The organism is Pseudomonas sp. MF6767 (assembly GCF_016405475.1).
GTDB lineage: Bacteria > Pseudomonadota > Gammaproteobacteria > Pseudomonadales > Pseudomonadaceae > Aquipseudomonas > Aquipseudomonas paracarnis.
Window position 1 is genome coordinate 57,672 of record NZ_JAEKCY010000017.1, and the last position, 57,671, is coordinate 115,342.

General features: G+C 59.7%; 52 protein-coding genes and 1 pseudogene (2 of these 53 cut by a window edge). 13 read left to right on the forward strand and 40 right to left on the reverse strand.

Annotated elements, in window-relative coordinates; all coding sequences use genetic code 11:
• Positions 1-169: the end of a c-type cytochrome gene (locus tag JFT58_RS23055; RefSeq protein WP_054896443.1), read on the forward strand. Its footprint begins 488 nt before the window's first position; 169 of the gene's 657 nt are visible here — the last part of the coding sequence; its start codon lies off the left edge, out of view; its stop codon occupies positions 167-169.
• 88 nt (positions 170-257) lie between these two features.
• Here the strand turns inward: JFT58_RS23055 and JFT58_RS23060 are convergent, their stop codons facing one another.
• The 12 genes from JFT58_RS23060 to JFT58_RS23115 all read right to left on the reverse strand — a co-directional run bounded on the left by JFT58_RS23060 (position 258) and on the right by JFT58_RS23115 (position 16,660).
• On the reverse strand, positions 258-920 hold the full coding sequence (locus JFT58_RS23060; RefSeq protein WP_054896442.1) for a hypothetical protein: 663 nt from the start codon (positions 918-920) through the stop codon (positions 258-260).
• A gap of 39 nt (positions 921-959) precedes the next feature.
• Positions 960-1,616, reverse strand: a complete 657-nt coding sequence (locus tag JFT58_RS23065) for a c-type cytochrome (protein ID WP_054896441.1) — start codon at positions 1,614-1,616, stop codon at positions 960-962.
• 9 nt (positions 1,617-1,625) lie between these two features.
• The gene (locus tag JFT58_RS23070; RefSeq protein WP_054896440.1) at positions 1,626-3,098 is read right to left on the reverse strand and encodes a flavin monoamine oxidase family protein; all 1,473 of its coding nucleotides are present in this window, start codon (positions 3,096-3,098) and stop codon (positions 1,626-1,628) included.
• Between the two features lie 191 nt (positions 3,099-3,289).
• Positions 3,290-4,657, reverse strand: a complete 1,368-nt coding sequence (locus tag JFT58_RS23075; RefSeq protein ID WP_054896439.1) for an NAD(P)/FAD-dependent oxidoreductase — start codon at positions 4,655-4,657, stop codon at positions 3,290-3,292.
• Positions 4,658-4,668: 11 nt separating this feature from the next.
• Complete coding sequence (locus JFT58_RS23080) at positions 4,669-5,907, reverse strand: thiolase family protein (RefSeq protein WP_054896438.1); 1,239 nt, start codon at positions 5,905-5,907, stop codon at positions 4,669-4,671.
• 13 nt (positions 5,908-5,920) lie between these two features.
• Positions 5,921-7,480 carry an AMP-binding protein gene (locus tag JFT58_RS23085; RefSeq protein WP_054896437.1) on the reverse strand — a complete coding sequence of 520 codons (1,560 nt, stop codon included), beginning with the start codon at positions 7,478-7,480 and terminating at the stop codon, positions 5,921-5,923.
• Positions 7,481-7,490: 10 nt separating this feature from the next.
• The gene (locus JFT58_RS23090) at positions 7,491-8,624 is read right to left on the reverse strand and encodes a saccharopine dehydrogenase family protein (RefSeq protein ID WP_054896436.1); all 1,134 of its coding nucleotides are present in this window, start codon (positions 8,622-8,624) and stop codon (positions 7,491-7,493) included.
• Between the two features lie 54 nt (positions 8,625-8,678).
• On the reverse strand, positions 8,679-9,962 hold the full coding sequence (locus tag JFT58_RS23095) for an acyl-CoA dehydrogenase family protein (RefSeq protein ID WP_054896435.1): 1,284 nt from the start codon (positions 9,960-9,962) through the stop codon (positions 8,679-8,681).
• A 242-nt stretch (positions 9,963-10,204) separates the two neighbouring features.
• Positions 10,205-11,149: a WD40/YVTN/BNR-like repeat-containing protein gene (locus JFT58_RS23100; protein ID WP_054896434.1), complete on the reverse strand. Its 945-nt coding sequence runs from the start codon at positions 11,147-11,149 to the stop codon at positions 10,205-10,207.
• 10 nt (positions 11,150-11,159) lie between these two features.
• A complete protein-coding gene (locus JFT58_RS23105) occupies positions 11,160-13,481 on the reverse strand; it encodes an efflux RND transporter permease subunit (RefSeq protein WP_233095440.1) in 2,322 nt (773 codons plus the stop codon).
• An 89-nt stretch (positions 13,482-13,570) separates the two neighbouring features.
• Positions 13,571-15,214, reverse strand: a complete 1,644-nt coding sequence (locus JFT58_RS23110) for a DUF1302 domain-containing protein (RefSeq protein WP_332875135.1) — start codon at positions 15,212-15,214, stop codon at positions 13,571-13,573.
• 21 nt (positions 15,215-15,235) lie between these two features.
• Positions 15,236-16,660, reverse strand: coding sequence for a DUF1329 domain-containing protein (locus JFT58_RS23115; protein WP_054896431.1), 1,425 nt, complete (start codon positions 16,658-16,660; stop codon positions 15,236-15,238).
• Positions 16,661-17,063: 403 nt separating this feature from the next.
• Between JFT58_RS23115 and JFT58_RS23120 the strand changes: the two genes are divergently transcribed.
• Positions 17,064-17,645, forward strand: a complete 582-nt coding sequence (locus tag JFT58_RS23120; RefSeq protein WP_169918920.1) for a TetR/AcrR family transcriptional regulator — start codon at positions 17,064-17,066, stop codon at positions 17,643-17,645.
• A gap of 205 nt (positions 17,646-17,850) precedes the next feature.
• Positions 17,851-18,417 carry a TetR/AcrR family transcriptional regulator gene (locus JFT58_RS23125; RefSeq protein WP_044273809.1) on the forward strand — a complete coding sequence of 189 codons (567 nt, stop codon included), beginning with the start codon at positions 17,851-17,853 and terminating at the stop codon, positions 18,415-18,417.
• Positions 18,418-18,515: 98 nt separating this feature from the next.
• On the opposite strand, the gene JFT58_RS23130 is transcribed toward JFT58_RS23125, so the two are convergent.
• Genes JFT58_RS23130 through JFT58_RS23140 form a run of 3 tightly spaced genes read right to left on the reverse strand, consistent with a single transcriptional unit; the run spans position 18,516 to position 24,257 of the window.
• Entirely contained in the window at positions 18,516-19,925 is a 1,410-nt protein-coding gene (locus JFT58_RS23130) for an efflux transporter outer membrane subunit (RefSeq protein ID WP_054896429.1), read from the reverse strand.
• A gap of 3 nt (positions 19,926-19,928) precedes the next feature.
• Positions 19,929-23,060, reverse strand: coding sequence for an efflux RND transporter permease subunit (locus JFT58_RS23135; RefSeq protein ID WP_054918955.1), 3,132 nt, complete (start codon positions 23,058-23,060; stop codon positions 19,929-19,931).
• A 27-nt stretch (positions 23,061-23,087) separates the two neighbouring features.
• The gene (locus JFT58_RS23140; RefSeq protein WP_103299390.1) at positions 23,088-24,257 is read right to left on the reverse strand and encodes a MexC family multidrug efflux RND transporter periplasmic adaptor subunit; all 1,170 of its coding nucleotides are present in this window, start codon (positions 24,255-24,257) and stop codon (positions 23,088-23,090) included.
• A gap of 119 nt (positions 24,258-24,376) precedes the next feature.
• Between JFT58_RS23140 and JFT58_RS23145 the strand changes: the two genes are divergently transcribed.
• Positions 24,377-24,988, forward strand: coding sequence for a TetR/AcrR family transcriptional regulator (locus JFT58_RS23145; protein ID WP_054898511.1), 612 nt, complete (start codon positions 24,377-24,379; stop codon positions 24,986-24,988).
• On the opposite strand, the gene JFT58_RS23150 is transcribed toward JFT58_RS23145, so the two are convergent.
• Positions 24,975-25,121 carry a hypothetical protein gene (locus tag JFT58_RS23150; protein ID WP_169918921.1) on the reverse strand — a complete coding sequence of 49 codons (147 nt, stop codon included), beginning with the start codon at positions 25,119-25,121 and terminating at the stop codon, positions 24,975-24,977. The genes JFT58_RS23145 and JFT58_RS23150 overlap by 14 nt on opposite strands.
• 170 nt (positions 25,122-25,291) lie before the next feature.
• Between JFT58_RS23150 and JFT58_RS23155 the strand changes: the two genes are divergently transcribed.
• Positions 25,292-26,290, forward strand: a complete 999-nt coding sequence (locus tag JFT58_RS23155) for an AraC family transcriptional regulator (protein WP_229999892.1) — start codon at positions 25,292-25,294, stop codon at positions 26,288-26,290.
• 3 nt (positions 26,291-26,293) lie between these two features.
• Positions 26,294-27,346: an AraC family transcriptional regulator gene (locus JFT58_RS23160; protein WP_054898509.1), complete on the forward strand. Its 1,053-nt coding sequence runs from the start codon at positions 26,294-26,296 to the stop codon at positions 27,344-27,346.
• On the opposite strand, the gene JFT58_RS30685 is transcribed toward JFT58_RS23160, so the two are convergent.
• From JFT58_RS30685 to JFT58_RS23175, 3 genes are read right to left on the reverse strand one after another with little or no spacing between them, the layout of a single operon-like run.
• Positions 27,311-27,484 carry a DUF1810 family protein gene (locus JFT58_RS30685; RefSeq protein ID WP_140915267.1) on the reverse strand — a complete coding sequence of 58 codons (174 nt, stop codon included), beginning with the start codon at positions 27,482-27,484 and terminating at the stop codon, positions 27,311-27,313. The genes JFT58_RS23160 and JFT58_RS30685 overlap by 36 nt on opposite strands.
• Positions 27,485-27,503: 19 nt before the next feature.
• Positions 27,504-28,811 (reverse strand): sensor histidine kinase, encoded by a 1,308-nt coding sequence (locus JFT58_RS23170; protein WP_054898508.1) that lies wholly within the window; start codon positions 28,809-28,811, stop codon positions 27,504-27,506.
• Positions 28,808-29,548 (reverse strand): response regulator, encoded by a 741-nt coding sequence (locus JFT58_RS23175; protein WP_054898507.1) that lies wholly within the window; start codon positions 29,546-29,548, stop codon positions 28,808-28,810. The genes JFT58_RS23170 and JFT58_RS23175 overlap by 4 nt, the downstream gene beginning before the upstream one ends.
• A gap of 304 nt (positions 29,549-29,852) precedes the next feature.
• Here JFT58_RS23175 and JFT58_RS23180 point away from each other — a divergent pair, with 304 nt between their 5' ends.
• Together JFT58_RS23180 and JFT58_RS23185 are read left to right on the forward strand one after the other, a co-directional pair.
• A complete protein-coding gene (locus tag JFT58_RS23180; RefSeq protein ID WP_054898506.1) occupies positions 29,853-30,113 on the forward strand; it encodes a DUF2790 domain-containing protein in 261 nt (86 codons plus the stop codon).
• Between the two features lie 30 nt (positions 30,114-30,143).
• Complete coding sequence (locus JFT58_RS23185) at positions 30,144-31,355, forward strand: cytochrome c biogenesis protein DipZ (RefSeq protein ID WP_054898505.1); 1,212 nt, start codon at positions 30,144-30,146, stop codon at positions 31,353-31,355.
• Between the two features lie 99 nt (positions 31,356-31,454).
• Here the strand turns inward: JFT58_RS23185 and JFT58_RS23190 are convergent, their stop codons facing one another.
• From JFT58_RS23190 to JFT58_RS23215, 7 genes and pseudogenes are all read right to left on the reverse strand, one after another.
• Complete coding sequence (locus JFT58_RS23190) at positions 31,455-32,873, reverse strand: aldehyde dehydrogenase family protein (protein WP_054898504.1); 1,419 nt, start codon at positions 32,871-32,873, stop codon at positions 31,455-31,457.
• 100 nt (positions 32,874-32,973) lie between these two features.
• Positions 32,974-33,051, reverse strand: a pseudogene (locus JFT58_RS30450) (creatininase family protein); the annotation flags it as partial.
• A 12-nt stretch (positions 33,052-33,063) separates the two neighbouring features.
• Positions 33,064-33,840 carry an alpha/beta fold hydrolase gene (locus JFT58_RS23195; protein WP_054898503.1) on the reverse strand — a complete coding sequence of 259 codons (777 nt, stop codon included), beginning with the start codon at positions 33,838-33,840 and terminating at the stop codon, positions 33,064-33,066.
• A gap of 25 nt (positions 33,841-33,865) precedes the next feature.
• Entirely contained in the window at positions 33,866-34,375 is a 510-nt protein-coding gene (locus JFT58_RS23200; protein ID WP_054898502.1) for a cytochrome P460 family protein, read from the reverse strand.
• A gap of 24 nt (positions 34,376-34,399) precedes the next feature.
• Positions 34,400-35,473, reverse strand: a complete 1,074-nt coding sequence (locus JFT58_RS23205) for an alpha/beta fold hydrolase (RefSeq protein ID WP_054898501.1) — start codon at positions 35,471-35,473, stop codon at positions 34,400-34,402.
• A gap of 62 nt (positions 35,474-35,535) precedes the next feature.
• Positions 35,536-36,903: an epoxide hydrolase family protein gene (locus JFT58_RS23210; protein ID WP_054898500.1), complete on the reverse strand. Its 1,368-nt coding sequence runs from the start codon at positions 36,901-36,903 to the stop codon at positions 35,536-35,538.
• A 258-nt stretch (positions 36,904-37,161) separates the two neighbouring features.
• The gene (locus JFT58_RS23215) at positions 37,162-37,662 is read right to left on the reverse strand and encodes an Lrp/AsnC family transcriptional regulator (protein ID WP_054898499.1); all 501 of its coding nucleotides are present in this window, start codon (positions 37,660-37,662) and stop codon (positions 37,162-37,164) included.
• A gap of 119 nt (positions 37,663-37,781) precedes the next feature.
• Between JFT58_RS23215 and JFT58_RS23220 the strand changes: the two genes are divergently transcribed.
• Together JFT58_RS23220 and JFT58_RS23225 are read left to right on the forward strand one after the other, a co-directional pair.
• Positions 37,782-38,816, forward strand: coding sequence for a histone deacetylase family protein (locus JFT58_RS23220; RefSeq protein ID WP_054898498.1), 1,035 nt, complete (start codon positions 37,782-37,784; stop codon positions 38,814-38,816).
• A 105-nt stretch (positions 38,817-38,921) separates the two neighbouring features.
• Positions 38,922-40,352, forward strand: a complete 1,431-nt coding sequence (locus JFT58_RS23225) for an amino acid permease (RefSeq protein ID WP_054898497.1) — start codon at positions 38,922-38,924, stop codon at positions 40,350-40,352.
• Positions 40,353-40,424: 72 nt separating this feature from the next.
• Here the strand turns inward: JFT58_RS23225 and JFT58_RS23230 are convergent, their stop codons facing one another.
• The 5 genes from JFT58_RS23230 to JFT58_RS23250 all read right to left on the reverse strand — a co-directional run bounded on the left by JFT58_RS23230 (position 40,425) and on the right by JFT58_RS23250 (position 44,673).
• Entirely contained in the window at positions 40,425-40,673 is a 249-nt protein-coding gene (locus JFT58_RS23230; RefSeq protein WP_014718439.1) for a CsbD family protein, read from the reverse strand.
• A 112-nt stretch (positions 40,674-40,785) separates the two neighbouring features.
• Complete coding sequence (locus JFT58_RS23235) at positions 40,786-41,379, reverse strand: hypothetical protein (protein WP_054898496.1); 594 nt, start codon at positions 41,377-41,379, stop codon at positions 40,786-40,788.
• A 6-nt stretch (positions 41,380-41,385) separates the two neighbouring features.
• Positions 41,386-42,165, reverse strand: coding sequence for a hypothetical protein (locus tag JFT58_RS23240; protein WP_140915263.1), 780 nt, complete (start codon positions 42,163-42,165; stop codon positions 41,386-41,388).
• A gap of 10 nt (positions 42,166-42,175) precedes the next feature.
• Positions 42,176-42,802 carry a dTMP kinase gene (locus JFT58_RS23245; RefSeq protein ID WP_054898494.1) on the reverse strand — a complete coding sequence of 209 codons (627 nt, stop codon included), beginning with the start codon at positions 42,800-42,802 and terminating at the stop codon, positions 42,176-42,178.
• 143 nt (positions 42,803-42,945) lie between these two features.
• Positions 42,946-44,673 carry a hydrogenase maturation protein gene (locus JFT58_RS23250; RefSeq protein ID WP_054898493.1) on the reverse strand — a complete coding sequence of 576 codons (1,728 nt, stop codon included), beginning with the start codon at positions 44,671-44,673 and terminating at the stop codon, positions 42,946-42,948.
• 247 nt (positions 44,674-44,920) lie between these two features.
• Between JFT58_RS23250 and JFT58_RS23255 the strand changes: the two genes are divergently transcribed.
• From JFT58_RS23255 to JFT58_RS23265, 3 genes are all read left to right on the forward strand, one after another.
• Complete coding sequence (locus JFT58_RS23255) at positions 44,921-45,148, forward strand: hypothetical protein (protein ID WP_034127424.1); 228 nt, start codon at positions 44,921-44,923, stop codon at positions 45,146-45,148.
• A gap of 56 nt (positions 45,149-45,204) precedes the next feature.
• Positions 45,205-45,465, forward strand: coding sequence for a metallothionein (locus JFT58_RS23260; protein WP_054898492.1), 261 nt, complete (start codon positions 45,205-45,207; stop codon positions 45,463-45,465).
• A 117-nt stretch (positions 45,466-45,582) separates the two neighbouring features.
• Positions 45,583-46,488: a LysR family transcriptional regulator gene (locus JFT58_RS23265; RefSeq protein ID WP_054898491.1), complete on the forward strand. Its 906-nt coding sequence runs from the start codon at positions 45,583-45,585 to the stop codon at positions 46,486-46,488.
• Position 46,489: 1 nt separating this feature from the next.
• Here the strand turns inward: JFT58_RS23265 and JFT58_RS23270 are convergent, their stop codons facing one another.
• The 9 genes from JFT58_RS23270 to JFT58_RS23310 form a co-directional block, all read right to left on the reverse strand.
• Positions 46,490-47,422 (reverse strand): cupin, encoded by a 933-nt coding sequence (locus JFT58_RS23270; protein ID WP_054898490.1) that lies wholly within the window; start codon positions 47,420-47,422, stop codon positions 46,490-46,492.
• Positions 47,423-47,553: 131 nt separating this feature from the next.
• The gene (locus tag JFT58_RS23275) at positions 47,554-49,044 is read right to left on the reverse strand and encodes an aldehyde dehydrogenase (protein ID WP_054898489.1); all 1,491 of its coding nucleotides are present in this window, start codon (positions 49,042-49,044) and stop codon (positions 47,554-47,556) included.
• 123 nt (positions 49,045-49,167) lie between these two features.
• Positions 49,168-50,547 (reverse strand): APC family permease, encoded by a 1,380-nt coding sequence (locus tag JFT58_RS23280; RefSeq protein WP_054898488.1) that lies wholly within the window; start codon positions 50,545-50,547, stop codon positions 49,168-49,170.
• A gap of 146 nt (positions 50,548-50,693) precedes the next feature.
• A complete protein-coding gene (locus JFT58_RS23285; RefSeq protein ID WP_054898487.1) occupies positions 50,694-52,076 on the reverse strand; it encodes an aspartate aminotransferase family protein in 1,383 nt (460 codons plus the stop codon).
• Positions 52,077-52,112: 36 nt separating this feature from the next.
• Positions 52,113-52,952: a helix-turn-helix transcriptional regulator gene (locus JFT58_RS23290; protein ID WP_054898486.1), complete on the reverse strand. Its 840-nt coding sequence runs from the start codon at positions 52,950-52,952 to the stop codon at positions 52,113-52,115.
• Between the two features lie 101 nt (positions 52,953-53,053).
• Positions 53,054-54,385, reverse strand: coding sequence for an LLM class flavin-dependent oxidoreductase (locus tag JFT58_RS23295; RefSeq protein ID WP_054898485.1), 1,332 nt, complete (start codon positions 54,383-54,385; stop codon positions 53,054-53,056).
• Positions 54,386-54,407: 22 nt separating this feature from the next.
• Positions 54,408-55,364, reverse strand: a complete 957-nt coding sequence (locus JFT58_RS23300) for an ABC transporter substrate-binding protein (protein WP_103299389.1) — start codon at positions 55,362-55,364, stop codon at positions 54,408-54,410.
• 279 nt (positions 55,365-55,643) lie between these two features.
• On the reverse strand, positions 55,644-56,972 hold the full coding sequence (locus JFT58_RS23305) for an ATP-binding protein (RefSeq protein WP_103299388.1): 1,329 nt from the start codon (positions 56,970-56,972) through the stop codon (positions 55,644-55,646).
• A protein-coding gene (locus JFT58_RS23310) for a response regulator (protein WP_371264155.1) crosses the window boundary here: on the reverse strand, positions 56,969-57,671 show its 3' portion. The gene runs 8 nt beyond the window's last position; 703 of the gene's 711 nt are visible here — the last part of the coding sequence; its start codon lies off the right edge, out of view; its stop codon occupies positions 56,969-56,971. Before JFT58_RS23310 ends, JFT58_RS23305 begins: the two co-directional genes overlap by 4 nt.

Consider the following 57,671-nt stretch of genomic DNA (forward strand, 5'->3'; position numbering starts at 1 on the left):
GGCTCCGCGTATCGCCGGACAAGGGCAGCTTTATCTGAGCGATCAATTGAGCGCTTTCAAGTGTGGCCAACGCACCGATCCGACGCAGGCCATGAATGCCATGGCGGGCACCCTGTCCGATGAAGACATCAAGGCCGTGGCGCATTATCTGGCCAAGCTGAACCCTTGATCCTGCACGGGCAAGGATGCCCCCCGTCCTCCTCTGCATCACGCAAAAAAGCCCCCAGAACGGCGGCTTCGAACACTTCAACTACCCCTCAGCGCGTTTGCAGAGCTGCCATTGCGCCCTTCGCGCGCTCCAGCGCGCAATACGCGTAATACAGGTGCACCAGCAGATAAGCCCAGGTCGTCAGTGCAAGCACGTAGAAGTTCAGCAGTACATTGCTATCGTCGCCGGGGATCTTGTAGAAGTCGTAGATGCACGCAATGGTCAGTGAGGCGAGCATGCCAAACATCACTCCGATCGCGTGCAGTGACTCTCCAACGGTTGCCAGGCGTACTGCGAAATACACCAGGTAGACCGAAAATATCACCCACATCAGCACGTAGAAATACGGTAGGAGCGGGACCAGAACCTTGGCCGCGATCAACGCGAGTGTGCCCAGCAGAGCGCCGGCAAACATCATGAGTTCCTTGCCCACAGACGGCTTGTAGGCATGCGTCACCGCCATCAGCCCGAGCGCGGTAATCAGCGGAATCCCAAAGGCTCTGGAGAACGCGTCGCAAAAGTATGAAATCAGGTACGCATGCTCCGATCCCGTCAGGAAAAAAACCAGGAAGTTTGTTGCGGAAAAGGCAACCACAAACCACTCCAGAGCCAGTAGCAGGTTTCTTTTCTTCAGAAACCTGATGCCGAAGGTCAGCCCATTGGCAAGCAGCAAGAAACAGGCAAGGCACAGCACAATATTTCTCGGTTCCATAACGATAGCCTCGGTACAGCTGACAGATAATTTGATGGATTAGCGGGGTTGAGGAACGAGTGCGGCCAGATAAGCCGCAATCGCTTGGCGCTCCTGCGCTGACAGCGCTGCGGCCATGGCTTGCATGGCACCACTGGGCTCAATGCGCTCGCCGCTGGCAAAAGCGTTGAGCTGGGCCAAAAGGTAGTCCTGCCCTTGTGCAGCCAGGCGTGGGAAGGCGTCTTGGCCCATCAGTTGGGCACCATGGCAGGCGGTGCAGCCTCGGGTTTGCACCAGTTGTTTGCCCTGATCCCTCAGCCCCTCGTCAGGACTGACAGCCGCATGGGCAACGACCGATTGCCGGGCATAAAAATTCGCCAGTAGATCAATATCATCCGGGCTGAGGGTCATCGCCAACGGCCCCATGTTGGGCGCAAGCCGTTGTCCGCTCGCAAAATTGCGCAACTGGGCAGACAGATACGCGGCGGGTTGCCCGGCCAGGCTCGGATACCTCGAGTTCATCGAGTTACCGTGGCTGCCATGGCAACCGGTGCAGGCATCGGTCAGATGGGGCCAGTTTCCGCGTTCGGCCTGGTAGGCCTCAGTGGAGGTGGTGATGTAACTCTGCAGCCGATACAGATCGAGCAGATCGCGGCCAAAAATCGCCAATAGCACCGCAACGACCACGATGACGCCAAGCGCTATGATTTTTTTCATTGCCGCCTCCTACACCCTACGTAATGCGTTGAGCACCTGTAAGGCGCTGTGGCGTCCGGCGCGCACGGCACCGTCCATGTAACCTGCCCAGATGTCAGCGGTTTCGGTGCCCGACCAGAACAGATTGCCGCAGGGCGGACGCAGTGCCTCGCCATGTGTCGACCAGAAACCGGGGGGAATCGGCGACACGCACGTAATGGTCCACGGGTCGGCATGCGCCCAGTCATGATCGTGATAGGAAACCGGCTCGAGCGCTGCGTCCCCCAGGGCACGTGCATAGATTTCGGTCTGCATACGCTTCGCGGCCTCTAGGTCGGTGGGGGCTGCGGCATTCAAAATGAACGCATTGATCACACCGATTTCGCCGTTTGGCGGCGAGTTGTCGTATGCCCAGATGACCGGCCCACCGACCTGAATGATATGGCCGTTCAAGCCTTTGTCGCGCCAGAAAGGCCGCGGGTAGACCATTGTGGTCTTGCGTGCCGGCGAGTGCGCCGGCCAGGCTCGCTGCAGGGCGGCGCGGGTTTCGGGCAGCGGTGGATCGTACTGCAGGCGTTGGCACAGTGCTGGATGAATCGCCATGATCACGCGCCGGGCGCGGATCTCGCCCTGATCCGTTTGCAGTCTGACGATGTCGCCGTTCCAGTCAGCAATTTTGCGCACCGGGCACGACAAGCGAACCTTGTCACCCAGCAATTGCGCCATTTTGCTGCTGAGAACCTGTGAACCGCCGACGACCCGCGTCCCTTGCGCGCTGTCCTTGATCGAGTCGAGCCGCATGTATTCGCTGCCGGCCGAATTGATCATCGACAGAAAATGCAGAAAGCCCATCTTCGCTGGTGTGACGCCGCAGGTCAGGAGAAAGCTGGCATTCCACCCTGCGCGGTCTTCCGGTTTGATGTTTTGCTGAGCCAGCCAGTCGCCTGCCGAGAGCTTGTCCAGTTCGGCCAGTCGGGGGGATTTCCATGGCGCGCCGCACGGCACATCACGCGACAGCTCGCTGAGTTTTGCCGAGACGCTTTCGTCGGTACCGAAGGTGCCTTTCAAATCGACGGCGACACGTCCATCGCCACCGAGGATCACGGTTTCCCCCTCATAGAAACTGGGAAAGGTGCCGACCTCAAGCTCACGGGCCAGGTCCGCTACGGCGGTTTGTCCGGGGCCGATCCACTGGCCTCCGGCCTCGGAGATATAGCCAGAACCCAAGTCATGATTGAGCGTGCGGCCACCGACACGATCACGCGCTTCAAGCACCAGCAGCGACTCGCAACCCGCCAGATGCAGATCACGAGCGGCGGTCAAACCAGCCAGGCCGGCACCGATGATCACCACATCAAACACATCGTCCGGGTTGTCTTTGAGCAGCGCATCGGCGGCAGTGGCCAGGCCAATGTTCAAACCGATCGATCCCACGGCGGCAGTGGCACCGGCCAGTTTGAGTAGTTGCCTGCGCTTCAAATCAGGAGGGGCGTCAGTGCTCATGTTCGTTGCCTCACATCACGTTATTGTTGAATTGAACGCCCGTGGCCGAGCGTGGGTGCGGCAGTAAAAAAGGGGTGACGAAAACGCAAACATTCGTTTGTCTTTCTGCAGGCGAACGCCTACCGGCCCCAGGACTTCAAGGTCAGCGTCATCATGCAAACTCAGCGTGTTGGTTCTATAAGCCTCAGCCGTCAGGCATGAGGGCGCGCAACTTTGCGGTTGGTGTATTCGTCCAGCAGATGTGCCCCTCCCAGCGCCACATTCACGGCGCACCACTGCAGCGGTTCGGGCAGGGTTTTCGGGGTTTTATGCCGCAACGCGGCGAGCAGCGGATGCTCGATACCGCCGATTCTTTCCGCCAGCAGGTGACCGATCAGCGACTGCGATGCGACGCCGTGTCCGGAGCAACCCGCGGTATAGAGAATGTTGTGGTGCGACCCGGTTTCGCCCACCACCGGCAACGCGTCGTAGGCCATGCTGACGTAACCACTCCAGCACGCTTGAATGCCGACACCGCGTAACGTCGGGAAACGCACGCCAAGGTTGTCTTGCAACGCGCGGTAGGTCACCTCATCGGGAATGTTCGGGGTTTTCGAGCCGTAGGCATAACCCAGCCGTTTAGTGGTCATCAGCAGCGTATTGCGTGCGGTCAGGCGATGGCTTTCCATCACCAGGTGCGGCGTGGTCAACCCTTCCCGCCCTGCCCAGCCCAGCGATGCCAACTGCTGTGGTGTCAATGGCTCGGTTTCGACCGCCGACACTCGAAATGGAACGACTTTGTCGCGCAGAAGACCGAGTTGCGGCGTATAGGCATTGGTGGCCAGCACCACTATCGGCGCGCTCGCCTGCCCGCGTGGCGTCCGGCAGGTGATCGTCGACCCGTCGGAGTACGACTCAAGCTTGGTGTTTTCATACAGCCTCACTCCCGCCTGAAGTGCAGCGCGGCGCAGGCCCATCACATATTTGCCAGGGTCCAGCGTACCGCCGTGGCGTTGCAGGCAGCCAAACAGAAAGGCCGGTGGAATGCCCCGCGCGCGCATTTGTGCCTGATCCAGAAACTCGGTTTGCGAACCCAATTCGTGGCCCACGGCCATGCTTTTGCGCAGCCTTTTCTCCTGCGACGGATGGATGCCCGCCCTGATGATGCCCGATGCGTTGTAGTCGCAGTCGATCTCCAATTCGCGTAAGCGACCTTCGACGTAGGCGACAGCTTCGTCATAGAATTTGACGATTTTTTGCGCTTTTTCCTTGCCAACACGTTTCAAGAATAACTCGAACTCAATGCCGACGCTGCCGCCCAGATAGCCGGCATTCCGCCCGCTGGCGCCGAAACCGGCAAACGCCTGCTCCAGCACCACAACCTTGGCCCCCAACGCCGTCAGTTCCAGGGCGGTGGACAGCCCGGCGAAACCGCCACCGATCACGATGACGTCCGCGCTGACATCGCCCTCAAGCTCGGGTTGCAGATCAGCCGGAGTTTCGACCCAGCCACCCAGCCGACGGAAATGCCCGCCGGCGAAGTGGCTTTCCAGCTCTCGTGATTGGTAGGTCATGGACATGTGATGTGCTCCTATCGACTCAGGATGTGAATAGCGACGGCTGCTTCCTCTACACCTTGCAGACCGCCACCGTTTTCCTGGATGGCATGCCGCGCACCGGGTACCTGGCGTGCACCGGCCTCCCCGCGCAACTGGGTGGTCAGCTCGTACAACTGACCGATCCCTGTCGCACCCAGCGGATGGCCCTTGGATTCCAGGCCGCCAGAGGGATTGATCGGCAGGCGACCACCCAGGGTGAAATCGCCGCGTTCGGCACACACCCCACCCTCCCCCAGCGGCGCAAGCCCGAGGTTTTCCGCCTGGATGATTTCGCCCATGGCCGAGGCGTCGTGCACTTCGGCCACGTGCATGTCCTGCGGGCCAAGGCCGGCGATTTCGTAGGCTTCACGCGCTGCCAACAGGCTGACGTGCTTGTGCGGCTCGTCGAGCCCACGCAGGGTGAAGCTGCGGATCACGCTGGCGGCGATCCGCACACAACGTTTCGGGTCGGCACCAATGCGTTTCAATCCCGCCTCGGTACAGAGAATCGCGGCGGCCGCGCCGTCGGATAACGGCGCACACATCGGCAGCGTGATCGGATAAGTGATCGGCGGCGCGGCGAGCACTTCTTCAATGGTGAAGGTCTTGCGAAATTGCGAATACGGGTTGTGCACCGAGTGTTGATGATTCTTGGCGCACACCGCTGCAATCTGTCGCTGAGTGGTGCCGTAGGTCTTCATGTGCCAGCGACACATGGCGGCATAGATGGCCATGAACTTGCTGTATGGACGATCGGATTCCGAGCCCGGCGGCACCACGATGCCCTCGCCCATTTTCACCAGCGTCGCGTAGTTTTCCTCGGCGGTGGAAACGTCCCAGCCGGTTTCGAACAGGGCCAGCGCCCGCGCCTTGTCCGGCACGTTCATTTTCTCCGCGCCCAACGCCAGGGCTACGTCGGTAGCCCCCGAGCGCAAGCTCTGCACTGCCAGATGAACCGCGGTACTGCCCGAGGCGCAGGCGTTTTCGACGTTGTACACCGGCACCCCTTCGAGGCCGATCTTGCTGCACAGCACCTGCCCGGGAATCGACAGTTGCCCTTGCAGATGACCGTTGGTGATCCCGGCGTAGAACACCGCACCGATATCCGCGCGCAGGGCACCGGAATCGGCGAGTGCGCCTTGCAAGGCCTCCAGCGCCAGATCCTGAAGGCTTCGGTCCAAGTGGCGACCGAACTCGGTCATGGCAATGCCGGCGATGTAAATAGGTTCCATCAGATCATTTCCCTCAGATACGCCGCTCAACGTTTTGCCAGTAATGGGCACGCAGATCTTTTTTCAGTACTTTGCCGACCGGGCTGCGTGGCAATGCATCAATGAAATCCACGGTTTTCGGCGACTTGACCGAACCGAGCCGGGTCTTGCACAGCTCGATCAACTCCTCAGCAGTGACGGTATGCCCGGCGCTCAACTCGACCACGGCCTTCACGCCCTCGCCCCATTGCTCATCTGGCACACCGATGACGGCGCAGTCCTGCACCGCCGGATGACTCCACAGCACTTGCTCGACTTCACTGGGATAAACGTTAAATCCGCCGGAGATGATCATGTCTTTCTTGCGGTCGGTAATGTGCAGGTAGCCGTGCACATCGAAATGGCCGATGTCGCCGGTGTGCAGCCAGCCATCGACGATGGTTTCTGCGGTTTTCTGCGGATCCTTGTAGTAGCCCTTCATCACCAGATCGCCGCGCACACAGATTTCTCCGGTTTGGCCCTGGCCGAGAATGTCTCCGGCGTCGCTGAGAATTTCCACCCGAACCAGCGGATTAGGACGGCCTACCGATGACAAACGCTCGTCCGTTGCAAGACGTCCACCGTGCAAATGTTCGGCGGGCGGCAGGTTGGAAATCGAGGCCGGCGCTTCCGTCTGACCGTAACCGCCGGCCATTACCGGGCCAAAGGTCTCGATGGCTTGCTTGAGCTTGTCCACCGACATCGGTGCCGCGCCGTACAGGAAATACTTCAACGAGCTGAAATCGACCTTCTGCGCCAGATCCGGAACATCCAGCAGTCGATAGATAACCGTCGGCGGTAGAAAGGTCTCGGTGACCTTGTATTTCGGAATCATTGCCAGCATCAGTGCAGGATCCGGCTTAGTAATGATCACCACGGTGCCTCCGCGCGAGGTGCACGGCAGGGACAGCGTGCCGGCGGTATGCGTCATCGGCGCCGCCGCCAGGTTGACCGGCGGATGCTCATCGGCATATGGGAAATTGATCATAAAGTGCGCGCAGAACGTTTGGATGCTGCGATGAGTGTTCATCACCCCTTTCGGCAGCCCCGTGGTGCCGCCGGTTGGCGAGAGCGCCACGACATCATCGAGTTGATACTCGACCTTCGGTGCCGTGGCCGGCTGATCCGCGATCCAGGACTTGAGCGACGGCGCCCCGGGCAAGTGCTCGTCGATGCAGATCCACAACCGGATTTTCGGCAGGCTCGAACGCAACGCGTCGACGATCGGCGCGAACTCTCGTTGAAAAAACAGCACCTCGCAGTCGAAGGCATCGAGCACGTGACGGTTCTCTTCGGCGCTGTTGCGTGCGCCGATGGGAATCCAGCACAGGTTGGCGCGCCAGAGCCCCAGGGTGCAGGTCCAGGCCACCGCATCGTTGGCCGACCAGACTGCGCCCTTGGTGCCGCCGGGCAGGTCGGCGGCTAACAGCGCGTTGGCGATCCGGCTAGACAGGTTGCGGACTTCGGTGAAGGTGAACACCCGATCGTCCTGGATGTACGCCGCGCCGTGCGGATTGATCCGCCAGCCACGGTCGAAGAAATCAATAATCGCCATGTTATTCACTTCACAGTTGAGTAACGGTTGCGCGGGCCAGGCCACGCTGCTCGAGGAAGCCCAGCAGATAGCGATGACCGAAGGCTTTCGAGGCCGAGGCGAAACCGGTTCTGGCGGTGTCGTTATTCAACAGTTTGACCACGGCTGCGGCGTGCAAGGCCCCGGTGGCGATGTAAGGCGTGATGCCATGCACGGTGGCACGCACGGCCGTCAGTTGACCACGACCGATTGCGAAGTCAACGGTGCGTTGCAGAGTGCTGCGTTCACGCGGTGGCATGCTCGGGGTGGTCGATTGCACGAGGCTCTGGATCACCGCGTCCTGCTGTTCTTTGGGCAGGTGCTTGTATTCGGCTTCCCACTTCTCACCCAGGCCGTGGACCATTTTCATCACCGGGTTGTCGTAGAAGCCGACACAGGACATGCAACTGCGTACCCGGCCATCCTCTTCGTAAAATACCGGTAGTGAAGTGCCGCCCCAAGGCAGGCAGAACACAGCTTCCAGCAGATCAGGACAAACCACGTTGAAGCTTGTGTTCGGCGCATAAGGCACCAGTTCCTTCTCCCACAGGTAGGCGCCGGGGTAACGGACGCCCTCGAAAATGGTCGCCGTTGAACCGACAGTCACCCCAGCGGCACCGGTGCGTGGGCCGCGGGTCAGTGTCGCGGTTTCCAGCGAATCGACGCCCGGTGTTTCCAGGGCCAATTCGGCGGCGATCTCGGCGTAGGTGTACATGTACGCCAGCGATGGCGACAGCAGCAGCCCGGCCTGGCGATACAGCTCGCCGAACTGATCACGCAAGGCTCGAATGTGCGCCTGCTCTCCGGCTGGATCCAGATAATGGCAGCCAGCTTTCAAGGCCGCTTCTACGGCAGTCAGGCCAAAATTGATGAACGGGCCGACCGTGTTGCACACCACGCGCGCACCTTTGAAAACCGAGACCAGCGCGTCGACCTCGTGGGCGCATTCAATGATTTCGTAAGTGGCCGACTCCAGGCCGACGACGCGTTGTGCCATCATTTCCTGAGCACGGGCGGCGTTGCGAGCGACGGCGGTGAACGGGATGTGCTGGTCGATCAACCAGTCCATGATCAGCATGCCGGTGTAACCACTGGCGCCATAGACAACGACAGGATATTTGGCCATCGGGATTTACCTCATTTGTTATTGTTGGATGAGTGATGTCGGGTGCATTCAGAATCAGTTGTTAGCCCAGCCTTCGGCGTACAGCTGCTGGGCGAGCAGCCCCAGGCGCATGGTCAGGACCCGGTTTTCGCCGTCCTCGATCAATGACGACTGGGTGTCACGCAAGAGTTTTTCGATCGGGTATTCACGGGTGGTGCCATTGCCACCGAACAGGCGGAAAGCTTCCTGCACAACGGCCATCGCCTCTTCGGTCACCGTGACTTTGGCGGAGGCGGTGGCGTACGGATGGGTTTGCGGCGACAGGCGCGCGAAGCTCAGCGAACGTCGGGCGACCGCACGGGCCGTTTCGACCCGACGCAACATGTCACCCAGGCGCAGACGGGTCATCTGGTGGTCGATCAATGGGTGCCCGCCCTGGCGGCGCTCATGGCAGTACTGCAGGGCCATTTCGAAGGCGGCTCGTGCGACACCGGTAAACACCTGGCCCATGTGGGTGCCAGCGAACGACCAGGAAGAACTGACGGCGCCGTAGTAGTTGTCGCGCTCGGCGATAGCAAAGCGCCGAGGCACTCGTACGCTGTCGAAGTAGATTTCGCCTTGAGGCAAGGATCGCTGTCCGATTTTGTCCAGCGGCTTGCCTTTGGACACGCCCTTCAGATCAAGCGGAATAATCAGCGCAATCCCGTGCGGCCGGCCGTTCTCATCGTAAAAACCGTCACCGTAATCGGCGCAGATCAAGCCCAGTGCCACTTGGGCAATGACGCCGTTGGAGACCCACGCCGAGCTCTGGCCGTTGAGGATGACTTCATCGCCAACCACTTTGGCGGTCAGGTTGCCGATATTGCCGAGCTTGCCCGCTGGCCAGTCTCGCGCCATGTCGAAGATCTGGTTGTCGCTGCCACGGTCGGGTTGGGTGGCCATCCAGCAGCCGATCCGGCCCTGGCAGAGTTCGACCAGTTCGGCATTGCCGGCGGCAACGGCCATTTGCAGAGGGAAACCGGCGCAGCCCAAAGAGATCGCCAGCCCGGCGTCGCCCCAGCCGAGTTCTTCACCGATCAGCGATTCGATTCGCACCGCCATGTCCGGCGGCAACTGTGCCAACAGCGCCGGGTCGAGGCCGAGCTTGGCGAACTCGGCAAACAGCGAGTAGTAAGGCGAGCCAGGGGCAACCACCTCTTCGGCGGTCATGCGGTCCAGCTCGCGACCCAATGGTCGCAACACTTCTTTGGCGAAGCGGTGCACGGAGGCCTGAATCGCAGCCTCCTCTTCCGTCAGCGGGGTTTCGAAACCGGTGAGTCCAGCGGCTGGCAGGGTGAGTGTCGACTTGAGCGAGATCATCAAAGTACCTCCATCGAGAGTGGCAGCCGCTGCGCTTGCAGCGTGCTGCGTCTTGTTATTTGCCATCGACTCTAACAAGCAAAATTAATTAACGCAACATTCGTTATGTTTATTATTTTGCACCTATAGAAACTCATTCAGGCATGGAAATTCGGCCGGAAATCAGCAGTTCGTTTGAGAAAAAATCGCGCCGACGTGTCGGGAAACGAGCATGGCGTTCGACTCCCGACATACCGCCGGTATCAGTGCCGAGAAACGACGCCTCTACGGGAAAAGACGATCGGCGAGCCATCCCCGTTCAGCAGTGTCGCCGTGAGCGAAACCCCGTCGCCGCTGGGTTGTTCATGGAAACTTTGGCCACCGTCGTCGCTGCGCACGATCAAACCGTCCAGACCTACGGCGATGACTGTTTGCCCGGAAACATCGATGGCGGTGACCGAGCTCTTGCTTTGCAGCGACACGCGCTGCCAACGTGCGCCGTCGGCGGAGCCGTGCAGCAACGTGCCGCGTTGCCCGCCCACCAGCAGCGAGCCGTCGCCCAGCACCGCCCCCGTCCACAGCGTGCCGCTGTAACCGGTATCCACATAGCGCCAGTGCTTGCCCTGATCGTCTGAGCGCAATAACTGGCCGCGTTCGGCGGTGGCGTACAAGCACCCTTCCCCATCGGCAAACAGCCCCATTAGGTTTAGGTCGGCCCGCTTCGAACCCGGCGGAGCTTCGAGTCGCTGCTCGGTCCAGTGCTTGCCGCCGTCATCGGTGGTCAGCACCAGCGACCACAGCCCCACCGCCACCCCTTGCTGCGGATTGAAAAAGTGCACGGCAAACAGTGGCCGATCTTCTGCACTGGAAAGGCGCTGCACCTGCCAGGTATCGCCGCCGTCAGTAGTGGCCAGAATCGCCCCCCAGTGACCAACGGCCCAACCCTGACGGGCATCGACGAAGGACACCCCCGTCAGAGGGGTGGCCAACGGCACGGATGTCGCTTGACGGAAATGCCCACCGTGATCATCCGACAACAGCACCACGCCGTGATCGCCGACGGCAACGGTTCGCTCCCCGGCCCGGGCAACGCTCAACAGCTTCGCGGCATTGGCGCTGGCCGTTTGTGTAGCCGGTACAGCCGACAAGGACGAAGCCTGCAATAACGCCGGCAACATCAGAACCAGTAAAGGCATCAGGTTTCGCATGGCTGTCTCCTCAATGCACCAGTGAGCCGATCAGGCGCACTGGGCGCCGTCGCGGGAATGTCCGCTCCAGCCATACTGCGAAGGCTGGGAGAACGGTCATAGCCATGATCATGTTGACCAGAAACATGAAGGCCAACAGCTTGCCCATGTCTGCCTGAAACTTCAGATCGGAAAACGCCCAGGTGGCGACGCCCGCCGCCAGGGTGATCGCAGTAAAAATCGTGGCGACGCCGACCTCCAGCAATGCATGCTCCACGGCTTTGGTGATCGGTTGCCCGAGCGCCTGATGCAGCTGCAAACGGTTATAGATGTAGAACGCGTAATCCACGCCGATGCCGACCGCCAGCACCATGACCGGTAAGGTGGCGATGGTCAGGCCGATCTGCAGCTCCTTCATGAACCAGTAGCCGATGAAGGTCCCCAGAGTCAGCGGCAGGCAGCAGACCAGCACTGCGCGCCAATCGCGGTAGACGACAAACACCAGCAGCGCGATAGCGCCGTAGACGTAAAGCATCATCGGCAACTCGCTGCGTTCCACTTCTTCGTTGATCGCCGCGATCACGCCGGCGTTACCGGACGCCAGACGTACACTCACCCCGGGCTGAGTGAACTGGCTGCGGAAAGCCTTGGCCGCGGTGATCACCCGGTGAATTGTGGTTGCCTTGTGATCGGCGAGAAACAAATGCACCGCGGTCATACTGCAATCAGGCCGCATCATGCCGGGCACGCGAGCCACCTCGGCGGCCATCGACGAGTAGTTGGTCGGGTCGATGGGCACCGCGTTCATTTTCGGGTTGCCCTCGTTATAGCCCTCGTTGAACTGGCGCAGGCTGTTGGAAAACGAGGTCACCGAGACCACACCAGGCACACCTTGCATGGCCCAGACAAAACGGTCCTGATATTGGCCGAGAGCGACGTTCTCGCAGTCGTTCGCACCGCCATCGACCTTGACCTCGAAGACCACACTGAGCCAGTCCAGACCAATGTCGTAATTGCTGGCGATCGACAGCGCATCCCGATTGAAGCGCGCATCCTCGCGCAGTTCCGGGGCTCCGGCCTGTAAAGAACCGACGACTCGATCATGGCTTTGCCACGCCGCCGTGACAAAGATCAGCACGGCCATACCCAGCACCCAGCGCACGTTGTGCCATTCGCTCAAACGGGCGAGACCGTGTAACCAACGGACACGGCGCTGGCGAGAAACTTCCTCGGCTGCGGCGTAACCGTCATGCACCCTGAGCATCGAGGCCAGCACGGGCAGCATCACCAGATTGGTGACGATCTTGAACGCCACCCCGAGTGAAGCGGTGATTGCCAGTTCCCGCACCATGGGTATCGGGATCAACAGCAACGTCACGAACGATACGAATGCGGTGACCAACGCCAGTGTGCCGGGAATCAGCAACCCACTGAAACTGGCACGCGCCGCGCCCTCCACCGACTTGCCGCAGGCGATCTCGCGAATGATGAAGTTGATCTGCTGCACGCCATGGGATACCCCTATGGCAAACACCAGAAACGGTACCAGCACCGCCAACGGATCGAGGCCATAGCCGAGCAGACGCAAAGCGCCGAACTGCCAGATCAGCGAAACCAGCGAGCAACCCACCGCCAGCAAGGTGAAACGCAGCGAATGGCAGTACCAGAACACCGCAGCCGCTGTCAGCAACAAGGCCAGCAGACAGAACTCGAAAACCGCCGAAGCGCCCACGGCAATGTCCCCGATCTGCTTGGCGAAGCCGATGATCTGGATCTCGAAATCCATGTCCTCGAACTGACCGCGAATCTGCTGCTCCAGGACCTGGTTGTAAGCCAAATAGTCCAGGCGCTGGCCGTTAGTATCGAACTCGTTGAGGTCGACCGTGATCATCGCGCTGCTTTGGTCGCGAGCCACCAGCGTTCCGATAAAACCACCCTGCGCCGTCGAGTTGGCGATCATGGCTATGCTCGTATCATCGAGACTTTCCGGCGTTACCGTCCCTGGTACCAGCGGGTCGGCACGAAAGCCCTCTTCGGTGATTTCATTGACGAACGCGTTGGGCGTCCACAACGAACGCACGCTGCTGCGCGACACGTTGGGCAGAAAGATCAGCGCCTGGGTGACGTCATACAGACGGTTGAGCCCTGCCTGGCTCCAGATCGTCCCTTGGCGAGCCTTGACCACCACCGTCAACCGATTCGCGCCGAGCAAGTCATTGCGATAGGTCTCAAAGGTCTCGATGTATTCATGGCCGATGGGCAACTGCTTTTCAAACCCGGCTTCCATGCGCAACTGCACGGCAAACCAAGCCATGCCCAAGGTGAACAGCGCCAGGCTCGCCAACGTCAGCATGCGATGCGAGAACAGCCATTGTTCGATGCGCGGTAACACGCCGCGCGAAGTGCTTTGCTTAAGGTTCAGGGAACTGTTCACGGCGCGCCTCACAGGGTTCGGGAAACCACAAGGCCAACGTAATCGCGATCACGCAGCAGTTGATCGTAAGGGGTCTTGCCGCCCATGAACTTTGCGTAGTTGGCCGAGATTTGCCAGCTCGCCGGATTGCGCACGAAGTTGAGGTAGAGGTTCATGCTGCTGGCGTCTTCGGTGAAGGTGGCCGACAGGTTCGGGGTGCGTCCGTTGATCGAGCGCGAGTAGAACACTCCCGGCGTGACCTGCCAGCCAGGAACGAGCGTGTTGTCATAGGTCAGGCTCAAATCGAGGCTGATGCCAGAGGAGGTTTTGTTACCCTTGGCGCTCGGCGCGATGGCCGGGTCCAGTTGCCAGGTATTAAGGCCGGCGGCGATGGGTTCCCCGGCGTAGTCGTTATGCAGACCGGGGTATTTCACGACCACCAGTTCGCTCAACAAGGTACCGGTGCTGGCACCGGTGAATTCGAGCAAGGTCGGCGAGTTGGACGGCGTCATGCTGTAGATGCCGGTCAGGTGCCATTGCGGTTTCTTTGCGTCTTTCCAGCATTTGCCACCGTTGGCGGCGCAAGCGTCGATGACCGGGTTGAGCGGTACCGCATCCTTGGGACGATAGGACAACTCGGTGCCCAGTGCCCAGTCGCCGACCGGCATATTGGCGCTGATGCCGTACATCATGCGGTCTTCCGGATATTCCCAGGTCGGCGCCGCGGCGAAGGTTTGCGGATCCACCTGCACGCTCAGTGACGGCAGTTTGTCGTGATAACGCATCACGTACAGACCCAGGTTGAGATCGGTGTTGTCAGGCTGCCAGCGCAGTGACACGCCCCATTGGCCGCTGTTGCGCGCCTCTTTTTCATCGTACCCGTAGGTACCCCTGCCCTCACCCAGCGCGTGGGTGGTGGACCAATAGCTCCCTACCGGGGGCAATTCACTTTTGTTCCAATTGAACTGCCAATACGCCTCGATATTCACCCCGGCACCAAGCCCCGACGCCAGGCTCAACATCGGGGCCGGCAGCAAGGCTTCCTTGAGCTGGGTACCGGGACGCGACAATGCCATGACATCGTAAGCGTTGGTGTTGTTGATGCCGCCAGCAGCGAACAGACTCTCGCCCCAGTTGATCACCTGATTACCCAGGCGAGCGCGAACACGTTGGTCACCGACATCGAAACTCTTGCTCACCCACAGATCCAGCAGACGCGCCTTGAACTCCAGATCGTCTCGGGCGCCACTGGTGAGGCCGTCGCTACCGACACCTTCAGGCCGGTTAGCCGATAGCGCACCGCTGGTGTCGGTCGCGGCAAAGTCCCGAATCCAGCTACCGCGCGCCATGAACGTGTAGTCTTCGGGAAACTTCAGCACCAGTTCATGGATGCCTTTTATGTAGTTGGTGAACAGGTCGCCCCGGTCGTAGTTCAAGTCGCCCTGGTCACCAACACCTGCGCTGGGCGCCAGACAGCCGCTGGGTGGATTGTGCCCGCCGGGGCCGCTAGTGATAAGGTTGCAGCCGCGCGATTCGGTGCGCAGTCCCATGCCCACGGCGATGGTGGAGTCGAAAGAGCCGCGAATGTTTTCGGTTTCAAAGGTGAACGCCATGGCAAATGGGGTTGCACACGCGATGACAAGACCTGAGGTTCTACTGATTATTTTTTTCATGTCTGTTCCCGAAAGCCGCTATCAGCGTTCGCTGTTGGCGCGCAGGTTGTCGGAGGTGTAGAAGTCGCGTTTCAGGCGCGGATTGCTCGCCCCGTCGGTCAGCCAGCGATGGTCGTTCTTGCCGGTGCCAATGGAGGTCATGTCGTACAGGTAGCGACCGTCAACCAGGTTGTATTGCGCCTGGGCTTCCATGTCGCAGGTGCCGGTCTCGTACACCGGGATCGTGTAACCCTCGCGGACCTTCCAGATTTGCCCCTGCTTGTCGTAGTCCACCGCCATCAGCGCGTTCCAGCTGTCTTCGTCGATGTAGAACAGACGCTTCGGTGCCTGATGGCGCATGCCTTGGCGGACGGTCGCTTCGACCACCCACACGCGGTGCAGCTCATAGCGACGCGATTCGGGAGCGATGAAGTCGCGCTTGGCCACCTCCTCGATCTTCGCCGAGTTGTCGTAGGCCCCGAACGAGTTGTAGGGCACAAGCATTTCCTGCTTGCCCAGCAGCTTCCAGTCGAAGCGGTCCATGGGGCCGAAGAACACGTTGGATTCATCGATGGTGTATTGATTGTCCAGGCCGATTTGCGGTGCGTCGTAGGAATACGCCGGCATGCGCCGCACGCGGCGCTGGCCCGGGAAGTAATAGAACGTGGTGGCTTGCTCGCCGGCCTTGGTGGTGACCACCCCGGCTTGTCCGGCAAGCGCGGCGGGGTCGGTGTAGCTGAAGTAGGTGGCGACTTCCAGGCGATCGAATGACGAGAACAGCGCGCTGCCCTTCACGCCCCATGGTGTGTACATGAACCAGTCGGTGGAGGTGCGCAGCCAGTCTTCACTGCCCTTGCGTGGCGAAATTCCGGAAACGGTTTTCGACATATCGAAGCCAACGCCGCGATAGCGCATTTTCATGTTCCACATCACTTCGGCACCCGAGGCTGGAAATGGAAACGGAATGCCTGGAACATAGGCTTCCTGCAACGCCAGGCCGTCGCCGTCGAGCTTGGCGAAACCGACGTTCTTCTTCGTGTTCTGCGCGACGAAATCCGGCACGCCACAGCTGCGTCGTGTCGGGTACACGTCCATCCGGTAGCCGGGAATCTTCTTGAACATTTCTACCTGGCCCGGTGAAAGCTTGCTGGCGTATTTATCGACGTTGCCCGAGTCGATGCTGAACAGCGGCTTGTCATCCTTGAACGTCCATTGCTTGCCGCGCACTTGGCCATGGGTCCAACTGCCACCTTGAGGACCGGGTGCTGTCCACGCGGGAATCACCCCGTCGGCACTGGCCGCCGCCTCGCCTCCCAGCGGAGTCAGTTTGGTGCCGAGTAATGCTGGATCCTTATCTGCTGCCTGTGCCGTACAGAAAAACGCCGAGGCAGCGACGGCCGCGACCAGATGCCGGATTACGACGCCAATAGAAAAATTGTTATGGGGGCGCTCAATCACTGTGTTCATGGGAGGGATCCTCGTGGGCCTTGATCAGCAACGGGGTGGTCTTTACGGTGGCAACCCGTTGCCTGCGCTAACCTAATCAACTGACTTGATCAAATGACCAAGTCGAGTAATCTAAGCAAGCCCGGTGCCAAGATCCACAGAGCGGGAATTAGTCGTTTCTTATCAATCGATTGCGCGATCGCGGGGTACACAGCGCGATAAAACTGCCGGAGGATGTTTCCGTTTGTTTCGCCGAAACGCACCGATTCGGGAAATAACGAAACAGTTGTTACTATTATTGGTGCAGCCGTTTCATGTCCCCTTTCCATTCATGACGCCTGGTGATTTGTTGCTGTAGGATCCGCAAGCGTCGACATCGCCCTTGTCGTTATAGGGCGCCAGGAATAAAGGAGATTGCTGAACCATGGCCAGAATGGGCGCTGAATTACGCCGGCAGGATTTCGTCGAGGCAACGATCAGAGTGATCGCCGAGCATGGCGTAGCCAATGCCACGACCCGCCGTATTGCGGCGCAAGCCGGCTGTCCGTTAGCTTCGTTGCATTACGTGTTCCATACCAAGAACGACCTGTTTTATGCGGTCTACGAATCGCTGTTCAGCCTGCCACCGCAAGCGCTGGAACAGGTACCGGCCGGGGCCACTGCTGCGGCGACGGCAGCCGAAGTTCTGCGGCAATTGATCACTTGGTTCATCGATCATCCGGATGCGGCCAGGGCGCAGACCGAGTTGTTCTTCTGGGCAATGCGCAATGACCCGCAAATGGCCAGCAAGATTTACTCGGTGGCCATTGAAGCCACCGAGCAGGCGCTGCAGCGAGCCATGGGAACTGAGTTGAGCGAAGCGTTTTTAAAGGCGTCCAGCCGCTTGCTGATTCAACTGGTAGACGGGCTGACCATTGCCTGGTCGGCCCACGGTGATCTGGATCGATTGCGAGCCGAAACCGAGACTGCTTGCACTGCGCTGGCCTTGTTGGTGGCCAGTCACTGAGTCGATCCTTGCCCAGGCGCCGCATGGGGATCAGATCGCGCAGGCTTCTTACAATTCATGACATTCGAACGGTGCGCAACGCCGATCCCGTGATGAACAAAACTGTCTCAGATGAAGTCATTTGCTCTATTTCGGTGGTTTTCGTTGCAGTAATGAGCTTTTCCTGCACAATTCGGCGGATTGAAATTCGATTCGAGACCGACTGATGACCCTGACTCCTCAAGACGAACGACTTATCAAGGCGCTGGCCTTGGCCATCGTGGATCGCCCTCGGGCGACACTCAAGGAACTGGCTGAAGCGGCTGGCGTCAGCAAGGCTACGCTGCATCGTTTTTGCGGCACCCGTGACAACCTGGTGCAGATGATGGAAAGCCACGGTGAGACGGTGCTGAACCAGATCACCACCACCACCGACCTGTTGCACGGCGAGCCGGTACAGGCGTTGCGCAGTTTGATCAACGAGCATCTCGCGCATCGGGAAATGCTGGTTTTCCTGCTCTTTCAGTACCGCCCCGACACGTTTGCGGTCAATGGTGAGGGCGACCGCTGGCAGACTTATGCTGACGCTCTGGATGCTTTTTTTCTGCGTGGCCAGCAACTGGGCGCGTTTCGCATCGATGTCACCGCCGCGGTTTTCACGGAGCTGTTCCTGACCATGATTTTCGGCATGGTTGATGCCGAGCGCCGTGGGCGCGCGGCCAGTGCCAACTCGGCCAATGTGCTGGAACAGATGTTCCTGCATGGCGCGGCCGGCGCAGCGAGTGCGTTGTAAGCCTTACTCGGTTTTCCTGGAAAAAAAAGCCCCGAGACCTTTCGGTCTGCGGGGCAAAGGCGGTTGGATGCGCCAACCAAAGGAGCTCTTGTCAGGCGTTATCTAACGGTTGTCGGCGTGGACCAACCTCCGCCCAGCGAACGGAACAGATCGACCAGAGCAATCTGGCGTTGCGTGCTGACCTCGATAAACGTTGTTTCATTGACGAAACTGGTGCGCTGCGCATCGAGATAACGCAGGTGGCTGTCGATACCGCCTTCATATCGGGCCTTGGCCAGACTCAGGGTTTCAGTGCTGGTATTGGCCAGTGCGCGGCGCGCGGCCTCCTCCCGGCGCAAGGTGTCGGTGGCAGCCAATGCATCTGCGACCTCGCGGAACGCCGTCTGAATCGTGCCTTCGTAGGCCGCCACAGCTGAATCCTTGCGGGCTTCGGCCAGACTCAGCCCGGCACTGTTGCGACCAGCATCGAACAACGGCAGCGAAAGGTTCGGTACGAAACTCCAGGAGCGCGAACCGCCGTCGAACAGACCGGACATCTGCGCGCTGGAAGTACCAAAGCTGCCGGTCAGGCTGATACGCGGAAAGAACGCCGCCCGTGCCGCGCCGATATCGGCATTGCGCGCTTGCAGTCGATGCTCGGCCGCAAGAATGTCCGGCCGGCGCTCGATCAGCGTCGATGTGGTGTCCGCAGCGATGTCTTGCACCAGCATCGGCTGCGTCGTCAGCCGCTCGGGAATCACCTTGCCCGCGTCCTTTGTGCCCAGCAGCAAAACCAGCGCGTTGAACGCCTGCTGCTTCTCGCGCAGATTGCGTTCCTGTTCGGCCCGCGCCTGTTCCACCAGCCCCAGAGCTTCCTGATAATCCAGCGCTGTCGCCGTGCCGCTGGAGCGGCGCTGACTGATCAGCGCGAACGAGTATTCGCGGCTGCTCAGGGTTTGTTGGGTCAACTCCAGCCGACGCTGGGCGCCGTCGTGAACCAGATAGGCCTGGCTGACTTCAGCGATCAGCGCGATCTGCGCGGCGCGGGCTGCTTCTTCGGTGGCCAGGTATTCCTGCAGCGCAGAGTCACTGAGGCTCTTTACCCGGCCAAACAGATCCAGCTCGTATTCGGGCAGCGACAGACCGACCTGATACTGGCTGGCCACCCCTGCCCGGCCGTCACTGGCCAGGTCCGACGGCAAGCGCTGGCGGTTGCCGGACGCGCTTGCATTCAGTCCCGGAACCCGATCGGCCCGCTGAATGCGGTACTGCGCCCGGGCCTGCTCGATGTCCAAAAGGGTCTGGCGCAACGAGCGATTGTTATCCAGCGCAACACCCACCAGACGGCGCAGGTCGGGATCGACGATGAACGACTGCCACGCCAACTGGTTGATCGGAGCGCCCTGTTTCAACGACTCGCCCGCCCAGTTGTCCGCAATCGGTGCGACGGGCCGCTCATAGGTCGGCGCCAACGAGCAACCGGCCAACAACATGGCGATCACCAGCGTAGAAAATCCTGAAATACGCATGTGTCACTCCTGAGCCAAAGCGGGTTGTTCAATGGGAGCCGGTTTACTGCGCAACATCGATAGCACCCACACAAAACAGATCGGTACAAACAACACACCCAGCAGTGTCGCGCTGAGCATGCCGCCGATCACCCCGGTACCGATTGCCCGCTGACTTGCAGCCCCTGCCCCGGTCGCCAGTGCTAGCGGCACCACGCCGAGAATGAAGGCCATGGAGGTCATCACGATTGGCCGGAAGCGCAGCCGTGCGGCCTCGATCGCGGCGTCACGCAGGCTGTAACCTTTTTCCCAGAGTTCCTTGGCGAACTCGACGATCAGAATCGCGTTCTTCGCCGCCAGACCGATGATGGTGATCAAACCGACCTTGAAGTACACGTCGTTAGGCATGCCGGCGACCATCACCGCGAGTACCGCACCGATGGCGCCGATCGGCACAATCAGCATCACGGTCAACGGAATCGCCCAGCTCTCGTACAGCGCCACCAGCAGCAGGAACACCACCAGAATGGCCAGCGCAAACAGTTGCGTGGCCTGACCACTGGAGACCTTCTCCTGGTAGGACAAACCGGTCCACTCGTAGCTGAAACCGGCCGGCAACTGCGCGGCGATACGCTCCATTTCTGCCATGGCTTCACCGGTGCTGTAGCCCGGCCCGGCATCACCGACGATGCGCACCGACGGATAACCGTTGTAGCGCACTACCTGCACCGGACCTTCCTCCCAATGCGTGGTGACGAAAGCGCTGAGCGGCACCAGATCGCCCGCGCTGTTGTGTACGTACAGTTTGAGCACGCTTTCCGGAGTCATCCGGTCGCCCTGCTCGGCCTGCACCACCACGCGCTGCTGGCGGCCGGCATTGGTGAAGTCGTTGATCACCTCCGAACCGAAAGCGGCAGACAACGCACTGCTGATCGATTCAAAACTCACCCCCAGGGTGCGCGCCTTGTCACGGTCGATCACTACGCGCAATTGCGGCGACTCCGCCAGACCTTCCATCATCGCATAGAGAATTTTCGGGTTGCCGTTGGCCTGACCAAGCACCTGATCACGAGCAGCGAGCAACGCTTCCCGACCCAGGCCGGCACGATCCTGCAGGCGTAGGGCGAAACCACCGGAGTTGCCCAGACCGTCAATCGGCGGCGGTGGCACGGCCATCACCGCACCGTCGTTGGCCACGGCAAATTGCTCGTTCAGCGCATTGACTTCTGCCATGGCCGATTGATCTTCGCCACGCTCCGACCAGTCCTTGAACACCGGGAATGCCAGCGCTGCGTTATCGCCCATCCCGGAGAAGCTGAAGCCGGACACCAGGAACGTCGACTGAACCGCGTCACGGGTAGCCAGGTAACGCTCCAGTTGTTCGCCAGTCGATTCGGTACGGGTACGGGTCGCGCCCGGCGGCAGCTGGACGTCGACGATCATGTAGCCCTGGTCCTCCACCGGCACAAACGATTCCGGCAGGCGCAGGTAGAAGTAACCGAGCATGGCGATAATGCCCAGGTACACCAACATCATCCGGCCGGAACGCGCCACCAGCCCGTTGTTCAGGACTGAATAGCGATCGGTGAGCTTGGCAAAGCCACGGTTGAAGGCGCCGAAGAAGCCGCGCTTTTCATGGTGCCCTTGTGGAATCGGCTTGAGCAGCGTGGCGCATAGCGCCGGGGTGAACGTCAGCGCGAGGAACCCGGAGAACAGAATCGACACCGCCAGCGATACCGAGAATTGCTGGTAGATCACACCGACCGAGCCGGACATGAATGCCAGCGGCATGAACACCGCCGAAAGCACCAGGGTGATACCGATGATCGCGCCCGATACCTGCCCCATCGCTTTCACCGTGGCGTCGACCGGCGACAAGCCCTCCTCGGCCATGATCCGTTCGACGTTCTCCACCACGACAATGGCGTCGTCCACCAGAATGCCGATGGCGAGCACCATGCCGAACATGGTCATCATGTTCACCGAGAAGCCCAGCACGTACATCATCAGCAGCGTGCCCAGCAGACACACCGGTACCACGATCGACGGAATCAAGGTGTAGCGGATGTTCTGGAGGAACAGGAACATCACTAGGAATACCAGGACCATCGCTTCGATCAGGGTATGAATAACCTTCTCGATCGCGACATCAACGAAACGCGAGGTGTCGTAAGGAACGGAATATTCCACGTCATCCGGGAAGTAGGCCGACAGTTCGGCCAGGCGCTGCTTGACCGCAGTTGCGGTCTGGATCGCGTTGGCGCCCGGCGATAACTGGATCGCCGCTGCCACGGCGGGTCTGCCATTCAGGCGCGAGTTGAAGTTGTAACTTTCCTGACCGATTTCCACGCGGGCGACGTCGCCCAGTTTAACCGTCGAACCGTCCTCGTTGGCACGCAGGACAATACGAGAGAATTCTTCCGGATTATCCAGCGTACCTTTCACCGCCAGGGTGGCGGTCAGTTCCTGCTGGCTGCTGGTCGGCGTACTGCCGAAGCTGCCAGCCGGCACTTGCACGTTCTGGCCACGGATGGCCGCGCTGACGTCGTCGATGGATAGCCCGTAGCCCACCAGTTTCTGCGGGTCGAGCCAGACGCGCATCGCCGCTTCAGAGGAGAAGAACTGCAGCTTGCCGACGCCCGGAACCCGGCGTAGCTCGTTGTTGATATTGCGCGCGGCGTAGTCGCCCAATGCGGTGGTGTCACTGTGCTGGGTGCCTTCCTTATAGTTCAGCGCATAGATCAGCAGGAAACCGGCACTGGTTTGCTCCACCTCCAGACCTTGGGTCAGCACGGCTTGCGGCATCCGCGCTTCGGCTTTTTTCAAGCGGTTTTGCACATCAACCTGAGCGAGCTGCGGATCTGTGCCCGGCTGGAACGTCACTGCAATTTCGGCGATACCGTTGGAGTTGTTGGTCGACTCGAAATACAGCAGGTTCTTCGCACCGTTGAGCGACTCTTCGATCACGCTGGTGACCGAGTCCACCAGCACCTTCGCGGAGGCGCCGGGATAGGTCGCCGTCACCTTGATCTGCGGCGGCGCGACGTTGGGGTACTGCGCTACCGGCAGCATCGGAATGACCAGCAGACCGGCCAGAGAAATGAACAGCGCTACCACCCAGGCGAAGTTCGGGCGTTTGATAAAAAACAGAGACATCGGAATATCCTCGCGGCGACGGCGCCCTTACTGGTGCGACTCAGGCGACTGAGCCTGGGCTTGGGGCTGGGCTTGGGGCTGGGCGGGTACGACCTTGGCACCTGGTTGCAGGCCGCTCAGTCCGCTGACAATCACCTGATCGCCAGCCTTCAGGCCTTCACTGATCTGCCAGCGCGAACCCTGCATGGAACCGGTCGCCACATTGCGCGCTTCGGCGCGGCCGTCGGCGCCGACGACCATGACCTGCGCGCCGCCATCGCTGCCGCGCTGCACCGAGCGCTGGGGCACGAGAATGGCCTGTTTGTCGGTGCCTTGAGGCGTGCGCACGCGCACGAACATGCCCGGCAGCAACACGCCGTCGCTGTTGGCGAACTTGCCGCGTAATGACACCTGCCCGGTGCCGCGATCAACGGCGATATCGGTAAACATCAGTGCGCCCTGACGCTCAAAAGCGGTGCCGTCGACACGAATCGACAACGTCTTACTGTCATCAGCGGAGAGTTTTCCGCCATTGAGCGATTCGCGCAGGCGCAGCGCGTCGGCGGCCGACTGAGTGAAATCGACATAGACCGGATCAAGCTGTTGAATCCGCGCCATCAACGTCGCGTCCCCCTGACCGACCAACGCACCTTCGGTTACCAGTGCACGGCCGACACGCCCGGAAATCGGTGCAGTCACCGAAGCATAACCAAGGTTCAAGCGCGCGCTTTGCAGATCGGCCTGAGCCGAGCGCGTGGCCGCCTGGGCGCTGCGCAGGTCGGCCATGGCACTGTCGAAGTCTTGCTGGCTGACCGCCTCGACCTTCACCAACGGTTCATAGCGCTTGACCCGCGCCTGTGCCTCAAGTGCGACGGCCTGGGTGCGGGCCAATTCACCCTCTGCTCGCGACAAGGCCGCCTTTAGCGGCGCCGGGTCGATCTGGAACAGCAGGTCCCCGGCTTTGACATCCGCGCCCTCTTCAAAACGCTTTTGCATCACGATGCCTGGCACGCGCGCGCGCACCTCGGCGACTCGCATGGGCTCTACCCTGCCCGGCAAATCCGAAGTCAGAGCCAGAGGCTCCGTCTTTACTGCCAGCACCTCTACAGCACGCGCCACTTCGGCCACATCCGTTTGTTCATTCGACGGCCCACACCCGGCCAGCGCAATGGCCGCTGCCAGCGAGCCTGCCATCCCTATCGCACGCAAATTTCCCATCTCTCACCCAAGGCTTGATTGAACTTGGTGCGGATGCTACTTTGCAAACTCTAATGAGTCAACATTGTCTCATATGAGAATATTGTGATCCCTATATAAACATCGCTAAAGGCGTGGTGATGACACCCAATTCCCATGATGAACAAATGCTCAAGTCGCTGACTATGGCGGTTGTCAATCGCCCCCGGGCGACAATGAAAGAGCTGGCGCAACTGGCGGGCATGAGTAAAGCGACCCTGCACCGCTACTGTGGGACACGGGAAAATCTAGGGCAGAGACTGGAGGAGTACGCCGAAAGTACGCTCAATCTGATTATCCGCAGCGCCGGTTTGCAGCACCTGCAGCCCTTGGACGCGCTGCGTCGATTGATCCGCGAGCACTTGGCTCATCGCGAATTGCTTGCCTTTCTTATGGCGCAATACCGCCCAGACTTCCTCGACTTCGAACGGGGTGACACACGCTGGCAGTTTTACCTGGCGGCGCTAGACGAGTTCTTCCTCAGAGGTCAGCAAAGAGGACTGTTTCGCATCGACATTACCGCAGCGATTTTTACCGAGCTGTTCATCACCCTGGTCTACGGCTTGGTGGATGCCGAACAGCGCGGGCGTGCAGCCAACGCCGAGTCGGCCCGAACGCTGGAGCAAATGTTCCTGCACGGAGCACTTTCTAGTGGCGAGTTCCGCGAGCACGCCTCTGTGCAGGAGCACGCTTCAGTCCTCAGAAATGCGTGAAGGCATCGCTGATGCTGGCAACCGGCGGGTGATTGGCATGATGAACAACATTGTGGTCAGCGGGCCGTGGCTGAACATACAGCGCACCCGAAATCAGCGCGACCACCAGCAAAGCGAACAGAAACCGACGCATCGTATACCTCCATCGTCCAGCCTTGGGCCGAACGCAGGTCTTTTGTTATTGGTCGTTCGAGTGTGGTCTCGGGACAAGGGTGAAAGCTTTGCATATCGCGCCAGAGATTTTGCATATCGTGCCAATACTTCTCAGGCCAAAGGCAGTATTTCATTCGAGAGGCTCAGATGATGTCCACAGTGCGTGGTGTTGCTTTGCTTGGTTTCAAGGCGTTTGCTACCAGTCAGGGGATTGATCCGGTTTCGGCGCTGGCGGAGGTAGACCTGCCCGAAGATCCGCTGAACGCTCAAATATCCGGCGCTCAATTCAATGCGTTGGTCCAGTTATGTGCGTTACGGTCGAGCAATCCCTTGTTCGGCTTACAGTTAGGCTTGCACCAAGGCACGCAAAGTCTAGGCACTCTGCTGTACGCCATGCGTAACGCGGCCAATGTGGGCGAATCGCTGAATCTGCTGACACGCTATTTCCATATACACAGTGACGGCGCACTAGTGCGCCTTGAACGCCGAGGCGGCAGTGCCCTTCTTGTGTACGAAGTCATTGACGGTACGTTGGCCTCAGTACATCAGACAGTGGAACTGGCGATGGGAGTTGCCGCATGCTTGCTCCGCGAACTGCTAGGGTACGCCTGGAAACCGAGAGCTCTGATGTTGCGCCACAGCGCTCCGGCCAGCCGCATTGCCTATCGCACGCTGCTGGGTGTCCCTCCGCGCTTTGACAGCACCGTCAATGCCTGGGTTTTCGATGAGTCATTACTGGCGAGACCTCTCGGAGCTACAGACGTCAGGTGTCAACTATTAGCCCAGCAACAGATCGACGAGTTAGCGCGCGTAACACTGCAAGAATTACCGTCTTATGTGCAAAAAAGGCTACGCAATGAGCTTGCCAATGGTCCGGTCACGCTTCGCGACATGGCCAAGTACATGATGATCAGCCCGCGCACCTTGCAACGCTATCTTCGGGCACAAAACACGCGATTTCAGGAGCTGCTGGACGAAACGCGCCAGACGATGGCCGCACGCTACCTCTGCGACTCATCGATCAGCCTGACACAGCTGGCAGGTATGTTGGGTTATGCCGACCTGAGCACCTTTTCCCGGGCTTTCACGCGCTGGAATGGCGTCAGTCCGCAGAAGTGGAAGCAGCGCATGAAACAAACTCTTGGGTAAAAAATGGCGTCCAATCCATTCATTCGTGCAATCAGTCTGACAGGGTTCGATCAATTTGCCCGGCGTCAGGGTCTGGACCCGAGCCGTATACTGCGACAGGCCCGTGTGCCTGCGATGTCGCTGCAGCGCCCGGAAGATATCCTCTCCTTCCAACAATATTGCAGCTTGTTGCAAATGTGCCGGCAGCGTTCGAATAACGCATTGTTCGGCCTGGAATTCGGGCTCCACCAAGGTGTCGACGTCTTCGGTGATATGTTTTTCCTGATCCACAACGCTCGAACCATCGGCGATGCATTGCTCGAACTGCGCGCGAATTTCGGGCTGTACAACGGCGCGGCACAGGTTGATTTGGAGATTGTCGAAGGCGTCGCGTTGCTGAGTTATCGAACCGATGAGATGTCGATTGTCGGATTGCCTCAAGCAGAAGAACTGGCGTGTGGTGTCGGTTTAAAACTGATGCTCACGTTGGCCGGGGATCAATGGCAACCTGAGGCGGTAATGCTTCGTCATCCGCCCCTTGCCGATGAGAGGGGCTATCGCCAGGCACTGGGTATTACACCAACGTTCTCAGCAGCACATACTGGTCTGCTATTTGACGCATGCGTGCTGACGCAACCACTGGATCGCTCCAGCGAAGCACTACATCAGATTCTTGCTACACATCTATCAGGTATAGAGCGCTTGTCGACAGACGTGATGCCTGGCTACGTCAGGCAATTGCTGCGTAACTTGTTGCCCAGCGGACGTGCAACGATCGACAAGGTGGCCGATTGCATGGCAGTCACCCCAAGAACCTTGCAGCGCCACTTGGCTCAAGAAAATACGTCTTTTCAGCAGTTGCTAGATGAGACTCGCCAACAACTGGCACGCAATTACCTGCTGGTTCCGACAGTCAGTCTTACACACGTGGCGCATCTGCTGGGTTACGCCGATGTCAGCACTTTTTCGCGGGCGTTTCATCGCTGGTTTGGTATGTCTGCGCTTGAGTGGTGCAGCCAGTCGGGGGTGAGCAGGCAGCCTTTATTGATTACGAGCCGGATGAAAGATCAGCTTTGAGCGGAGCGACCCAGCCCCTGCGTTTGCGGGGAAGACAAACCACGTCCAATGGCTCGTCTTGCGGCCCGCGCGGCTCGTCCATGACCCGACTGAACACCCGGCGCTGCGCCTCGACGAAACGGGACAGATTGAACGAATCCTGCATTATTCGCTCCTCCTACGATGAGCGCGTCGGTAATCTCAGTTCAGCGCACAGTCCGCCGCCTTCGCGGTTTCTCAAGGTCAGGGTGCCGCCGAGGGCTTGTGCCAGTTGCTGGGCGATAGCCAGGCCCAGGCCCGTGCCGCCGGTGCTGCGGTTGCGCGAATTTTCCACGCGGTAAAATGGCTCAATCACACGGGCCAGCTCCTCTTCGGCAATGCCGGGACCACGATCCATCACGGTCACCGAGAGGCTGTCGCCCTCCTTCGGCTCGACCCGCAGTTGCGCTGCACCGGCGAATTTGAGCGCGTTATCCGTGAGGTTTACTAGCACTCGGCGCAGCGCGTGGGGCCGCGTGTGAATCACTGCGTTGCTTTTGCCGCTGAGCTGCACGTCCTTGCCCATGTCCTGGTAGTCGAACACGAGGCTGTCGAGGAATGAATCAAGATCGGTACGGCGGCTTTCCTCGGTGGCGCCATGCACGCTGCGGGCATAGGCAACGCCTTCACGCACCAGATGTTCCATCTCGCCGAGGTCATTCCACAATTTGTCTTTGTCACCGCAGTCGTCCATCAACTCGGCACGCAGCTTCATGCGCGTGATCGGGGTTTGCAGGTCGTGGGAAATCGCCGCCAGCAGTTGCATGCGTTCTTTCAGATAGGCCGCAATGCGCGCCTGCATGGCATTAAAGGCGATGGCAGCGTGTGCAACTTCGGTCGGGCCTTGTTCATCCAGATGCACCGGGTGAGTGTTGGGATCAAGGTTTTCCACGGCCTGGGCCAGGCGGGTCAGCGGGCGTATGGCAATACGCACAGCCAGCCACGTGCATAGAATCATCAAGGCCAACTGGCCCAGCAAAACCACCGGCAGCCACGGCGACAACGGCACCATCGAGGGGCGCACGTCGATGGTCACCGGGCTGCCGTCGGCCAGTTTCAGATGGACCTGGAAATGTTTGATAGGCCCGGGAATGTCTGTCACGGTCATCGGGTAATCCTTGCCGATGGCCTCCTTGATCGAGGTCACTGCAATCGGCGTGTCACGCAGAGCGACGCCTGGCGAGCCTTCGTCGAGCAAATAGCGGTAATTGCGTCGATCCAGTTGTTTCAACCAACTCATGCGTTCCTCGGCGGGCAAGCGGTCAAGGATGGCAATGGACGTCGACACGTCGGTTTCCAGGTTACCGAGCATGGTGTTTTTCGCGGTTTCGTAACGCTCGTAATACTGCACGCCGAAGGACAAGGCCTGCGCCAGGGTCAACCCGACCAGAAAGATCAGCGACAGCCGCGAGATGAGGGTACGAGGCCAATGCAGCGAAGGCTTCATGCCGGTGCTCCAAGCACTTCCACTGGCAGCGAGAAGACATACCCTTCGCTGCGCACGGTTTTGATGTAAGCCGGCTCGCGGGCATCGTCAAGCAGGCGTTGGCGCAGGCGGCTGACCAGCAGATCAATGGAACGGTCGAACAGGTCGGCGTCACGGCCCTGGGTCAGGTTGAGCAACTGGTCGCGATTGAGTACCCGTTGCGGATGGTCGAGGAACACCCGCAGCAGGCGATATTCAGCGCCGCTGAGGGCGACCATGGTGCCGTCGTTATCGAGCAGATGGCGGGCGGAGGTGTCCAGGCGCCAGCGCCCGAACCCCAGCAACCTTCCGGTTTCGGTAACAACCAGGTTGGGCGGCAGCATGCGCGTGCGGCGCAGCACAGCGTTGATGCGCGCCAGCAATTCACGGGCGGCGAACGGCTTGACCAGGTAATCGTCGGCGCCCATTTCCAAGCCGATGATGCGATCGGTTTCGTCGTTGCGGGCGGTCAGCATCAGCACCGGCGTGGCCTTGTGTTTGCCGGCGCGAATGTCGCGGCAGAGCACCAAGCCATCGTCGCCGGGCATCATGATGTCCAGCACGATCAGGTCTACCGGCGTGGCCTCGAGAAACGAGCGCATCTGGCGGCCATCGGCAACCACGGTGGTCCGCAGGCCGTTCTTCTTCAGGTAGTTGCCTACCATCTCTCGAATCTCACGGTCATCGTCCACGATGAGGATGTGATCAACGTGTTCCATGGGCCAAGCCTCTGTCATTGGAAATTGCGGCTCAGTCTATAGAGGCTGAGCCCGTTCGCCCGCGGCGGTTTGTATTGCAGTGTATCTGCTGTGGCGAAGGATACATGCAGAGGCAAAAACAACAATTTCCTAGGTTTTGTATGGCTGTGTATCGGGACGGGGTCCTGATACGAACCGATTTATCCGCGCCTGTTTTTGACACAGACGAGATACCTCGCGGGCTTCTAATGAGCCACATCGAGGCCAACCCTAGCGCCTCGGCTCAACCGAACGACCCAACCCATGAAGCCTTGAGGAAACGACCATGAACACCAATACCCTCTATGCCACTTGCCTGTTTGCCGCCCTGAATATCTGCACCTTCTCGGCCCGCGCCGAAGCCGACGTCACGCCGCAGACCTACACCTACGGCACGCACCTGGACATCCAGAAAGTAGTGGCATTGACACAGGATGCCGGGGCTGCCTGCGGCATTTTCGATGCCCAGCTGACCTACCTGAATTCGCAGGGCAAGACGGAGATCCTGAACTACCGCAAATTTGCCGAATGCCACAGCGATAACTGAGCCCTGCCCACATTTCATCAGGAGACCCTTATGTTCCTCATCGCATTCCTGGGCGGCTTATTGACCGTCCTCAGCCCTTGTATCCTGCCGGTCGTGCCATTTCTGTTCGCCGGTATCGACCGCACACGCTCCTCGATCCTGCTTACCCTTGGTGGCATGGTTCTGACCTTCGCGCTGATTTCCAGCCTGGCCGTGGTCAGCAGTGAATGGGTGATTCAGGCCAACAACGCCGGGCGTCATGTGGCACTGGTGGTGATGGCGCTGTTTGCCTTGTCGCTGATCTCGGCACGAATCAGTGGCTGGCTGGCCAGCCCGTTCGTGTTACTGGGCAATCGCCTCGACCCCCAGACGCGCAAAATGTCCGGGCCGCTGGGTTCACTGATGATCGGCGTCGCCACCGGCCTGCTCTGGGCGCCGTGCGCCGGGCCGATCCTCGGGGTGATCCTTACCGGCGCCATGCTGCAAGGCGCCAATGCGCAAACCAGCCTGCTGCTGGTGGCCTACGGCCTGGGCAGTGCACTGTCGTTGGGTACGCTGATTTTCGCCGGACGCGGTTTAGTCAATCGCCTGAAGGCCTCGATTCCGGTCACTGGTTGGCTGCGGCGCGTCACCGGTTTTGCGGTCCTGGCCGCAGCGCTGATGATTTCTACCGGTGCCGACAAGACGCTGTTGGCCGGGGCGTCGTCCGAAGGCGTCAGCGTGCTGGAAAAAGGCGTGCTGCAAAGCGTCCCCAAAGTCGTCGAATACCTGGTAAGCAAGGCCAAGGCTGAACCCACCCTCGACAACGCCCGAGGCCCGATGCCGTCGCTGTCCGGCGCCGTGGAATGGCTCAATTCGCCCGCACTGACCAGTGAATCGCTCAGAGGCAAAGTGGTGCTCGTCGATTTCTGGACTTACGACTGCATCAATTGCCAGCACACCCTGCCGTACGTGAAGGACTGGGCGCGGAAGTACGAGAAGGATGGCCTGGTGGTAATCGGCGTCCACACCCCGGAATACGGTTTTGAACGCATCATCAGCAATGTCAGGGATGAGGTGAAAAAGCTCGGCATCACTTACCCGGTAGCCATCGATAACAACTACGCGATCTGGCGCAACTTCGATAACCAGTACTGGCCCGCGCATTACCTGATCGACGCCAAAGGGCAAGTGCGTTTCACCCACTTCGGAGAAGGTCGCTACGAGACGCAGGAAAAGATGATTCAGCAACTGCTGCAGGAGGCGAAAGCTCCAGCGGCGTAACCCTTGAAAACCCATGGCCCACAGGCAACGTGCTGTGGGCCATTAGCTTTTTCTCCTGCGGCCTGGGTTGCGCGACCACCCTCTCCCGCCAACCCCAGGCTAATCCGACACGATGCTTTTGGCCTCAAGAAATGCTTCCAGCCCAAAGACTCCAAACTCCCGGCCGACACCGGACTGCTTTACCCCGCCGAACGGCGCCAGCAGCTCTGGCGAAATTCTGTTGATCAACACCGAGCCGGCCTGCAACTGGGTCGCCAGGCGTTGGGCACGCTCCGGTTGCCGGGAAAATACATAAGCCTGCAAACCGTAGAGACTGGCATTGGCAATAGCGATCGCCTGTTCTTGCGAGTCATACGCAATGATCGATAGCACCGGGCCGAAAATCTCCTCTTGCGCGATGTCCATGTCATTGCTGACGTCGGCAAAGACCGTAGGCCTGACGAAATAGCCCTTGTCCAAGCCGGTCGGCCTGCCCTCCCCGCCGATAATCAACGTCGCGCCTTGCGCCTGCCCGCGGCGGATGAAAGCTTGTACGCGGTCGAATTGGGCGCGATTGACCAGCGGCCCGAGAGCAGTGGCCGGATCCTGCGGATCGCCGACGACCATCGCTTCAACCAGGCTTTTCACGCGCTCGATAATGTCCTCGGCGTGCGAGCGTGGCACCAGCAGACGTGTGCCAGCGACACATGCCTGACCGTTGTTCATGAACGCAGCATTCAGAGCCAGGGGAATGGCGATGTCGAGATCGGCGTCATCCAGGATGATAGAGGCCGACTTCCCCGTGAGCGACAGGCTCACTCGCTTCATGGTCTCGATTCCGGCACGTGCAATGAGCTTTCCGGTGGCGGTGGACCCGGTGAATGAAATTTTCGCGATGACTGGGCTGGCGCTGATTTCGTCACCCACATCACTGCCGCGTCCCAACAGAATATTGAAAACCCCGTTGGGCAACTCTGCGCGATGCAGCGCTTGGGCGAGCACGGTGGTTTGCAAGGGGCTCAACTCGCTCGGTTTGATGACCGAGGCACAACCCGCCGCGATGGCCGATGCCAGTTTGCTGCATATCGTCCCGGCGGTGCTGTTCCAGGGGGCAAACAGCGCCGCGACTCCGACCGGCTCCATCACCACGGTAGCGTCACCGACCGAACGACTCAGGTCGAAGTGTTTCAACACCTGCGCCGCATTGGTAAATGACTGTGAAGCGTAGCGACTGACCCATTGCGCACGGGCAAACGGCGCACCGTACTCTTCGATGGCGGTATCGCGAATTTCATTCGTGCTCGCCAGCACGGCAGCCTGCAACTGCTCGAGCATGTCGATACGTTCGGCCTTGGAGGTGCGGCCCATCGCGACTTGAGCATGCGAAGCCGCCGCGATAGCGCGCCTGGCATCTTCACGATCAGCCAGAGTGAGCGTACCGATGACCGCCTCGGTAGCCGGATTGATGCATTGCACCGTTTCATTGCCATGAACAGGAACGAATGCTCCGTCAATGTAACTGTGATTGATCTTCCACATCGTGGCGTACCTGATTGATTGCGGTTGCCCGCGATAAGCACAACGCCCGGTGTGCCCAGGCGTTGGCCGCGTCGAATACCCCCCTCTCTTGCGTTTCAGCGTTGCACAACTTCAAAACGAAACCCGCCGGGCGACGTGCAAAACTCGCCTCGGCGTAGAGCGCTGAAAGCGCCGCTTCGCCCTTGGCGTGTCATTTCGCCGTGGCGGCTTTTTCGATGAGGCGGGCAACCGGTTCCGGGTTCGAAACCATCACCACATGTGAAGCGCCCTTGACCACTTCCACGACTTTGGCAGCGGCGCGCTTGGCCATGAATGCCATGGCTTGCGGGGGAATGTTCTTGTCCTTGTCGCCGTAGATGTACCAGGACGGAATATGCTTCCAGGCAGGGCTGCCGGATGCTTCGTTGAGCGCCGCTTCCGTTACCGGGCGTTGGGTGGCGGCCATCAATGCCGCCTCTTTCGCGGGGACGTCAGCGGCGAACTGGTTGTGAAATTTATCCTGCTGGATGTACAAGTCCTTGCCCCCATCGGCCAACGGTACAGGCGCAGCCAGCGTTGGACCCAGCGTGCTGCCCGGGAATTTGCCGGCCAGCCCGGCGACGGTTTCCCCGGCCTCAGGTGCAAACGCACTGACGTAAACCAGGGCTTTGACGTTTGCATGATCGTTGGCCGCATCACTGATAACGTTGCCGCCATAGGAGTGGCCGACCAACACCACCGGCGAATGAATGCTCGTCAGCAATGCCGAGATTGCCGAACCATCGCTCTTTACACCGCGCAATGGGTTGGCAGCGGCAACCACCGGGTAACCGTCCTTCTCGAGAATCTTCACGACGCCATTCCAACTCGACGCATCGGCAAAGGCGCCATGTACGAGCACAATCGTGGGTTTTTCAGTTTGCGACCAGGCGTGTGTCGCCATGCTCAGGCTGACGGCGACGGCCAGTGCGGTTAATACTTTTTTCATTGTTGACTCCGGGTTTGACGGGAAATCAGGGAGCGAAGCGCGTGAAGACAAAGTCGTGATTACGCACTCGCGCCTGGTGACAGGCGAAGCAGGTTTCGTGTTGGGCTTCATCGGCCGGTTTACCGTTGATAAACCGCCCGAATCCCCAGCCACCGGTTGCTGCATATCTTTTCGAGTCCTTGACCATCACCTGCACGGTGGTGGCCGGCCCCGGGATGGACGCCGGCTCGAATTCCGGAGACTGCACATGTTTCCAGGCCAGCTTTACCAGCACCGTGCCATCAGGGAACGGCAGCGTAGAATCCTGATAAGCCTTGATGGCCAAGTCATTGCCCACCACGGCTCGCAGTTCGTTCAGGGGGGCCGCTTCCTGCGCCGGCGCAATCAGCGGCCATAGGCGGTAGTTTTCAGGCAGTTTCACGCCATAGATCGGCGAGGCGTCGCCCTTACTGGCGTCGCCCGCGGCAACACCGGTAGCCGTCAACGCTGCGATTGCAATGGCAGCCGACATCGCGGCCAGAAATTTCAGCTTCATTCTCGCCATCCTCTCAGCCGGTTTTCAAAGATGATCGGCGTCGATCACCGCCTGGGCGAAGGCTTTCGGCGCTTCCTGCGGCAAGTTGTGGCCTACTCCACCGGTGATCAATCGGTACTCATACTTGCCAGTGAAGCGCTTGGCGTACGCTTCGGCAGGTGGATGCGGTGCGCCGTTCGCATCACCTTCCAGGGTGATGGTGGGCACGCTGATGGATGGAAATGCCGCGAGTTTCTTCTCCAGCGCGTCGTATCTGGCCTCGCCCTTGACCAACCCCAGGCGCCAGCGATAGTTGAAAATCGACACGGCCACGTGATCAGGGTTTTGCAAGGACGCCGCGCTGCGCTCATAAGTGGCGTCGTCGAAATTCCACTGTGGCGACGCCAGCTTCCAGATGAGCTTGGCGAAGTCATGGGTGTTTTTCTCGTAGCCCAGGCGCCCACGCTCGGTCGCGAAGTAGAACTGGTACCACCACTGCAGTTCGGCGGCTGGCGGCAATGGCGCCTTGCCCGCCTCTTGGCTGCCTATCAAATAACCGCTCACAGCGACCAGGGCTTTCACTCTTTCCGGCCACAGTGCGGCAACGATATCTGCAGTGCGGGCGCCCCAGTCAAACCCACCCAGCACCGCCGTCTTGATTTTCAGCGCGTCCATGAAGTCGATCAGGTCGGTCGCCAGCGCAGCAGGTTGACCATTGCGAGCAGTCTTGGCCGAGAGAAAATGCGTATCGCCATAACCACGCGCAGAAGGGATCAACACTCGATATCCCTTGCCCGCCAAAGCAGGAGCGACATCAGCGTATGCGTTGATATCGTAGGGCCAGCCGTGCAACAAAATGACCACAGGACCATCGGCTGGGCCGAGTTCCGCGTAAGAAACGTTCAGCAGCCCCGCTTTCACATGCTTAAGTGCACCGAGAGAGGTGTGAGCTCCCGGGGTGATAGCCCCAATGGTGGACGCGGGTACATCAGCCGCGCTGGCTTGGGAAAAACCGACAGCCACCGCCGCGAATTGCAGCACCGCTGCTGCCAACAGCGATGGGGCAAGACCCCGCAGGCGGCTGGATTTATTTTGATTGTTCAGCAAGGTCATCTCCATGGTATTTCTCCGTAGCGAGCCGCCGAATAGCGGCCAGGTGTGTTGGCTGGGTTGCGTGTGAGCTACTGGGCTGTCTTCGTTGCGCTCAGCTTGGCGCGCAGCGGCCGGAAGGCCTCCCGCAACTCTTCGCTGAACAATTGAGGTTGCTCCCAGGAAGCGAAGTGGCCGCCCTTGTTAACCTCGCTGTAGTAGGAAAGTGATGGGTAAGCGCGTTGCGCCCAGCTTTTAGGCGCCTGATAGATCTCGTGCGGGAAGACCGTGATCGCCACCGGCACCTTGATGCTTGCGGTGTTCTGCGCGGCAGCGCTGAAATTGTTGTTGTTGTTTTCCCAGTAGAAACGCGATGACGATGCGCCTGCGTTCGTCAGCCAGTACAGGCTTATATCGTCCAGCATCTCGTCACGGGTCAATACCCGTTCAGGTTGACCATCACTGTCCGTCCATGCGGCGATTTTTTCGTACATCCACGCCGCGGTTCCGGTAGGCGAATCGGCCAGCAGGTAACCGATAGTCTGCGGGCGCGTAACCATCATCGCGCCGTATGCCGCATTGCGGCCGAAGAAGGTGCTCAAGGAATCAAACGCCTTGCGTTCAGGCTTAGTGAGCCCTTCAGGGGCCGGGTCGCCACTATTGATCGGCTTGACCAATTCGGGCGGGATGGTGGCCGGCATGTTCAAGTGAATGCCCAACAGCCCCGGCGGATTCAGGCGGCCCAATGCATCCGATATGACCGAACCGTGATCTCCGCCTTGGGAAACATAGTGGGTATAACCCAGACGCTTGATGAGCACATCCCAAGCCTTCGCGACCCGATCCGGCCCCCAGCCCAATTCAGTTGGCTTACCGGAAAAACCGTGTCCCGGAATCGATGGAATGATCACGTCGAACGAATCTTCAACCTTACCGCCGTAAGCAACGGGATCCGTCAGAGGGCCGATCGTCTTCAGGAACTCAAACTGTGAGCCAGGCCATCCGTGTGTCAGAAGCAGCGGCATCGCGTTGGGGTTTGGCGAGCGAACATGGATGAATTGAATATCCACGCCGTCGATAGTCGTGATGAATTCAGGCAGCGCATTAAGCTTCGCTTCGGCCTTGCGCCAGTCATAGCCGCTGCCCCAATACTTCACCAGCGCCTGGACCTGGGCCAACTGCACGCCTTGGGAAACGTCATTGACGGTCTCTTTGTCCGGCCAGCGGGTCGCCGCAATGCGCTTTTTCAGATCGGTCAATTGCGCTTCATCGACGTGAATTCGATAAGGTCTAATCGATTCGGGACTGGTCGAGGCCGAGCTGGCAACTGACGCATCGGCGGCCGGGCCAGCAGCCCAGGCACCACCGCTGCCGGCTATCAGGGCCAATCCCAAAGCGCCCATTCTCACGGAAGAAGCCAGACAATGGCGCCAGGTGAAACCGAACGTAGCTGCAGGCATTTTGAATTTCCTATAAGTCATTGGTCGACAACGTCGCGAAACGCGCAGAGATAGCCGCGAGTTAAATGAGTCATCCATTGGAGAAGGTTTGCGCCTTCTCGATGGGTTCATTTAAAGCCCCGTAGGTATCCCGTATGTGTCATCAACCGACTTAAAGGAATCGCTGTGTATCTATCCAAAGCGCAGATACAAAACGATACAAATGCACCAATCGCTGTTAAAGACAGGGTTCCACTTCGCGATCTAACCCCTGCCCATTCACGCCTTGATCGATTTGGGTATCGCGATACGGCTACTGGTCTTAATTTCGCGTAAAGCCAGACTGGACTGGATGGACGCAATACCCACCTGACGCCTGAGCACCTGTTCGATAAAGTCACTGTAGCTATCAAGGTCCTCTGCCAACACTTGCAGCACGTAATCGGCATCCCCGGTGATCTTGTGACAGGACAAGACTTCAGGCAGTTGAGCAATCACCGCCTCAAAATCATCGGGAGCGTGGTCGGCGTGGGTGGAAAAACGGATGTGCACGAACGCCATGATATCCAGCCCCAGCATTCGTCGATCAAGGTTCGCCTGATAGCCTTTAATCACACCCGCCTCCTCCATTCTCTTACGCCGCCTCCAACAAGGTGTCAGGCTTAACGACAAGCGCTCACTGAGTTCAGAGTTGGAAATACCCGCATCCTCCTGCAGCAACGCGAGAATCGCCAGGTCGGTGTCGTCGAGACTGATGCGTTTGGATGTTTTTTTCTGCATTACGTCATTCCTGAGTAAAAACGCCCGAATAATCCAGTAAACCACGAAAACAAAGCAAAGAAAGCGCGTCAGAGCCGGAACAGAATATTTGCACTGGCCCATATCAGCGGATGCGCACAATGTTTACAGTTTTCAGTGATTCCCACCGTTTGCACCACGGCACCGAATTGAAAGACGGCGTGCTCAAGCCGTCCTTCGAACAGCCCAGTCGGGCCGATACCGTCCACAATCGGGTCAAACAGGTAGGTCTTGGCCAGATCATCGAACCGCGAGCATTTGATCGGTCGTGCTATGTCAACGCGCACAGCGAGCGCTACGTAACTTTTCTGGAATCTGCCTGGTCTGAATGGTGCGCAACCGGGCGCACCCACGATGCGTTGCCGCTGGTATGGCCAGTCCGTGATCTGGCCAACGAGCAAGTCCCGACTTTCATCGACGGCAAACTGGGTTTCTACGCCATGGACGCCGGCTCGCCCATTACTGCCACCACCTGGCAAGCGGTAAAAACCAGTGCCGATATCGCACTGACCGGACTGGCGCTGATCGATGAAGGCCACGACAGTGCCTTTGCCCTATGCCGTCCGCCCGGCCATCACGCCGCACGTGAATACATGGGCGGCTATTGCTATCTGAACAACGCGGCCATTGCCGCACAACAGGCTATTACCCGAGGCTCCAAGCGTGTCGCGGTATTGGACGTCGACTTTCATCATGGCAACGGTACCCAGAATATTTTCTACGGGCGCAGTGACGTCATGTTTGTCTCGCTGCACGGCGACCCGACGGTGTCCTATCCGTACTACTCAGGCTACAGCCACGAAGTCGGCGCTGGTCACGGCGAAGGTTACAACCTGAACTATCCGCTGCCGAAGAACACCTCTTGGGAAAGCTACCGCAACGCCTTGCTCCACGCCTGCAAGAAACTCCAGCAATTTGCCCCTGACGTGCTGGTTATTTCACTGGGCGTCGACACCTTCAAGGACGACCCCATCAGCCACTTTTTGCTTGAAAGCGAAGACTTCATCGGCATCGGCGAGCTGATAGCCGGCGTGGGCTGCCCTGCCCTGTTTGTGATGGAGGGTGGCTACATGGTCGATGAAATCGGGATCAATGCAGTCAATGTGCTGCATGGTTACGAGAGCAAACGGGCCTGAAACTCCGCAAACCACTACCGTCAGTAGCCATTACATCTCTATCAAGGTCACGTGATTCCCACTTTTCTACCAAAACTCAAAAACATAAAATCAAGAGGTTTTGTAATGAAATCGACTCCGTCCGAGCGGGTTGAACAGCCCGCGCTGCAGCGCACACTCAGCAATCGTCACATTCAGTTAATGGCCATGGGCGGTGCTATCGGGACAGGCCTGTTCATGGGTTCCGGGAAGATCATCGCCCTCTCCGGCACGTCGATCATCCTCATCTATATGATCATCGGTCTGTTCGTCTACTTCGTCATGCGTGCCATGGGCGAAATGTTACTTTCCAACTTGAGCTTCAAAACCTTCGCTGATTTTGCCGGTGCCTATCTTGGCCCACGCGCAGCATTCTTTCTCGGCTGGTCATATTGGCTAAGCTGGAGCGTTGCAGTGATAGGTGATGCAGTCGTGGTGGGTGGATTTTTTCAGTATTGGTTCCCTGATGTACCCGCCTGGATACCAGCCATCGGCATGCTGATAACACTGTTCGCCTTGAACGTGCTGACTGTCAGGCTCTTCGGTGAAGTGGAGTTCTGGTTCGCGATCATCAAAATCATTGCCGTCGTTGCCCTGATTGGGGTGAGCATGGTGCTGATTGCCAGCTCCTTTGTCTCACCCAGTGGCGTTACCGCGTCCCTGAACCACTTGCTGGATAAACAGGGCGCATTCCCCAACGGCTTGTTCGGTTTCTTTGCCGGGTTTCAGATGGCGATTTTCTCATTTGCGGGCACCGAGCTGATCGGCACCGCAGCCGCCGAAACGCGCTCCCCCGAAAAGACCCTGCCTAAAGCCATCAACTCGATTCCGCTCAGAATCATCTTGTTTTATGTGCTGGCACTGGCCTGCATTATTGCAGTGACTTCCTGGCAACAGGTTTCACCCAACAAGAGCCCCTTCGTCGAGCTGTTTCTGGTTGCGGGGTTCCCCGCAGCAGCCGGTATTGTCAACTTTGTGGTGCTGACATCCGCCGCCTCATCGGCCAACAGTGGCGTATTTTCGTCCAGTCGGATGCTGTTCGGGCTGGCCAATCAGGACAACGCTCCGGGGATTTTCCGGCGTCTGTCGAGCAACAGCGTGCCTCTGCTGAGTTTGGCGTTCACCACCTTGTTGATGCTGCTGGGCGTGTTGTTGCTGTTCATCGTTCCAGAAGTCATGACCGCCTTCACCATCGTCTCTACCGTGTCAGCAATTCTGGTGATTTTCACTTGGTCGACGATCCTCGCGTCGTACATTGCCTATCGCAATACTCGACCTGACCTGCATGCAAAATCGACCTACAAGATGCCTGGCGGCGCGCCGATGGCCTGGTTCTCTTTGGCGTTTCTGGGCTTTGTTCTTTGTCTGCTGGCATTGAGACCAGACACCCGAATTGCCTTGATGGTCATGCCGGGGTGGTTCCTATGGTTGGCAATTGCTTACCAGTTGACCTGTTCCAGAAAACCCAAGCCCGTTGACAGTTCGGCAAATCAATACAAACGCGAAGGCTTGGTTTAAGGGCTATGGCTTACCGCCCTCGTACCTCCTGGCGCGGAACTCCAAGGAGTACGAGGGAAATCTTGTTGAGGTTCAGCGACCAAGCAATCTTTTCAGCACCAGTAGAGCAACAGCCCCGATTGCCAGTGCAGCAACCGGTTTTTCTTTGACGAATGTAGAAACGCTGTCCAGTGCGTCACCATAGGTTTGCGTCAGTTGACCCGCAGCCTGGCGTCCAGCGCCCTCAGCTTCCAACTTCGAATCACCAAAAAGCTTCCCGACTGCGCTCTGCGCTTTGCCAGCAACCTTTTCTACAACGCCTTCTACCTGTTCGCTCTTCATGATTAACCAAACCTTCGTGTGTGATTGGGTAACCCAGGAAAACCCCGGGCTTGAGGCAACGTGCAAAGCGTTAGGTGGACAGGCTTAGTGATTAGTTCAAAGTTGATGAAGCTCACTTGGTCCAGATCAACCGATAAGTCTTCTTACCTGTAGCGGCATCGTGATAGGGATCTTCGCCCGGGACCTCTCGCGTGCGCACGCACGGGCGTCCCTCGCAGTCAATAATGGCAGCGTCACCACCCTGGCGTTTCAACGCGTCTATGTTTTGCTCAAGCACCGCTAACTCTCGTTGCCTTTGCGCAATCTCATCGGTGCTGGGGACCGCAAAGAAAAACAGCAACGCCAGAGGCAATACCACACCTAGATGAATGGCGAAGATGCTGAGCCAGAATCGACGCTTAAGGCTGTCACTGGCGGCCTGGTACTTTTGCGCCGCATCAAGCGCAGCGGCATCGGCCTGTCTGAACTTGCCAATCAACTGCTCGGCCGCCTTTGAAGCCACTGAATCTGCGATCTGCGCCGCTGAAGCGCCCAGTATCGTCGGAATCTGTTGCAGGCTCTGCTCAACACGTTTTTCCAGATAGCCAAGACGCGCAATCGCCTGCTCAGCGGCTTTTCTGTCATTTTCCGCTGCGCTCATGATGCCCTTGGCAGCAACGGCCATGGCCCGCAGGCTGAGGTCATTTTCGTTCACGTGTTCGTCCATGGGTCATTACCTTCCATATTCGGGGCCGTCGCGGTGTTTGGGACGCTTCATGCTTAGCTCCAATGCAGGCACAGATAGCTCCAGCTGGGGACCGCTCATTTCCAGCTCAAGCCATTGCCTGTGCGGCATACTCAAATCACAGACGTCTCGCAGCTGAACAAAATGCATTGCTCCACCTGCGCCCATGACCAGAAGCACGCCACCTGCGCCCACCGGGTCGTCAGCTTGAATATTGCGTAAAAATCGCAGGTATATCTGTGAACGCTCGCGCATCATCGGGTCCAGGCCGCGAACAGCTTCGCGCGCGGTTTGCTCCACGAGTCGTTCAAGGCTTCCCGCGGACAACGCCAAGTGTTCTTCGTCGAAGGCGTCCAGATAAGGCACGGCTCGCGAAACCAGAGGCGTGTCGGTGTCATTGGCGCCCACCTCCACATACCAGTGCAGGCTTCTGGACGTTTCGACCAATACCTGATTCTCACCTGTCAGGGCGGCCATGAGTAAACGATGTCGCAGCCGTTCTTTTTTCAGGCTGGCGCCCTTCATCTTGAATTCGATCAAGCGCACGACACCTGGAAAACTCAGCAGTACGTCAGCCAGCTCTTTGTCTGCAGGCGTCTGCTGTAGCAGGTTGACCACGCTTGGGATCGAGGTGTTTGCGTCTAGACATGACCGCACGGCGAACCCGAGACCGTACAGGAAGTTTCCTATCACGACGTTTTCATAGAGTTTCTTCGTTCGGTGACGTTTGTTCTGATGACCAACATCATCCTGATCTTGCTGGTTCAACGGCACTCCGTTACTCCTGATGCTTGGGATGAAGGACCTTATATATCTGCAAAACCACCCGCCTCACCGCCTCTTCAATCGTCCCTTCATTGCGACACGTTACCCACCCCTGCTCCACAGCCGCTCGCTCAAACGCCTCGGTACACGCAACTTGCTCCTCCAGCTTAGACATCACCGTACTGCTCAAACCCCGCCGTCGTGCTGCCGCCCGCGCCCAGGATATTTGCGCCGCGGTGACAACCCCCACGTGCAGGTCCGGCACTTGCACCTGCCGATTAATGTTCAGCTCAAGAATGTCTGCAAAGGGTATCAACCGACGAAACGCGGCATCAGACGGGTACCAGCGATCCATCAGGATGATGCTGTCAGGTGGCTGCGCGGCCAGTACGTTTTGAGTAATCCAGCTGCGGCTGTCGGCAAAGCGCTCACACACCTCAAGTTCCAGATCCCGGCTGGGATCTCGGGCGAACGTGTTAACCAGAGCCATCGTTTGCGCTCGACAGGGATCGCTCTTGCGCTCGCACAGTCGCACGACCTTTATGTTGTCGGCCCTCAACGCTGTCGTAACGGCCTCCAACAGCGTGGTTTTACCGGTGCCTTTGGGGCCATCCATCGAAATAAACAGCGCACGAGTCATACGGGCGCTGCATCATCGTTCAGGTTGTGCCGTTCCATGGAGCCTCGGGGTCTGTGCGGTTGGGCGAGTTGGCCTCCATTATGGGCAACCCTATTGCCCAATGCGAGGCTGGACTGGCCGACGTGCCCTCCCCGCGTCGACAGTCAGTCATTCAGCATCCGGCTTTCCGGCACACCAGCCTCATACCTCAACGCCCATGGCGCAATCAACCGCTGCGGGGTCTGGCAGGCTTTGCGTTTAAACACGAAGTTGCGGCATTTCTCGGCAAACTGCTGGCGGTTTTCCACCATGTCGAGTCGCATCTGTGCCAGCTCCTGCTCGCGACAGCGTTCAACTTGCTGAGTATCCAGCATGGCTTTTCGCGTGCGTGCGTGAAGGTACTTATCATCGGTCAACGCACGGTCAGCCTCTTGCAAAAGCCACAGGCCGAATGCCTGCAGACAGCGGGGCCCGATGCCCTGAACCATGCCGTACTGCTGGGCCTGGATGGCGCTGATGGGCAGGCATTCTTCGGTGAGCTTATGCGCGATTTCGCTGCCCACCGCCCGTGGCAGGCTGTAGGTCCAGTATTCGGAGCCGTAGAGCCCCATGGTTTTGTAGTGCGGGTTGAGCACCACACCTTCGCGAGCCAATACAATGTCGGCGGCCAGCGCCAGCATCACGCCGCCTGCGCCTGCACTGCCGGTCAGGCCGCTGATCACCAGTTGCCTGGCGGTGAGCAGCTCCAGGCACACATCGTCGATGGCTTGAATGTTGGCCCAGGCTTCCAGCCCCGGCACGTCGGCGGCCTGGATGACGTTAAGGTGCACCCCATTGGAAAAACTGCCGCGCCCGCCCTTGATCAGCAACACTTGGGTATCTCGCGCCTTGGCCCAGCGCAACGCAGCGACCAGCCGCTGGCATTGTTCGGTGCTCATGGCGCCGTTGTAGAACTCGAACGTCAGTTCGCCGATGTGGCCGAACTCTTGGTAGCGAATGGGTTGATAGACCCGCTCGTTGAACGCCTGGCGGGCTATTGAGCTGTCCAGCACCGGAACGCCGGCCAGCCTTTGCGCCAGTACGTGCCGTGCCGGCAGCTTGAAGGTCTCTGGGCCTTTGGGTTTGAGCGAGCCGATCCACAGGCTGTGATCTCCGGCCGCCACCAGCACAGCGTCGTCCTGTACCGCGAGGATTTCTCCGGGAGCGCCCTGGCGGACGTCCAAGTGCGCGTCGTAGAGGTAATATTGCCCGCCCAACAGGCTGGCCAACACGCCGGGCTGGCCATCGGCAGCGTCGATGCTGCGCTTGATAAAGCCTGCGCGATCGAACCAACTGAAGGTGCGGTCGGCCTGGGTCATGTTCGGCTGCAAGCGCCCGATGACGCTGGGTTGGGTGTAATTGAGCGGTGTGGGGACGAAGCCCTTGGCGAATTTCGCCACGACGTCACGAATGCAAACCATCGCGGCATCGCTCACCAGGCCGTTGTACAGCTCGGATTTGCGCACCTGGTCGGGCATGTCGAATTCACAGGTGGACCATATCGGCCCTGCGTCCATTTCCTCCACCGCTTGCAAGGCGGTGACGCCCCAACGGCGAGCCTGCTGGGTGATAGCCCAATCCAGCGCACTGGCACCGCGGTCACCAACGATGCCCGGATGGATGATCACCACCGGGCGCTGCGGATGGCTCCATAGTTGGTGCGGCACACGGTCCTTGAGAAATGGGCAGATCACCAGGTCGGCACCTGACGCCTCGACCTGCTGGCACACCGTGGCTTGATCGGTGAACACCACAACGCTGGGGTCGTGACCCGCCTGGCGCAGATCCAGCCAGGCTCGTTGGGTCAAACCGTTGAATGCCGATGATAACAACAGGATCTTGAGTGATCGCATGGCTGACTCTTCCTTGAGAATGTGCGACCAGAGCTGCTCGTTGAGCCGTCCCTGGCCATCGATAAGCGCCCAAGGTTATAGAGCGGGCCAGCACGGCCAACTGATCGAGATCAATAGTCGGGTTCTGTTGTTCTCAAGGTTCGGCCGGTGAAAGCGGCTTATATTTTCTGAATCACTGCGCAGCCCACTCATCAAATGAACATGCCCTGCTCGGGTACGCCTTGTTAACCGTAACGGAGCCACGTTCATGTTCGAGAAAGCGCATTACCTCATCAGTTTCATCCTCGACAACCAGCCACAAAGCCGCACGCTTGAGCACGATGCAGACACGCTGGACCCGCAATGGGCCGAGTCCCTGCTCAGGCAGCGCTTCGCAGAGCTCAAGGACGCGAAATTGAGCGACGTCCAGGTGCAAAAGCGCAACAAGCCGGCCGATGAAGGCCATGACATCCCAGGGCATTACCAGCAGCCCTGATTTACGTATCAGAAAACCGCTGCCCGTTTATCAATCACTGAATATTCGGAGGACCTATGAACCCGACAACTCAAGGTTGGACCTGCGCCTGCCCAGGCTGCACCTGCCAGGTGACCCATGACACGCGTCACCAGCGCAACGGCAAAGCCTACTGCAGCCAGGCATGCGCCGACTTGCACCCCCAGGGTCAAGCGTGCTCCAGTGCCGATTGCCATTGCGAGTCGAATGTGAAGGTGCAAGACCGCGCTGTCAGCGATAGCCAGCTCGACGAGGCGATCGAAGAAACCTTTCCTGCGAGCGATCCCATATCGCCTTGATCATTCAGACCCATTAGGAAAACGGGGGCTGCATCGTGGCTCTAGGGTCTAGCAGTTGACAGCCCCCGGCAAAACTCAACAACCTGCACGTCTCACCGCCCTGCCCTGAGGCTGCCCTTGGACTATTTCACCGCGCTCACCGCATTCATCGAAGCCGCCGAAGGCAACAATTTCTCGCGTGCCGCCGAACGCTTGGGGATCAAGGCCTCAACGGTTTCACGCTATGTGAAGGACCTCGAGCAAGACCTGGGCATCGCGCTGTTCAACCGCTCCACACGCACACTGCATCTGACCGAAGGCGGCCAGACCTTCCTGATACACGCGCGCAGGGTATTGGATGAACTGGAACACGCCAAGGCCGCCACGTCTGCGCTGAACCAGCATCCCCGGGGCGTGTTGAAACTCAACCTGCCGCCGGCGTTTGCTCGGCATCACATCCTGCCGGCGTTGAATGACTTTCTGGTGCGCTACCCGCAGATCAGTGTGGAGCTGGTGCTGGATAACACCCAGGTCAATTTGATTCATGCCGGCGTCGACTTAGCCATACGCATTGGCGAGCTGGCCGATTCGACCCTCAAGGCACGCAAGCTCAGCGACGGCCACTACCGCTTGGTGGTCAGCCCGGCGTTTGGCATGCAGCACCCTCCTCCTTCCACGCCCACCGACCTGGCCGGTTTGCCTGCGGTGCTGGGCACGGCTACCACCGGCGATATCAGTTTTGTATCCGCCGGCCGCGCGCTCCCGTTGCAGCATGACGGCGTTATTCGAATCAATGACCTGGACGCGCAACTCATCGCCGTGCGCCAAGGCTTGGGCTTTGGGCTGTTGCCGGACTGGCTGGTGGCGCAAAGTATCGAGGCCGGCGACTTGGCAGTGTGGCTGCCCGAATGGCATATCCAGGGCGTTGAGCGGGCGTTTGCGGTGTGGTTTGTGTACCCGCCCAAGCGCATCGTATCGTCCAAGGTCCGGTGTTTTATCGACTTTATCGTTGAACGACTGGGCGAAACACCGGACTGGAAGTGACTCAACTGAAGCGGATATCCAGCGCACGCAAGTAGGTTTGCAGCCCCGCATCCTGAATCGGGATCAGGAACGCCTCGCTATCCGATTCATTAAAATGCGCATGCCAGTAACCCGGTGGCGTGACAAACGCCAGGCCGGGAGACCAGTCGACCCGCTGCGGGTTACGAATTTGCCCATCCGCGTCCAGCTCGGTGCCCACCAATGAATAACAGCCCGTGGGGCAATCAATAATGAAGTCCAGTGCAATCGACTGATGCCGATGGGGTTTCTGCACCGATCCCGCCGGCAGAATCCCGTACATGGCCCACAACACGTGGGTCACCGTGCGCGTCTGCGGGAAATGACGGTTGCCCAGCAGGATGCTGATGCGGCTGCGGTCCTGTGCCCTGGGATCATCGGCCGCTTCACGCAACTTCGCGTTGGCCAGTGCTGCTGGGTACAGGGTCGGCGCAAAGCGATCGGCGCGGGGTGTCACCCCCAGGTAACGCAGCAACGGCTCATCGTGCACATAGTAAAGACGTGCATCCTCGCGGGCACTGAAGTGCGCTTGCTGTAATCCCGGCAGGGCGATAAAGCAGCCCTTGGACCATTGAATCTCATACTCCCCCTGAACCACGCTGCCCTCCCCGGCAATCACGTAGAACACCTGGGAAGTGGCGTTGGGTTGCAGGGTCAGCGTGTCGCCAGGGTTAAGGCGCATGAAGTTCGCGCATAGCCCGGGGCCTGTCGCAGGGCCTTCGCAGCCCAAGGCGTCGCTGAGGTCCAGCGGTACCACGCGGGAGGGGCCATTGTCATACAGCGAGGCCGGAAAGCTGTGGTAGGGAATGCGGGAAATCAGGTTGGCACTGATGGGATTCGCCGCCTTGCTGTACTCGAAGTACTCGGCGTCCACTTGGTTGATATCCGTCAGTGCGGGGTCGAATTCACGGTTCATCAGGCTCACCTCAGTCTTGGGCTGGATCGCGCAGCACGGTTGAAGCGCTGCACGGGCTAAGTGGACTATAGGCATTGCCCATTGGCGGATGAATGCCTGTAACGGCACAGCAGTTATGCGAAACGGGGCAGTTAACGCAATTGGAACCAGGTGGTTTTCAACTGGGTGTACTTATCAAACGAATGCAGCGACAAATCGCGGCCGAACCCCGACTGTTTGCCGCCGCCAAACGGCACGGTCACGTCCAGGGCGTCAATGGTGTTGACCGACACGGTACCAGCATTCAGGGCACGCGCCACGCGATGCGCACGGTTCAGGTCATCACTCCACACCGATGCCGCCAGGCCGTAGACGCTGTCGTTGGCTTGCTGTATCGCCTGTTCTTCGGTATCGAAGGCACTCACCGCCAGCACGGGGCCAAACACCTCATCACGGGACAGGCGCATGTCAGCGGTGACGTTGGCAAATATCGTCGGCTGGATGAAGTTTGAACAACCCTCGATGTTCAACTGTTGGCCACCGCTCAACAGCGTGGCGCCTTCTGCGCGAGCCTGCCCGATGGCTTGCATGATGCGTGCGGTTTGCCCGCTGTCGACAATTGCACCGGCGGCGCTGGCGGGGTTCAGTGGGTTGCCGGGCATCCAGGCGTGGGATTTATCGATCAGGCGCTCGATGAACTCGTCGTGGATGCAGCGTTGCACATAGAGGCGCGAATTGGCCGAACACACCTCGCCCTGGTTGAAGAATATCCCGAAGGCCGCCTTCTCCGCCGCCAGGTCCAGGTCCTGACAGTCTGCAAACACCAGGTTCGGGCTCTTGCCACCACACTCCAGCCACACCTGCTTGAGGTTGGACTGCGCGGAGTACTGCATGAAGTACTTGCCCACTTGGGTCGAACCGGTAAACACCAGGCAATCGACGTCCGGGTGCAACCCCAGTGCCTTGCCGGCGCCATCGCCCATGCCTGGCACCACGTTCAGCACGCCCTCGGGGACGCCCGCCTCGAGCGCCAGTTGGGCCAGGCGCAAGGCGGAAAACGGCGATTGCTCAGCGGGCTTGAGTACCACGCTATTGCCTGCCGCCAAGGCGGGTGCCAATTTCCAGGCGGCCATGTCCAGCGGGAAGTTCCACGGCACCACCGCTGCGATCACGCCCAATGCTTCGCGGGTAATGGTCGCCAACGCGTTGTGGGCAGTCGGCGCGACCTGATCGTAGAGCTTGTCCAGGGCTTCACCGTACCAGGCGAAAACATGGGCCGCGCCGGGTACGTCGACGTTATAGGCGTCCATTACCGGCTTGCCCATGTTCAGGGAGTCCAGCAGTGCGAGTTCTTCGCGGTGGGTCATCAACAGGTCGGCGAGTTTGATCAGGACTTTTTTGCGTTCGCCTGGAGGCATGCGCCGCCACGGGCCGTTCTCAAAGGCGCGGCGTGCGGAGCGCACTGCCAGGTCGACCTCCGCTGCACCGCAGGCGGCGACCTGCGCAAGGACTCGGTTAGTCGCCGGGTTGATGGTGTCGAAGGTCGCCCCGCAGAGTGCACCTACGGGATGGCCGTCGATCAGGGCGGTGCTGATGAAGGTTTGGCGGGCAGCGCGTTGCTGCCAATAGTCTAGGTTGAACATGTTGTATTCCTGAAGCGGGGTATGGATCCAACATCCTGGCCGGCCCTGAGGGCGCCATCGGGGGCAAGCCCCCTCCCACATGAGCCCAGGTGTGTCAGTTGTATAAGTGGGTGGCTATTTCGCTTATTCGGCCATGTGCAATTCCGGCATCCCCACCCGGAACCCTCGGGTGAGGCACAGCAAACACAGCAGCCCCAGGCCCATCCAGCCCAGGCCGATGGTGAACGACAGGCCCGACAGGCTCGTCCACAACCACAGCGTGCTGAGAAACCCCAGGCCCGGCAGGGCGGCGTACAGCAGATAGTTGCGTGTACCGCGCAGCTTCTGGTCGCCCAGGTAATGCTTGATCACGGCCAGGTTCACCGCCGAAAACGCGAACAGCGCGCCAAAGCTGATCATGTTGGCCACGGTGTCCAGGCTGATAAACAGCGCAATCAGCGAAAACAGGCTGACCAGCATGATCGCGTTGGCCGGCACGCGTTTTTTCGTCACCAGCTTGCCGAATACCCTGGGCAATGCGCCGTCGCGGCCCATGGCGAACAGCACGCGGGACACGCTGGCCTGGGAGACCATCGCGGAGGCGAAACAGCCCGCCACATAGGTGGCGGTAAACGCACTCACCAGTAGCTCGCCGCCGACCCGGCGCATCACATCGACCGAAGCCGAGTCGGGATCGGCAAAACTATTCCATTCCGGGAAGACCATCTGGGCGCAATACGACACCACCAAAAACAGCAACCCACCGATCAGCGACACCGCCATGATCGCCTGCGGAATGGTACGACGCGGGTCAGGTGTCTCCTCAGCCATGGTCGACACGGCATCAAACCCCAGGAACGACAAGCACAGCACCGCCGCGCCGGTCATGATCAGCGGCACGCTGAAACCTTCATGGTGAAACGGCTTGAGCAGCGACACCGGCTCGGCTTGCCCGCTGAGGTTGTGGATCGACAACCCCACGAACACCACGATGAACACCAGTTGGGCCACGATCAGCACCCAATTGACCCGGGTAATCGACTCGATACCCACCAGATTCAGCGCCGTCACCAGGGCAATGGAGCCCAATACCCATACCGCGGTGGGCACGGTAGGAAAGTATTCGGACAAGTAGATGCCGATCAGCAAATAGCTGAGCAGCGGCAGGAAGATGTAGTCCAGCAGCAAGGTCCAGCCGGCGATAAAGCCGAAGGAGGCGCCAAACGCCTTGCGCGTATAGGTGTAGACCGAGCCCGAATACGGGTGCGCCTTGACCATGCACCCATAGCTGTAGGCCGTCAGCAGCATGGCAGCCAGGGTCAACAGGTAGGCGGTGGGCAGGTGCCCCTTGGTCATTTGGGTCACCAGACCGTACGTGGTGAACACCGCCAGCGGCACCATATACGCCAGCCCGAACAGTACAAGCCCGACAAGGCCCAGGGGTTGTCGAAAGCGGCGCGATGAGGTTGGTTGGGTTGGGGTTTGATGGACGGGAGTATCGGCTACGTTTGTTATTGTATTCATTGCTGACTCCTGGAAAGTGGAATGCAGGGCGCCGCGGCGTTCGATCAAATCGACACCTTTGATGAGTCATCCATTGGGAGCGGTGGGCAGGCCGCTATGGGCCGCCCACCCTGTTCAACCGAAGCGGCATGCGGGGGCTCAGCCCTTCACAGTTTTCCCGCGATCCGTGCGGTGCGGTCCACCGCAATGCGGGTCTTGTCGACCAGTTCATCGAGCTCCGCGCGGCTGGCTACCAGGGCCGGCGCCATGATCATGCGGCCCAGGGTCGAGCGAATGATCACGCCTTCTTCAAAGCCAAAAGTGCGGCATTGCCAGGCCAGGTCGTTTTCATTGGCAAAGCGTTTGCGCGTGCCTTTGTCCTCGACAAACTGCAAGGCTGCCAGCAGGCCGGTGCCCTGGATCTCGCCGATCAGCGGGTGGTTGCCAAAGACTTCGTGCAGGAGCTTGTGCAAATACGGCCCGGTGTCGTCCTTTACCTGGCGCACGATCCCTTCGTCACGCAAGGCCTTGAGGTTGGCCAGGGCCACCGCCGCCGCAACCGGGTGCCCGGAATACGTCAGTCCATGAGCAAACACCCCGCCCCGCTCTACCAGGGCTTCGGCCATGCGCTTGCTCAATACCAAACCGCCCATGGGCAGGTAACCTGAGGTCAGGCCCTTGGCGATCGACAACGTGTCGGGTTCGAAGCCGAAATACTGATGGGCAAACCACTCACCTGTACGACCGAAACCGCCAATCACTTCATCAGCGCACAGCAGCACATCGTATTGGCGACAGATACGCTGGATCTCTGGCCAATAGCTTTCTGGCGGAAAAATCATGCCGCCGGCGCCCTGGAAAGGTTCAGCGATAAAACCGGCGACGTTTTGCGCGCCCAACTCCAGAATCTTTTCTTCCAGTTGCAGGGCGCAGCGCCGCCCGAACTCGGCCGGGGTCAAGTCACCACCCTGGGCGTACCAATAAGGCTCGTCAATGTGCGCGACGTCCGGGATCAAGCCGCCCATTTCATGCATGAATTTCATGCCGCCCAGGGCAGACGCCGCCAGGGTGGAGCCGTGATAGCCGTTCCAGCGACCGATCATGATCTTCTTCTGCGGCTTGCCGAGCACTTGCCAGTAGCGGCGTACGGTGCGGATCAGCACCTCATTGGCTTCGGAACCGGAGTTGGTGTAGATCACATGGCTGTAGTGCCCTGGCAACAGGCTGAACAGCAACTCGGACAGCTCGATCACCGCCGGATGGGTGGTGTGAAAGAACATGTTGTAGTACGCCAACTGATCCATCTGCGCAGCAGCCGCAGCCGTCAGGTCCTTGCGCCCATAACCCAGCTGCGTGCACCACAGGCCCGACATCCCGTCCAGGTAACGCTTACCCTCGCTGTCCCACAGGTACAGGCCCTCACCGCGGACCATTACGCGCGGGCCTTCGGCATTCAGCGCCTTTTGATCCACAAAGGCATGGATATGGTGGGCCGCGTCCGAGGCCTGGTAGTCCTGGGTCTGGCGTTGCGGTTCAAAGGGTAGGTTCATGGCTTTTTCTCTTGTTGTGGGTAGTCATGCAGCCGGTCAACGGCCTTTGCTCATGTAGCGTTCGAGGGGGTCTTTGCTCAGCCCGCCCTGGGCCTCGGCCAACGAGTCGATAAACAGGGAAAACAGTTCCGATTGCGTGCCGATGTCGAGCTTGCTGTAGATGTGCTTGCGGTGGGACTTGATGGTGTCTTCGGAGACCCCGAGGCGCTCGGCCAGCGAACGTGTGGAGTGGCCGCGCAGGATCAACTGGGTGATCCGGCATTCGCGTTCGGTGAGCAGCGAGGAGCCGAAGTTGTTGAGTGCCGAGTGAATACGCTGTTCCAACAGGCTTTCGAAACGCGCGCCCTGAGTCTCCAGGCCGACGAAGTGCTTGCCCAGCACTGCCAATACCCATGGTGCTATGCGCTTGAAATGCTCGGTGGTGTCCGCGTCGAGCTTCTGCGTAAAGGCCAGCGACACCGCCAGGCTCAAGCCGTTGCTCGCCTGCAGGATGTAGTTGAGCTCATCCTCCAGGTGCGAATGCCGGTAAAACGACTGGTAGTACTCGCTGTGCTCAAAGTGGTCGGGGGCCACATCGGCGAGGTCGTAGCAGCCGGAAGTGGCGCCCTCCACGCAGGCGCCGTAGAACGGGTCGAGCAAGTAAAAACCGGAGAGGTACTGGCGCACATTGCCCTGGGGCAGCCATGGCCCGTCCAGTTCGAACAATGCGCTGGGCATGCCGTCGTGGGGGTACAGGTACAAGGTCGTGGCCTGAATGGGGCGGATACACCCCAGGGCATCGAACAACGTGGCGGCAAACCCCGCGTGCCCGATGCTCTCGGTCACCCTGGCTATCTGTTCGAACCACTGGGCTGAAGACAGTCGATCATTATCCACTTCGAAGACTCGCCGTCATAACGGTTGGGTGCGACACCAGATCACTGGCGCCGGGGACTGAAGTGATAGTCCCACACCCGCAAAGTCATCGAAATCACCCCTTAGGGTGAGGGGGTGCGCTGGAACCTCGGAATCGCCAAGCCCAGGCTTTCGCGCAAGGTCGAGCCCTCGTAGGCCGTGCGATAAACACCGCGCTCTTGCAGCAAAGGGATGACCTCCTGAGTAAAGCGATCAAATTGCCCAGGGTGCCCGATGTAGATATTGAACCCGTCCACCGCCCGTGCCTCGAACCAATCCGCCATTTTCTGCGCCACCGTGGCCGCGCTGCCCACGAACGCGCCTGGGCGCAATTGCCGGCCAAATTCGACGGCCTGGCGCAGGCTGAAGCCCTGCTCCCGCGCCTGGTCGGCGATGCGTTTGGCAGCGGTGAAAAAACTGCTGCGCGCGGCCTCCAGGCTCTCTTGCGGGAACGGCGCATCCAGGTCGTACTGGCTGAAATCATGCCAGCCAAAATTGCGCCCGAACTCCTTGAGTGCCAGCGCAAAACTGTGGTCGAGCTGATGATAGTGCTGCTCGATTTCCCGAGCATGGGCATCGGTGTCGCCCACATAAATTTCCGCACCGGGCATGATCAGTACCTGTTCCGGATCGCGCCCCCGTTGTGCCGCCCTGCCCTTGATATCCCGGTAAAACCTCTGGCCCTGCTCGATACTGGCCGCGTGGGTGAAGATCACATCGGCAGTGGCGGCGCCCAGGTCGCGGCCTTGCTCCGAGTCGCCGGCCTGGAAAATCACAGGCTGGCCTTGGGGCGAGCGCTGGATATTCAGCGGGCCCACCACCGAGAAGTGTTCGCCCTGGTGATTCAGGCTGTGCAGCTTGCTCGGGTCGAGAAACTGCCCAGTGGCACGGTTGCGCACAAACGCATCGTCTTCGTAAGAATTCCACAGCCCCTGCACCACCTGAACGTGTTCGGCGGCACGCCCGTAGCGGGTGGCATAGTCGTAATGTTCGTCGCGGCTGTAATTGCCGGCGGTACCGGCATCGCCACTGGTCACCACGTTCCAGCCGGCGCGGCCTTTGCTGATCAGGTCCAGGGAGGCGAGGCGCCGGGCGACGTTATAGGGCGAGTTATACGAGGTAGTCAGCGTACCGACCAGGCCGATATGCCGCGTGCTCACGGCCAGTGCCGACAGCAAGGTCAGCGGCTCCAGGCGATTGAGGTAATGGGAAGGCGAGCCTTCGGTGATGAACTGGCTGTCGACGATGAACAGCAGGTCGAACAGCGCCGCCTCGGCCTGGCGCGCTATCTCGATGTACCAATCGACGTTGACGCTGGCATCGGCCGGCAACTGCGGATCAAGCCACAGGTTATGGCGGCCCGGCCCACCGCAGCCCATGGTCAGGGCGCCCAGTTTGAGCTGTCTTTTAGTCATTGCGCAGTAGTCCTTCAAGCGGTCAGGGCTGGGTGGTGGCGACGGCGGGCTGCAAGGCGGCTGCAAATGAAGGGTCGAACAACGTGGCGGCCGAGTAAGACTTGACCAGGCCCAGGCCGGCAAAAAAGTCCACGGTCTTTTGCGCCTCGATGGGCGCCTGAAGCGTCAGCGGCTCGACGGTGGTGCGTGCGCGGGCAAACCAGACGCGAGCGATGTCGGCATCAGCGCGGGTGCGCTTGGCCCAGGCATCGGCATACGCGTTGGCGTTGGCCGGGCTTTGGCGGGCCCAGTCGCGGGCTTTTTTCAGGCGCTGGAGGAAGTCGCTGATGGGTTCACGCTTGGCCTTGACAGCACTGGCGTTGGCGGCAATGAAACTCTGGGCCGGGATCAAGTCTTCAGCGGTTGCCAGCACCCGCGCACCTTGGCGTTCCTGTTGCGTGACGTAGGGTTCCCAGGTGGCGATCACGTCAACTGCACCGCCTTCCAGCGCGTGGGAGGCATCCAGGGCGCTGAGGTAGCGCCATTGCAGCGAATCCCGCGCAACCCCGGCCTTGTCCAGTGCGGTCAGCAACAGTTGCTGGCTCCAGGAACCTTTCCAGATCGCAGCGCGCTTGCCTGCCAGATCGGCCAGGCTGTGGATCGACGAGTCTTTTTTTACCAGGATGGCTACGCCGTCGAGATTTTGCCGGCTGACGGCAATCACCTTGATCGGTGCACCCAAGGCGCCCAGGAACAACACCGGGGCATCCCCGAGCAGGCCCAGGTCCAGGCTGCCGACGTTGAGCGCTTCGGCCACCGGCGACCCGGCCGTGAACTGCTTCCAGTCCAGCGTGTAAGGCAGGTCATCGAGCACCCCCGCCGCTTCCATCACGGCCTGCGCGTTGTAGCTCTGGTCGCCGACCACCAGGGTTTGGGCCTGCGCCGTCAGGCACAGCAAAGAGGCGGCCAACCCGGCCGCCAGGGTTTTGAGGTAACGCACGTTCGTCTCCAGATGCCTTGTGGGGCATTCAAGTCGATCCGCACGCACGGTCTCGGTTTTAAAAAGCTTTTATCTGTGGCGAGGGAGCTTGCTCCCGCTGGGCAGCGTAGCGGCCCCATGCTCCGGACAAAGAGCAGGGCCGCTTCGCGCCCCAGCGGGAGCAAGCTCCCTCGCCACAGGTTTTTGGGTGTCCGGGCTATTTTCGTGGTGTTGAAGGCGAGATGTAAAATACTGATAACGCATAACCTAATTCATTAATAATGCGCATATCGCATCACGCTAGCGCGGCAATTCAACCCGAGCCGCCAACCCCGAATCACGTCGATTGCTCAGGCTCAGCTCACCGCCCTGCTCGCGCACAATGGCCCGCGCTGCCGAGAGCCCAAGCCCTACCCCACCGGTATTGCGGTTGCGTGAGGTCTCAAGACGAAAGAACGGGTCGAACACACGCTCCAGGTCCGCCTCGGGAATCCCCGGGCCCTCGTCGCTGACCTCGATGCGTACCCGCTGATCGTCAACACTCAGAGCAATGCTGGGGTGCCGGGCGTACTTGGCGGCATTTTCCAGCAGGTTGACCACCACCCGTTTAAGCGCCAATGGCCGGCCGTGATAGACCAGATGGGGCGGCCCCCGGAAGTCGACCACCAGCTGCTGGTCGCGATAGTCGTCGATGATGGTTTGCAGCAGTTCAGACAGATCGAATGCCGTGCTGTGCTCCAGCACCGTATCGTCGCGGAAAAACGCCAGCGCGGCGTTGATCATCGACTGCATTTCCTCGACATCGCGAATCAGCTTGTGCTGATGGTCCAGATCCTCCATGAACTCGCAGCGCAGGCGTATTCGCGTCAAAGGCGCGCGCAAGTCATGGGAAATGGCTGCCAGCATCTGGGTGCGTTCGCCGATGAAGTGCTGGATTTGCGCCTGCATGGTGTTGAAGGCGATAGTGGCCTGGCGTATTTCGTCGGGGCCTTCGATGTCGATGGGCGGTGCGCGCAGATCTCCGCCGAAGCGTCTGGCGGCACTGGCGAAACGCTGCAACGGCTTGGCCAATTGCCGGGTGGCCACCCAGGCGACCAGCAAGGTGGCGATCAACCCCAGGATGATGATCACCGCAATCCGCGTGGGTGCGCTCAGGCCCCAACTGCGTTCGGGTGGGATGAAGGACAACCAGCTGCCATCAAGTAACTGCACCAGCGCGACATAATGCGCGTCGGGGCTGCCACGGGGCCAATCGTCCGGGCTGTACACCTGAATGGTGCGCCCCGTGCCAAACAACGCCTGTATCCCAGGGACTTCGCCCGCCTGTAGCACGTTGCCGCCGCTGGGCAGGCCGAAATCCACGGGGTCGGTATGCCACGTCACCTGCAACCGCGCATCGCTGGCCGCTGCAGCCAGATGCGAGCGCAACGGCGCAGGCGCCGCCTCGATCACTTTCAACGTCGCGGCCATTTGTTCCAGCAACCCCGTGCGGTCGATGGGCGGACGCGCCCACACCCCGGCCACCTGCACGAACAAGGCATTGAGGGCCAGTGAGGCGAGCATCGCGGCGAGAATGGTCAGGGCGATCCGCCGATTCAGGGTGTCGCGGCGCAGCAGGCGGCGAATCATGCGCGGGTCACCGGGGCAGTGAACAGATAGCCGCCATTGCGCACGGTGCGGATCAGGTCCGGGCGCTTGCAATCGGGCTCGATCTTGCGCCGCAGCCGGCTGACCTGCACGTCGATGCTGCGGTCGAAGGCGTCGTGGCCCTGGCCGTGGGTCAGGTCGATCAACTGGTCGCGGGTGAGGATGCGCTGGGGGTGTTCGAGAAACACCACCAACAAATCGAACTCGCCACCGGACAGCGGGATCATGACGCCCTCCGGCGAACGCAGCTCGCGACAGGTGATATCCAGATGCCAACCGGCGAAGGCAATCACCGGGCGTGAGCGCTCGTCGGCCGCGATGACCGGCTGTCCCGCACGCCGTTGCACAGCGCGCAGGCGCGCCAGCAATTCGCGTGGGGCGAAGGGTTTGGTCAGGTAGTCGTCGGCGCCCAGCTCCAGGCCAACAATGCGGTCGCTCAGCTCGCCCATGGCCGTGAGCATGATGATAGGGATGCCGAACTGCGCCCGCACTTTCTGGCAGAGGCTGAGGCCGCCTTCGCCGGGCAACATGAGGTCGAGGATGATCGTGTCCGGCCGCTGTTGTGCGACGGCCGCCCACATGGCCTCGCCGTCGGCGGCCACGTCGACTTCATAGGCGTGCTGGACGAAGAATTTCTTCAGCAATGCCAGCACTTCCACGTCGTCATCGACGATCAGCAGT

Coding starts and splice junctions, on each gene's coding strand:
- JFT58_RS23060 (WP_054896442.1), bottom strand. CDS start 920: ATGGAACCGAGAAATATTGTGCTGTGCCTTGCCTGTTTCTTGCTGCTT.
- JFT58_RS23065 (WP_054896441.1), bottom strand. CDS start 1,616: ATGAAAAAAATCATAGCGCTTGGCGTCATCGTGGTCGTTGCGGTGCTA.
- JFT58_RS23070 (WP_054896440.1), bottom strand. CDS start 3,098: ATGAGCACTGACGCCCCTCCTGATTTGAAGCGCAGGCAACTACTCAAA.
- JFT58_RS23075 (WP_054896439.1), bottom strand. CDS start 4,657: ATGTCCATGACCTACCAATCACGAGAGCTGGAAAGCCACTTCGCCGGC.
- JFT58_RS23080 (WP_054896438.1), bottom strand. CDS start 5,907: ATGGAACCTATTTACATCGCCGGCATTGCCATGACCGAGTTCGGTCGC.
- JFT58_RS23085 (WP_054896437.1), bottom strand. CDS start 7,480: ATGGCGATTATTGATTTCTTCGACCGTGGCTGGCGGATCAATCCGCAC.
- JFT58_RS23090 (WP_054896436.1), bottom strand. CDS start 8,624: ATGGCCAAATATCCTGTCGTTGTCTATGGCGCCAGTGGTTACACCGGC.
- JFT58_RS23095 (WP_054896435.1), bottom strand. CDS start 9,962: ATGATCTCGCTCAAGTCGACACTCACCCTGCCAGCCGCTGGACTCACC.
- JFT58_RS23100 (WP_054896434.1), bottom strand. CDS start 11,149: ATGCGAAACCTGATGCCTTTACTGGTTCTGATGTTGCCGGCGTTATTG.
- JFT58_RS23105 (WP_233095440.1), bottom strand. CDS start 13,481: ATGCTGACGTTGGCGAGCCTGGCGCTGTTCACCTTGGGCATGGCTTGG.
- JFT58_RS23110 (WP_332875135.1), bottom strand. CDS start 15,214: ATGAAAAAAATAATCAGTAGAACCTCAGGTCTTGTCATCGCGTGTGCA.
- JFT58_RS23115 (WP_054896431.1), bottom strand. CDS start 16,660: ATGAACACAGTGATTGAGCGCCCCCATAACAATTTTTCTATTGGCGTC.
- JFT58_RS23120 (WP_169918920.1), top strand. CDS start 17,064: ATGGCCAGAATGGGCGCTGAATTACGCCGGCAGGATTTCGTCGAGGCA.
- JFT58_RS23125 (WP_044273809.1), top strand. CDS start 17,851: ATGACCCTGACTCCTCAAGACGAACGACTTATCAAGGCGCTGGCCTTG.
- JFT58_RS23130 (WP_054896429.1), bottom strand. CDS start 19,925: ATGCGTATTTCAGGATTTTCTACGCTGGTGATCGCCATGTTGTTGGCC.
- JFT58_RS23135 (WP_054918955.1), bottom strand. CDS start 23,060: ATGTCTCTGTTTTTTATCAAACGCCCGAACTTCGCCTGGGTGGTAGCG.
- JFT58_RS23140 (WP_103299390.1), bottom strand. CDS start 24,257: ATGGGAAATTTGCGTGCGATAGGGATGGCAGGCTCGCTGGCAGCGGCC.
- JFT58_RS23145 (WP_054898511.1), top strand. CDS start 24,377: ATGACACCCAATTCCCATGATGAACAAATGCTCAAGTCGCTGACTATG.
- JFT58_RS23150 (WP_169918921.1), bottom strand. CDS start 25,121: ATGCGTCGGTTTCTGTTCGCTTTGCTGGTGGTCGCGCTGATTTCGGGT.
- JFT58_RS23155 (WP_229999892.1), top strand. CDS start 25,292: ATGTCCACAGTGCGTGGTGTTGCTTTGCTTGGTTTCAAGGCGTTTGCT.
- JFT58_RS23160 (WP_054898509.1), top strand. CDS start 26,294: ATGGCGTCCAATCCATTCATTCGTGCAATCAGTCTGACAGGGTTCGAT.
- JFT58_RS23170 (WP_054898508.1), bottom strand. CDS start 28,811: ATGAAGCCTTCGCTGCATTGGCCTCGTACCCTCATCTCGCGGCTGTCG.
- JFT58_RS23175 (WP_054898507.1), bottom strand. CDS start 29,548: ATGGAACACGTTGATCACATCCTCATCGTGGACGATGACCGTGAGATT.
- JFT58_RS23180 (WP_054898506.1), top strand. CDS start 29,853: ATGAACACCAATACCCTCTATGCCACTTGCCTGTTTGCCGCCCTGAAT.
- JFT58_RS23185 (WP_054898505.1), top strand. CDS start 30,144: ATGTTCCTCATCGCATTCCTGGGCGGCTTATTGACCGTCCTCAGCCCT.
- JFT58_RS23190 (WP_054898504.1), bottom strand. CDS start 32,873: ATGTGGAAGATCAATCACAGTTACATTGACGGAGCATTCGTTCCTGTT.
- JFT58_RS23195 (WP_054898503.1), bottom strand. CDS start 33,840: ATGAAAAAAGTATTAACCGCACTGGCCGTCGCCGTCAGCCTGAGCATG.
- JFT58_RS23200 (WP_054898502.1), bottom strand. CDS start 34,375: ATGAAGCTGAAATTTCTGGCCGCGATGTCGGCTGCCATTGCAATCGCA.
- JFT58_RS23205 (WP_054898501.1), bottom strand. CDS start 35,473: ATGGAGATGACCTTGCTGAACAATCAAAATAAATCCAGCCGCCTGCGG.
- JFT58_RS23210 (WP_054898500.1), bottom strand. CDS start 36,903: ATGCCTGCAGCTACGTTCGGTTTCACCTGGCGCCATTGTCTGGCTTCT.
- JFT58_RS23215 (WP_054898499.1), bottom strand. CDS start 37,662: ATGCAGAAAAAAACATCCAAACGCATCAGTCTCGACGACACCGACCTG.
- JFT58_RS23220 (WP_054898498.1), top strand. CDS start 37,782: ATGTTTACAGTTTTCAGTGATTCCCACCGTTTGCACCACGGCACCGAA.
- JFT58_RS23225 (WP_054898497.1), top strand. CDS start 38,922: ATGAAATCGACTCCGTCCGAGCGGGTTGAACAGCCCGCGCTGCAGCGC.
- JFT58_RS23230 (WP_014718439.1), bottom strand. CDS start 40,673: ATGAAGAGCGAACAGGTAGAAGGCGTTGTAGAAAAGGTTGCTGGCAAA.
- JFT58_RS23235 (WP_054898496.1), bottom strand. CDS start 41,379: ATGGACGAACACGTGAACGAAAATGACCTCAGCCTGCGGGCCATGGCC.
- JFT58_RS23245 (WP_054898494.1), bottom strand. CDS start 42,802: ATGACTCGTGCGCTGTTTATTTCGATGGATGGCCCCAAAGGCACCGGT.
- JFT58_RS23250 (WP_054898493.1), bottom strand. CDS start 44,673: ATGCGATCACTCAAGATCCTGTTGTTATCATCGGCATTCAACGGTTTG.
- JFT58_RS23255 (WP_034127424.1), top strand. CDS start 44,921: ATGTTCGAGAAAGCGCATTACCTCATCAGTTTCATCCTCGACAACCAG.
- JFT58_RS23260 (WP_054898492.1), top strand. CDS start 45,205: ATGAACCCGACAACTCAAGGTTGGACCTGCGCCTGCCCAGGCTGCACC.
- JFT58_RS23270 (WP_054898490.1), bottom strand. CDS start 47,422: ATGAACCGTGAATTCGACCCCGCACTGACGGATATCAACCAAGTGGAC.
- JFT58_RS23275 (WP_054898489.1), bottom strand. CDS start 49,044: ATGTTCAACCTAGACTATTGGCAGCAACGCGCTGCCCGCCAAACCTTC.
- JFT58_RS23280 (WP_054898488.1), bottom strand. CDS start 50,547: ATGAATACAATAACAAACGTAGCCGATACTCCCGTCCATCAAACCCCA.
- JFT58_RS23285 (WP_054898487.1), bottom strand. CDS start 52,076: ATGAACCTACCCTTTGAACCGCAACGCCAGACCCAGGACTACCAGGCC.
- JFT58_RS23295 (WP_054898485.1), bottom strand. CDS start 54,385: ATGACTAAAAGACAGCTCAAACTGGGCGCCCTGACCATGGGCTGCGGT.
- JFT58_RS23305 (WP_103299388.1), bottom strand. CDS start 56,972: ATGATTCGCCGCCTGCTGCGCCGCGACACCCTGAATCGGCGGATCGCC.